General features: G+C 69.3%; 49 protein-coding genes (1 of these 49 cut by a window edge). 18 read left to right on the top strand and 31 right to left on the bottom strand.

The annotated features are described in order from the left end of the window. Window positions 1-1,246, top strand: the 3' portion of a protein-coding gene (mdoH, locus tag EV670_RS18545; protein ID WP_242617050.1) for a glucans biosynthesis glucosyltransferase MdoH. The gene continues 1,085 nt to the left of window position 1, outside the view; only the last 1,246 of its 2,331 coding nucleotides appear in the window; its start codon lies off the left edge, out of view; its stop codon occupies window positions 1,244-1,246. 21 nt (window positions 1,247-1,267) lie between these two features. On the opposite strand, the gene EV670_RS18540 is transcribed toward mdoH, so the two are convergent. Beyond that, complete coding sequence (locus tag EV670_RS18540; RefSeq protein WP_130434957.1) at window positions 1,268-3,655, bottom strand: Tex family protein; 2,388 nt, start codon at window positions 3,653-3,655, stop codon at window positions 1,268-1,270. 126 nt (window positions 3,656-3,781) lie between these two features. Between EV670_RS18540 and EV670_RS18535 the strand changes: the two genes are divergently transcribed. Beyond that, window positions 3,782-4,513 (top strand): DUF1223 domain-containing protein, encoded by a 732-nt coding sequence (locus EV670_RS18535; protein ID WP_130434955.1) that lies wholly within the window; start codon window positions 3,782-3,784, stop codon window positions 4,511-4,513. A gap of 143 nt (window positions 4,514-4,656) precedes the next feature. Beyond that, window positions 4,657-5,940 (top strand): lipopolysaccharide biosynthesis protein, encoded by a 1,284-nt coding sequence (locus tag EV670_RS18530; protein ID WP_130434953.1) that lies wholly within the window; start codon window positions 4,657-4,659, stop codon window positions 5,938-5,940. A gap of 33 nt (window positions 5,941-5,973) precedes the next feature. Here EV670_RS18530 and EV670_RS18525 read toward each other — a convergent pair whose 3' ends face one another. The 6 genes from EV670_RS18525 to EV670_RS18500 form a co-directional block, all read right to left on the bottom strand. Next, window positions 5,974-7,272, bottom strand: coding sequence for a carbohydrate porin (locus EV670_RS18525; RefSeq protein WP_130434951.1), 1,299 nt, complete (start codon window positions 7,270-7,272; stop codon window positions 5,974-5,976). A 2-nt stretch (window positions 7,273-7,274) separates the two neighbouring features. Further along, window positions 7,275-8,870, bottom strand: coding sequence for a CoA transferase (locus EV670_RS18520; RefSeq protein ID WP_130434949.1), 1,596 nt, complete (start codon window positions 8,868-8,870; stop codon window positions 7,275-7,277). 359 nt (window positions 8,871-9,229) lie between these two features. Beyond that, on the bottom strand, window positions 9,230-9,721 hold the full coding sequence (locus EV670_RS18515) for a hypothetical protein (protein ID WP_130434947.1): 492 nt from the start codon (window positions 9,719-9,721) through the stop codon (window positions 9,230-9,232). 215 nt (window positions 9,722-9,936) lie between these two features. Further along, window positions 9,937-10,500, bottom strand: coding sequence for a DUF1439 domain-containing protein (locus EV670_RS18510; protein WP_130434945.1), 564 nt, complete (start codon window positions 10,498-10,500; stop codon window positions 9,937-9,939). A 36-nt stretch (window positions 10,501-10,536) separates the two neighbouring features. After that, complete coding sequence (bioB, locus tag EV670_RS18505; protein WP_130434943.1) at window positions 10,537-11,550, bottom strand: biotin synthase BioB; 1,014 nt, start codon at window positions 11,548-11,550, stop codon at window positions 10,537-10,539. 24 nt (window positions 11,551-11,574) lie between these two features. Next, a complete protein-coding gene (locus EV670_RS18500; protein WP_278044434.1) occupies window positions 11,575-12,864 on the bottom strand; it encodes a TIGR03862 family flavoprotein in 1,290 nt (429 codons plus the stop codon). A gap of 103 nt (window positions 12,865-12,967) precedes the next feature. On the opposite strand from EV670_RS18500, the gene EV670_RS18495 reads away from it, so the two are divergent. From EV670_RS18495 to EV670_RS18475, 5 genes are all read left to right on the top strand, one after another. Further along, a complete protein-coding gene (locus EV670_RS18495) occupies window positions 12,968-13,444 on the top strand; it encodes a PhoD-like phosphatase N-terminal domain-containing protein (RefSeq protein ID WP_165393361.1) in 477 nt (158 codons plus the stop codon). 187 nt (window positions 13,445-13,631) lie between these two features. Then, entirely contained in the window at window positions 13,632-14,363 is a 732-nt protein-coding gene (locus tag EV670_RS18490; protein ID WP_207225111.1) for an MlaE family ABC transporter permease, read from the top strand. A gap of 2 nt (window positions 14,364-14,365) precedes the next feature. Continuing rightward, window positions 14,366-15,154: an ABC transporter ATP-binding protein gene (locus EV670_RS18485; RefSeq protein WP_130434935.1), complete on the top strand. Its 789-nt coding sequence runs from the start codon at window positions 14,366-14,368 to the stop codon at window positions 15,152-15,154. Further along, window positions 15,151-16,113 carry an MlaD family protein gene (locus tag EV670_RS18480; protein ID WP_130434933.1) on the top strand — a complete coding sequence of 321 codons (963 nt, stop codon included), beginning with the start codon at window positions 15,151-15,153 and terminating at the stop codon, window positions 16,111-16,113. Before EV670_RS18485 ends, EV670_RS18480 begins: the two co-directional genes overlap by 4 nt. Further along, the gene (locus tag EV670_RS18475; protein ID WP_130434931.1) at window positions 16,110-16,712 is read left to right on the top strand and encodes a PqiC family protein; all 603 of its coding nucleotides are present in this window, start codon (window positions 16,110-16,112) and stop codon (window positions 16,710-16,712) included. Before EV670_RS18480 ends, EV670_RS18475 begins: the two co-directional genes overlap by 4 nt. A gap of 15 nt (window positions 16,713-16,727) precedes the next feature. On the opposite strand, the gene EV670_RS18470 is transcribed toward EV670_RS18475, so the two are convergent. From EV670_RS18470 to EV670_RS18365, 22 genes are all read right to left on the bottom strand, one after another. Next, window positions 16,728-18,680, bottom strand: coding sequence for a hypothetical protein (locus EV670_RS18470; RefSeq protein WP_130434929.1), 1,953 nt, complete (start codon window positions 18,678-18,680; stop codon window positions 16,728-16,730). A gap of 208 nt (window positions 18,681-18,888) precedes the next feature. After that, complete coding sequence (locus EV670_RS18465; RefSeq protein WP_130434927.1) at window positions 18,889-19,842, bottom strand: alpha/beta fold hydrolase; 954 nt, start codon at window positions 19,840-19,842, stop codon at window positions 18,889-18,891. Then, window positions 19,839-20,747 carry an SDR family oxidoreductase gene (locus EV670_RS18460; RefSeq protein ID WP_130434925.1) on the bottom strand — a complete coding sequence of 303 codons (909 nt, stop codon included), beginning with the start codon at window positions 20,745-20,747 and terminating at the stop codon, window positions 19,839-19,841. The genes EV670_RS18465 and EV670_RS18460 overlap by 4 nt, the downstream gene beginning before the upstream one ends. Then, complete coding sequence (locus EV670_RS18455; protein ID WP_242617049.1) at window positions 20,744-21,682, bottom strand: glutathione S-transferase family protein; 939 nt, start codon at window positions 21,680-21,682, stop codon at window positions 20,744-20,746. The genes EV670_RS18460 and EV670_RS18455 overlap by 4 nt, the downstream gene beginning before the upstream one ends. A 12-nt stretch (window positions 21,683-21,694) precedes the next feature. After that, window positions 21,695-23,341 (bottom strand): isovaleryl-CoA dehydrogenase, encoded by a 1,647-nt coding sequence (locus EV670_RS18450; protein WP_130434923.1) that lies wholly within the window; start codon window positions 23,339-23,341, stop codon window positions 21,695-21,697. 217 nt (window positions 23,342-23,558) lie between these two features. Then, on the bottom strand, window positions 23,559-24,581 hold the full coding sequence (locus EV670_RS18445) for an NADP-dependent oxidoreductase (protein WP_130434921.1): 1,023 nt from the start codon (window positions 24,579-24,581) through the stop codon (window positions 23,559-23,561). Between the two features lie 10 nt (window positions 24,582-24,591). Then, window positions 24,592-25,059, bottom strand: a complete 468-nt coding sequence (locus EV670_RS18440; protein WP_130434919.1) for a PaaI family thioesterase — start codon at window positions 25,057-25,059, stop codon at window positions 24,592-24,594. 15 nt (window positions 25,060-25,074) lie between these two features. Beyond that, window positions 25,075-25,866 carry an SDR family oxidoreductase gene (locus tag EV670_RS18435; RefSeq protein WP_130434917.1) on the bottom strand — a complete coding sequence of 264 codons (792 nt, stop codon included), beginning with the start codon at window positions 25,864-25,866 and terminating at the stop codon, window positions 25,075-25,077. Window positions 25,867-25,912: 46 nt separating this feature from the next. Further along, a complete protein-coding gene (locus EV670_RS18430) occupies window positions 25,913-27,871 on the bottom strand; it encodes a M3 family metallopeptidase (RefSeq protein ID WP_242617048.1) in 1,959 nt (652 codons plus the stop codon). 70 nt (window positions 27,872-27,941) lie between these two features. Beyond that, complete coding sequence (locus tag EV670_RS18425) at window positions 27,942-28,232, bottom strand: Dabb family protein (RefSeq protein WP_242617047.1); 291 nt, start codon at window positions 28,230-28,232, stop codon at window positions 27,942-27,944. Continuing rightward, complete coding sequence (locus EV670_RS18420; RefSeq protein ID WP_130434913.1) at window positions 28,229-28,465, bottom strand: hypothetical protein; 237 nt, start codon at window positions 28,463-28,465, stop codon at window positions 28,229-28,231. Before EV670_RS18420 ends, EV670_RS18425 begins: the two co-directional genes overlap by 4 nt. A gap of 18 nt (window positions 28,466-28,483) precedes the next feature. Then, a complete protein-coding gene (locus EV670_RS18415; protein ID WP_130434911.1) occupies window positions 28,484-30,352 on the bottom strand; it encodes an acyl-CoA dehydrogenase in 1,869 nt (622 codons plus the stop codon). Between the two features lie 25 nt (window positions 30,353-30,377). After that, complete coding sequence (locus EV670_RS18410; protein WP_130434909.1) at window positions 30,378-31,211, bottom strand: SEL1-like repeat protein; 834 nt, start codon at window positions 31,209-31,211, stop codon at window positions 30,378-30,380. A gap of 244 nt (window positions 31,212-31,455) precedes the next feature. Next, window positions 31,456-32,631, bottom strand: coding sequence for an acetyl-CoA C-acyltransferase (locus EV670_RS18405; RefSeq protein WP_130434907.1), 1,176 nt, complete (start codon window positions 32,629-32,631; stop codon window positions 31,456-31,458). Between the two features lie 34 nt (window positions 32,632-32,665). Continuing rightward, window positions 32,666-33,256, bottom strand: coding sequence for an HD domain-containing protein (locus EV670_RS18400; protein WP_130434905.1), 591 nt, complete (start codon window positions 33,254-33,256; stop codon window positions 32,666-32,668). Window positions 33,257-33,299: 43 nt separating this feature from the next. Further along, entirely contained in the window at window positions 33,300-35,393 is a 2,094-nt protein-coding gene (locus tag EV670_RS18395) for a 3-hydroxyacyl-CoA dehydrogenase NAD-binding domain-containing protein (protein WP_130434903.1), read from the bottom strand. A 152-nt stretch (window positions 35,394-35,545) separates the two neighbouring features. Beyond that, window positions 35,546-36,253 (bottom strand): ABC transporter ATP-binding protein, encoded by a 708-nt coding sequence (locus EV670_RS18390; protein ID WP_130434901.1) that lies wholly within the window; start codon window positions 36,251-36,253, stop codon window positions 35,546-35,548. 2 nt (window positions 36,254-36,255) lie between these two features. Then, a complete protein-coding gene (locus EV670_RS18385) occupies window positions 36,256-37,044 on the bottom strand; it encodes an ABC transporter ATP-binding protein (RefSeq protein ID WP_130434899.1) in 789 nt (262 codons plus the stop codon). Further along, window positions 37,041-38,330 carry a branched-chain amino acid ABC transporter permease gene (locus tag EV670_RS18380; protein ID WP_130434897.1) on the bottom strand — a complete coding sequence of 430 codons (1,290 nt, stop codon included), beginning with the start codon at window positions 38,328-38,330 and terminating at the stop codon, window positions 37,041-37,043. The genes EV670_RS18385 and EV670_RS18380 overlap by 4 nt, the downstream gene beginning before the upstream one ends. A gap of 12 nt (window positions 38,331-38,342) precedes the next feature. After that, the gene (locus EV670_RS18375; protein ID WP_130434895.1) at window positions 38,343-39,377 is read right to left on the bottom strand and encodes a branched-chain amino acid ABC transporter permease; all 1,035 of its coding nucleotides are present in this window, start codon (window positions 39,375-39,377) and stop codon (window positions 38,343-38,345) included. A 384-nt stretch (window positions 39,378-39,761) separates the two neighbouring features. Beyond that, window positions 39,762-41,000 (bottom strand): branched-chain amino acid ABC transporter substrate-binding protein, encoded by a 1,239-nt coding sequence (locus tag EV670_RS18370; protein ID WP_423213597.1) that lies wholly within the window; start codon window positions 40,998-41,000, stop codon window positions 39,762-39,764. Window positions 41,001-41,146: 146 nt separating this feature from the next. Continuing rightward, window positions 41,147-42,778: a 3-(methylthio)propionyl-CoA ligase gene (locus EV670_RS18365; protein ID WP_130434973.1), complete on the bottom strand. Its 1,632-nt coding sequence runs from the start codon at window positions 42,776-42,778 to the stop codon at window positions 41,147-41,149. Between the two features lie 204 nt (window positions 42,779-42,982). Between EV670_RS18365 and EV670_RS18360 the strand changes: the two genes are divergently transcribed. The 5 genes from EV670_RS18360 (at window position 42,983) to EV670_RS18340 (ending at window position 46,685) form a co-directional block, all read left to right on the top strand. Beyond that, window positions 42,983-44,431: a protein adenylyltransferase SelO gene (locus EV670_RS18360; RefSeq protein ID WP_130434971.1), complete on the top strand. Its 1,449-nt coding sequence runs from the start codon at window positions 42,983-42,985 to the stop codon at window positions 44,429-44,431. Further along, window positions 44,428-44,859 (top strand): peptide-methionine (R)-S-oxide reductase MsrB, encoded by a 432-nt coding sequence (gene msrB / locus EV670_RS18355; protein ID WP_130434891.1) that lies wholly within the window; start codon window positions 44,428-44,430, stop codon window positions 44,857-44,859. Before EV670_RS18360 ends, msrB begins: the two co-directional genes overlap by 4 nt. Then, window positions 44,856-45,488: a septation protein A gene (locus EV670_RS18350; protein WP_130434889.1), complete on the top strand. Its 633-nt coding sequence runs from the start codon at window positions 44,856-44,858 to the stop codon at window positions 45,486-45,488. The genes msrB and EV670_RS18350 overlap by 4 nt, the downstream gene beginning before the upstream one ends. Beyond that, window positions 45,485-45,793 carry a BolA family protein gene (locus EV670_RS18345; protein ID WP_130434887.1) on the top strand — a complete coding sequence of 103 codons (309 nt, stop codon included), beginning with the start codon at window positions 45,485-45,487 and terminating at the stop codon, window positions 45,791-45,793. The genes EV670_RS18350 and EV670_RS18345 overlap by 4 nt, the downstream gene beginning before the upstream one ends. Before the next feature lie 76 nt (window positions 45,794-45,869). Then, window positions 45,870-46,685, top strand: coding sequence for a peptidylprolyl isomerase (locus EV670_RS18340; RefSeq protein WP_130434885.1), 816 nt, complete (start codon window positions 45,870-45,872; stop codon window positions 46,683-46,685). Window positions 46,686-46,758: 73 nt separating this feature from the next. Here EV670_RS18340 and EV670_RS18335 read toward each other — a convergent pair whose 3' ends face one another. Further along, window positions 46,759-47,502, bottom strand: coding sequence for an acetyltransferase domain-containing protein (locus tag EV670_RS18335; RefSeq protein ID WP_130434883.1), 744 nt, complete (start codon window positions 47,500-47,502; stop codon window positions 46,759-46,761). A 94-nt stretch (window positions 47,503-47,596) separates the two neighbouring features. Here EV670_RS18335 and EV670_RS18330 point away from each other — a divergent pair, with 94 nt between their 5' ends. Beyond that, window positions 47,597-48,613, top strand: coding sequence for an LLM class flavin-dependent oxidoreductase (locus tag EV670_RS18330; RefSeq protein ID WP_207225110.1), 1,017 nt, complete (start codon window positions 47,597-47,599; stop codon window positions 48,611-48,613). 15 nt (window positions 48,614-48,628) lie between these two features. On the opposite strand, the gene purL is transcribed toward EV670_RS18330, so the two are convergent. Continuing rightward, on the bottom strand, window positions 48,629-52,630 hold the full coding sequence (purL, locus tag EV670_RS18325; RefSeq protein ID WP_130434881.1) for a phosphoribosylformylglycinamidine synthase: 4,002 nt from the start codon (window positions 52,628-52,630) through the stop codon (window positions 48,629-48,631). Window positions 52,631-52,730: 100 nt separating this feature from the next. Here purL and map point away from each other — a divergent pair, with 100 nt between their 5' ends. Genes map through EV670_RS18305 form a run of 4 tightly spaced genes read left to right on the top strand, consistent with a single transcriptional unit; the run spans window position 52,731 to window position 56,763 of the window. Continuing rightward, entirely contained in the window at window positions 52,731-53,555 is an 825-nt protein-coding gene (map, locus tag EV670_RS18320; RefSeq protein ID WP_130434879.1) for a type I methionyl aminopeptidase, read from the top strand. Between the two features lie 32 nt (window positions 53,556-53,587). Next, complete coding sequence (locus EV670_RS18315) at window positions 53,588-56,191, top strand: [protein-PII] uridylyltransferase (RefSeq protein ID WP_130434877.1); 2,604 nt, start codon at window positions 53,588-53,590, stop codon at window positions 56,189-56,191. Between the two features lie 51 nt (window positions 56,192-56,242). After that, a complete protein-coding gene (locus EV670_RS18310; protein WP_130434875.1) occupies window positions 56,243-56,569 on the top strand; it encodes a hypothetical protein in 327 nt (108 codons plus the stop codon). Then, a complete protein-coding gene (locus EV670_RS18305) occupies window positions 56,569-56,763 on the top strand; it encodes a hypothetical protein (protein ID WP_130434873.1) in 195 nt (64 codons plus the stop codon). The genes EV670_RS18310 and EV670_RS18305 overlap by 1 nt, the downstream gene beginning before the upstream one ends. Window positions 56,764-56,950 lie beyond the last annotated feature (187 nt).

Genomic DNA, 56,950 nt, shown 5'->3' with positions numbered 1-56,950 from the left:
GCGGCACTGCGCGCTGGCGCGGCTGCCGGGCAACGGTGGTCTCGGCGGCGAGATCCTCTCGCACGATTTCGTCGAGGCCGCGCTGATGCGTCGCGCCGGCTTCGAGGTCTGGCTGGTGCCCGCGCTCGAGGGCAGCTACGAGCAGCAGCCGCCGCACCTGATCGACGAGTTGCAACGCGATCGCCGCTGGTGCCAGGGCAACCTGCAGAACGCGCGCCTGGTGGCCGAGCCGGGCCTTGCCGGCGTGCACCGCGCGATGTTCGTGACCGGCGCGCTGTCGTACGCCGCCTCGCCGCTGTGGCTGGCCTTCGTGCTGCTCGGCGCGGTGCCGTGGCTAGCCGGATCGTCCACTGCCGTCGCCCTCGACGCCGCTGCGCTGCCCTGGGCCACGCTCGCGCTGTGGGGGCTGACGCTGGCGATGCTCCTGCTGCCGCGCGTGCTCGGCGTGGCGCTGGTGCTCCAGCGCGGCGAGCAGTCCGGCTACGGCGGTGGAATCAAGCTGGTCGGCAGCGCGCTGGCCGAGGCGCTGCTGTCGGCGCTGCAGGCGCCGGTGCGGATGCTGGCTCATTCGAGTTTCGTGCTGAGTGCGCTGACCGGCCTGAAGCTGCAGTGGATCTCGCCCTCGCGCACCGCCGCCGACGTCGGCTGGCGCGAGGCGGCGTCGCGCTTCGGCCTGGTCGGCGCGCTCGTGGCGGCAGGTCTGGCCTGGGGGCTGGCCGGCGAGCCGAGCGACGCCTGGCGCGTGGCGCCGCTGGCGCTGCCCCTGTTGCTGGCCGTGCCGCTCGCGGTCATGACGAGCCGCGCCTCCATCGGCCGCGTTCTGCGCGATCGCGGCTGGCTGCTGGTGCCGGAGGAGGCGCAACCGCCGTTGGTGCTGCGGCGCGCCGGACGCTACGCGCGCGAACTGGCGGCAGTCGACGCCCTTGCACCGCTGGCCGGCGGCAAGGCACCGGTGGCCGCGGCGCGCCCGCTCGCCTGGCAGCGCGGCCTGAGCCTGGCGAGCCTGGCGCTGGCCGGCCTCTTCATCAGTGCGGCCCCGCGCGGCATGGGCCACGCCGAACTCTCGGCACACGTCCTGGAGACCCAGCGCATCGTGATGCTGGCAACGAGCCCGCAGGCCGAGGCCCGCGTGCTGCCACGCGAGAAGCCGCGTCTGCAGCGCGTGGCCGCCAGCAGCCAGCGCGCAACGCGGCAGCAGGCGCAGTGGCTGGCACCGCCGCGCGGCACCAGCGATTCACCGATCTGAGGATCGGCCGCGCGGCGCGTTTCAGTCGCGCCGCAGCTTGGCGAAGGCCGCCGCCATCGCGCTAGCACCCGCGGGCTGCTGCGGCGCGCGCTGACCACCGCCACCGCCGCCGCCACCACCACCACCACGGCTGCGCTCGTCGCGCCCGGCGGCGCGGAAGCGGTTGTCGCCCGTGGCACCCGCGCGCGGCGCGCTGCTGTCGAGCTTCATCGTCAGCGAGATGCGGCCGCGTGCGAGGTCGACCTCGAGCACCTTGACCTTGACGATGTCGCCGGTCTTGACGATCTCGCGCGCGTCGGTAACGAACTTGTTGGCCAGTTGGCTCACGTGGACCAGGCCGTCCTGGTGCACGCCGAGGTCGACGAAGGCGCCGAACTGGGCCACGTTGCTGACCGTGCCCTCGAGCACCATGTCGGGCTGCAGGTCCTTGATGTCCTCAACGCCGTCGTTGAAGCGCGCGACCTTGAAGTCGGGGCGCGGGTCGCGGCCCGGCTTTTCGAGTTCGGTGAACAGGTCCTTGACGGTGATCGCACCGAACTTCTCGTCGGCAAAGGCCTCGGGCCGCAGCTTGCGGATCACGTCAGCATTGCCGACCAGCTCCGTGATCGGGCGGTCGACCGCCTTGATGATCTTCTGCACCAGCGGGTAGGTCTCGGGGTGCACGCCGCTCATGTCGAGCGGGTTGTCGCCGCCGCGAATGCGCAGGAAGCCCGCGGCCTGCTCGAAGGTCTTGGGGCCGAGGCCGGTCACTTCGAGCAGTTGCTGACGGTTCCTGAACGCGCCTTGCGCGTCGCGCCAGCGCACGATGCTGGCCGCCACGGCCGGGCTCAGGCCCGAGACCTGGCCGAGCAGCGCGACCGAGGCCGTGTTGAGATCGACGCCGACCTTGTTGACGCAGTCCTCGACCACCGACTCCAGCGAGCGCGCCAGCTCGCTCTGGTTGACGTCGTGCTGGTACTGGCCGACGCCGATGCTCTTGGGCTCGATCTTGACCAGCTCGGCCAGCGGGTCCTGCAGCCGGCGCGCGATGCTGACCGCGCCGCGCAGGCTCACGTCCAGATCGGGCAGTTCCTTGCTTGCGAACTCCGAGGCCGAGTAGACCGAGGCGCCGGCCTCGCTGACGACCACCTTCTCGATCTGGGTTCCAGGTGCGAGCTGCTGGATCTTCTTGATCAGGTCGGCGGCCAGCTTGTCGGTCTCGCGGCTGCCGGTGCCGTTGCCGATCGCGATCAGGTTGACGCCATGGGTCGCGCACAGCCGGCCCAGCGTGTGGAGCGAACCTTCCCAATCCTTGCGCGGTTCGAGCGGGTAGACCGTGGTCGTGTCGAGCACCTTGCCGGTGCTGCTGACCACCGCGACCTTGCAGCCGGTGCGGATGCCGGGGTCCAGCCCCATCACCACGCGAGGGCCGGCGGGTGCTGCGAGCAGCAGGTCGCGCAGGTTCTCGGCGAAGACCTTGATCGCGGTCGCCTCGGCGCTTTCGCGCAGGCGCGAGAACAGGTCGCGCTCCAGGCTCAGGCTGAGCTTTACCTTCCAGGTCCAGCCCACGGTCTTGCGGATCAGCGCATCGCCGGGGCGGTTGGCGTGGCTCCAGCCCAGGTGGCGCGCGATGCGGCCTTCGGCCAGGCCAGGCTGGCCCACCACCGGTTCTTCATCGAGCGCCAGCTTGGCATCGAGGATCTCGAGCGTGCGGCCGCGAAACACCGCCAGCGCGCGGTGCGAGGGCACGGTGCGGATCGGCTCGTCGTAGTCGAAGTAGTCGCGGAATTTGCTGTGGTCGGCGTGGTCCGGGTCCTTGCCGTCCATCAGCTTGGAGCGGAACAGGCCCTCCTCCCACAACCACTCGCGCAGCTTGCCCACGAGTGCCGCGTCCTCGGCCCAGCGCTCGCTGAGCAGGTCGCGCACGCCGTCGAGCACGGCAAAGGCATCGGCGAAGCCGGCCTCGGCCAGCTTGGCGGCACCGCCCTCGTAGGCCGCGACGAAGGCCGCGGCCTCGACGGCCGGGTCGAGCGTGGGATCGGCAAAGAGCCGGTCGGCGAGCGGCTCGATACCGGCCTCGCGGGCGATCATGCCCTTGGTGCGACGGCGCGGCTTGTAGGGCAGGTAGAGGTCTTCCAGTTCCTGCTTGGTCGGCGCGGCCTCGATCGCGGAGCGCAGCGCGGGCGTCAGCTTGCCCTGCTCGTCGATGCTCTTGAGCACCGCGGCGCGACGCTCCTCGAGCTCGCGCAGGTAGCCGAGCCGGCTTTCGAGCTCGCGCAACTGAATGTCGTCGAGGCCGTCGGTGGCCTCCTTGCGGTAGCGGGCGATGAAGGGCACCGTGGCGCCGCCATCCAGCAACTCGACCGCGGTGTTCACTTGCGCCGGCCGGACCTTGAGTTCGGCGGCAATCTGCAACAGGATCTTGTCCAAAACTTCTCTCGAAAAACTGCGGGATCGACCGGGGAGCGCGCGAGTCTGCCACAGCGAAAAGCAGCCGCCGACGCTGCATTTGTGGCAAGGGGTGTCAGGATCGACGAACCGTCCCGACCAAGACTGATGAACACCCGAACGCTCATGATCGCGACCGCGCTGCTGGGCACCGCCGGCGCCCACGCCGCCACCCGCTGCGAGGCCCGCTCCGCCGCCACGCCGCCGGCGGTGGTCGAGCTCTACACCTCCGAGGGCTGCAGTTCCTGTCCGCCGGCCGAGGCCTGGCTCAACACCCTCAAGGGCCGGCCCGAGGTGATCGCGCTGGCCTTTCATGTGAACTACTGGGACTACATCGGCTGGACCGACCGTTTCGCGACGCCCGCCACCACCCAGCGCCAGCGCGAGCTGGCACGGATGCACGGCCGCGACGGCGTCTACACGCCGCAGGTGGTGCTGGGCGGCGCCGACTGGCGCGGCTGGGGTGGCGCCAACGTGCCGGCGCCGCGCACCGCGAACGCGCCGGGCTTGCTGCTGGCGCGCGAGGGCGACACGCTGACCGCCACCGTCGACGCGGCCAGCGGCAGCCAGCCGCTCGCCGGCTACTGGGCGGTGCTGGAGGACGGCATCGAGACCCGGGTCCGCGCCGGCGAGAACGCCGGCCGCACGCTGCGCCACGACCATGTGGTGCGCTTCTACAAGCCGGTGCCGGCGTGGCCGGCGGCGCAGGGGCAGACGCTGCGCGTGGCGCTCGAGCCCGGCACGCTGAAGCCGGCGCAGCGGGCGGTGTTCGTGGTGACCGAGGGCTCGCGGCCGTTGCAGGCCGTGGCGCTGGCCTGCAGCTCAGCCACGCCCCGATAGCGCAGGATCGCTGTCGACCCTGACTCGCTGCGCGACCATGGCCGACGCGTGATCGAGCTTGTGCGCGAACGCCTGCCAGCCCTCGATCGGCGCTGAAGCCGGCGCTTCGCCGGTGCGGGATTCGACGGCATGATCCGGCGCAGATGCAGATTGCCCGCCGCGCCGCCACGCTCGCGCTGATCGCCGCCGGCGGCCAGGTCATCGCCTACCTGCTGCAGGTGCTGCTGGCCAGGCGGCTCGGGGTCGACGGCTTCGAAGCCTACGTGGCGGCTGCGTCGGCCTTCATCCTGATGGTCACGCTGGCGCCGCGCGGCATCGAGAAGTACGCGTTGCGGGTGCTGCCGGCCATGCTCGAGCGCGGCGACTGGGGCGCGGCGCGCGGCTACCTGCGCTTTGCGCTCGCGCAGGTGCTGCTGGCCAGCGTGCTGACGGCACTGCTCGTTGCGATCTGGGCGCTGGGCTTCAGCGACGGCTCGAACGCCAGGCGCTGGGCCATCGTCTTCAGCTGCCTCGCGCTGCCGGCCGGCGCGTTGACCCATTGCGCGCTCGAGATCCTGAGCGCGGCCGGTGGCGAGTTGCGCGCGGCGGCGATCTTTCGCGTCGCGGTGCCGGGCCTGGTGCTGGCCATGGTCGCGCTACTGCTGCCGCTGTTTCCCGAGCCGAGCGGGGTGGTGGCGATCGCGGCCTGGGGCGTGGCGTGGTCGCTGGCGCTGGTGCTGATGGCGCTGGCCTTGCGCCGCATCGCCCCGCCGCAGATCTGGCGCGCCGTGCCGCGGGCCGCGCCGCGGCTGTGGATCAGGGAGGCGCGGCCGTTCTGGATCTACCGCATCTCGATGGCGGTGCTGGCGCAGGCCCCCATCGTCGCGCTGGTCGCGCTGCAGCCCTCGCCGGCGGCGGTCGGTGCCTATGCCGCGGCGGCCGGCACCGTGAGCCTGGTCGTGGTGCTCGTCACCGCGACCAATCGCATCTATGCGCGGCGCTTGGCGGTGCTGCTCGAGCGCGGCGACTACGACGGCGTGCTCGAGCAGCGCCGGCTGCGGCTGCGCTGGCTGGCGCCCTTGATGGTCCTGATGCTGCTGGTGGCGTTCCTGTTCTCCGAACCTCTGCTGGCCTTCGTGCGGCCCGAGTTCGTCGCGGACGGCGTGGCTCCGCTGCGGTTGCTTTCGGTGGCGGCCGCCTTCAGCCTGCTGTTCGCGATGGCGCCGACCTACCTCAAGTACCGCCGCCGCAAACTGGCGACCTACTCGATCGTGGCCGGCGCCGCCGCGCTGCAACTGGTGCTACTGCTGTTGCTGGTGCCGAACCATGGGGCCGCAGGCGCCGCCTGGGCCTACCTGCTGTCGATGGGCTCACTGTACGGCGTGTTCGCGTGGCTGGCGCGACGCGAGGTGCTGGAGCTTCAGGCCGCCGCCCCGCGCGGCGACTGAGGCGGCCCCGTCAGCGGGCCGGCCACCCACTCCTCAGAACGCCAGCCGCCCGCGCAGGCTGAAGACCCAGAGCTGGTCCTCCCGCGGGTTCAGCGCCGGGTTGTTGACCAGCTGCAGCACCGGCGTGATGGCCAGGTTGGGCGTGATCGCCCAGCGGTAGAACACCTCGCTGGTGACCTGCTCGCGCAGGATGGTGTTGGCCGGCCGCGTCCAGCCGATGGCGACGCCCAGCAGGTCGGCCGGTGCCGTGGGCGGCCGCCAGCCCAGGCCGAGCGAGACGTTGCGATCAAGCTGCCAGCCGTCGGACCAACCGCCGCGCAGGAAAGGCATGAAGTTCTCGCCGAACAGCCAGTTGGCGTTGAAAGCCACGCCGTTCGCGCGCGGGCTGCCGTTGTTCAGCGGATCGCGGTACCAGACCGTCATGCTGATGTTGTTGCGGTCCATCGGCCCGCGCGCATTGATCGGTACGCCGCTGGCCGCCAGCGCGCTGAAGCCGAAGTCCAGGCTGTAGAAGTAGTCGTTCTCGCCGAAGAAGTCGCCGATCGTGCTGCCGGTGTCGCTGCTGTAAGGCGTGAACATGCCACCCTGCATGTACAGGCCCGGGCCGCCCTGCGGGTACCACGCCGCCACGCCGCCGAAGCCGCGCAGCGGCACCGCGATCGTCGGGCTGGTCGAGAACTGCAGGCTCAGGAACTGGCGGTTGTCGTCGAAGAACGGATAGGCGTTGACGAAGTTGGGCGCGAAGATCTTGCCGACCGTGTACTGGAAGCGGTTCTGGAACAGGTTCTGGCGGACGTAGGCCTGCGTGATGCCGAGGCTGAAGTCGCCCCAGGTCGCGGCGGTGGGAACCGCCGATCCGGCGGCGATGCCGGCCTGCAGCGGCGCGCGGTCGGTGCCCAGCGGCCGGCGGTCCTCGACCGCCATGTCGAAGGTCAGCGCGTCGGGCGCGCCGCGGTTGAGCAGGTCGTAGGACAGGTTGAAGGTGAACTTGTGGCCGACCGCGTTGCTCTCTACCCCCGGCGGCGTGTTCGAGTAGCTCTGCCACAGCACGCCGTAGGAGCCGCCGATGACGAGGCCGGTGTTCTGCCGGAGCTCGCTCTTCCAGGCGAACCACGGGTCCATCAGCGTGTCGCGCCGGCCAAAGCTGCGGCGGATGGCTTCGTCCTGCGCAAGATCGCCGTCGACCGACATGCCGCCGACGAACTGGTCGGGATCGACCTCGGCATCCTGGCCGCGCGCCGCGGGCGCGGCGGCCAGCAGCGCGCCGACCCAGAGCACCGCGCACAGCGGCTTGGCGGCCGCCAGGCTGGCTCGGAGGGGCTGTCGTCTCATGCTCAGGCCTCCCAGACCGGCCGCGCACTGCCGCGCACGGCGACGAGCGGATCGCGCCAGCGACCGGGAGTCTTTGACAGCTTGACCTGCGGGCCCAGGCGCCGCACCTCGCCATAGGGCGTCTGGGCCACCAGGATCTCGGGCGAGATCAACCGGTTGTTCGGGCCGGACAAGTCGAACTTGAGGTCGGGGAAGCGGCCCAGGCTGGCGTACCACATGGCAGCGCGCGTGAGGCTGACGCGAACGTGATAGCTGCCGCCCTCCTTTGCGCGGCGGCGCAGCGCAGCGATCACGCCGGCGGCGCCGAGGTAGCCGGCGATGTAGTCGTTCATCACGAGGGTGGGCGGGAAGCGGGGCGGGCCGCCGGCGCCCTCCTCGAGGGTGAAGCCGGAGGTGGAGAGGCCCTCCATGTCGAAGCCGCCGCGCTTGGCCCAGGGGCCGTTGGTGCTGTTGGCGTTGCAGGAGAGGTAGATGATTCCCTTGTGGCCGTTGGCCAGTTCCTGGGGGCCGAAGCCGAGGCGGTCGAGGGTGCCGAGACGGAAGTTCTCGACAAAGACGTCGGTTTGCGGAATGAGGCCCTTGAGGCGCTTGTTCTGCTCGGCGTTGCGGAGATCGACGAAGGCGGAGCGCATGCCGACGTTGACGTCGATGACGAGGGCCTCGTGCTCGAAGGCCTGGTCGCGGGCGACATGGAGCACCTGGGCACCGTATTCGGCCAGCGTGCGCGACGAGCAGGTGCCGGCGATGACGTGCGTGTTGGAGATGACCTTGAGGCCGGAGAGCGGCTGCTTGGGATCCGGGCTCCAGGGAACGGGCGCGCCGTTTGCGATCTTGACGATCTCGACGAGCGGCGTGGCGGCGAGCACCTTGCCTTCGGGGTGGGCCAGCCACTCGGCGCGGGTGCGGTGGACGACGCCGACGCCGCCGAGTTCGGCCAGTTCATTCTCGAACTCGAAGGCGTTGACCTGCTTGAAGGCCTTGCGGATGTTGTCGCCGCCGGGCGAGGACTTGAGCGCCCGCAGCGCGCGCTCGTTGAGGTGGGGGTAGGCGCCGGTGATGTTGAAGAAGCGGCCGTCCTTCGTTTCGAAGGGGACGAAGGTCATTGGGTTGCCAAGGCCGACCGGCGCCTGGAGCATCAGGCCGTTGTTGGTGGGGATGACGAAGTCGCGCGGGATCGGGTCGGCCGCGGGGATGGTGCCTTCGCGCTGGGCCATCAGCAGGATGGCGCCGATCAGCGGGTTCACGTTGTAGACCGACTCGCGCAGGTCGACCGTGAGATCCTGGCTCTGGCCGGTGCGCTCGCGCCAGATGGCGGCGGCGCCAACGCCCGCCCCCATCGCCGGGAGTGCCATCGCGGCGCCCACCCGGAAATGGCTGCGGATGATCGGGTCGGCGCCGGTGAACTCGACCTTGCCGCCGGCATCCTGCGGCGTACCGCCGATGTCACGCATGAAGGTGCTGAAGGCAGCGTTGATGTCGAAGTCGGCCGGCTTCGGCTGCGCCTGCACGGAGCCCGGCAGGGTCCCCGCCAGCGCCGTCGCACCCAGCGTCGCATAGCCGGTCTGATGAAGGAACTCACGTCGGCTGATGTCCGTCATTCGCTGTCTCCCGGCTGGCTTCGGGCAAGGTCCGCCCGTAGATTAGCAAAGGCATTCAGGCGCATCGCCATCGGTGTAGCAGCGCGCCCTGCCGCGCGCAGCAGGGCCGCGCGCAATCCCGACGGGCATCGTGCATCAGCTGCGCTCGCGCCCATGGCGTGGACTTCGGTCGGACGCGCGCCGCGGCGCGGTCGACGCAGAGAAGATCGTTGGTTGAACGCGTTGTACCGCGATCTTGTCTTCGACAATGTGAAGACGCGAACCGCACAGACGAGCGCTATTTCCAGCTGATCCCTAGTCCGACATCGATCGACAGCTCAGATTCGACCCGGACAACGGGCCGAGCTTTGACACACGCGCTAGGCGCGCTGCCGAGCCCGCAGCCAGCGGATCTGCAGCGTCAGCCCGATCCCGAAGAGCACGAACAACGCCGCGTACAGCGGCTTGAACTGAGGCGCCTCGGCCGAGGCCAGCACGGGTGCGTCGAGCGGCAGCCGGGTCAGCGTCTCCGTGAAGCCCGGGATCATGTGGAACAGGAAGGTCGACGAGAAGGCGACCAGCTGCACATAGGGCGAGGCGCGACCGAAGCGCGACGAGGTCGCCGCGACCATGCCGACCGCCAGCGCCAGCAGCGTGAGGATCGACAGCACATGCGGCGGGCCGAAGCCGCCATGCTCGAAGATGCCGAGGCCGGTGGCGGCGGTCAGGAAGGTTGTCACCAGGTAGAGCTTGCCGAGGCCGGTGCCGGGCTCGATCTGCTTGTCGCGGGCCAGCGCCCAGAAGCCGCTGGCCAGCGCGACCAGGCTGATCGCGGTGTGGATGACGCCGAGCGGGGTCAGGCCGTAGATCATGTGAAAGCTCCCAGGTTTGTTGCGCCGATCGCGGCAACCGGCGTCAGCAAGAAGCGCGCCGCCCGCAGAGCTCGCGTCCTTCGTGCCGTCCAAGCCTGCACTTGCAGGCTCGGAGCCGCGGCACTCGCTGCGCTCACCTTCGGCTCATGCCGCTCGCAGAGCTCGCGTCCTTCGTGCCGTCCAAGCCTGCACTTGCAGGCTCGGAGCCGCGGCACTCAGTCAGCCGGGCGCAGGAACTGGATCCGCAGGCGCCCTTCCTGCACCCGCACGTCGCCGAGCAGCATCATCGCCAGCCGCTCGCGCCGCGACTCGGTGTCGAAGGTGTAGATCGGCGTGTTCTGCAACTGCGCCGTCACGCCGGCGATGCCGCGCTCGCGCAGCATGCGGGCCATGAACGGCGGCACGCCTTCGAGGTCAAGCTGGCTGACCTCGAGATCGTCGAAGTAGAAGCTGCCCTCGCTCGCCACGTAGCGCAACTTGCCGGAGAACGCGAGGCGTCCCGGCACCTGGATCTCACCGAGGTTGGCGTCGAAGCGGGTCGAGATGTCGATGCGCTCGGAGCCCTCGACCAGGCGCAGCGCGGGCTCGCTCAGTTCGATGCAGGCACCGACGGCGGTGCAGTTCCTGAGCGGGAAGCGCGGGCCGAGGCTGGCCATGATCTGCTCCTGCGTCAGCTCTACCACCGGCGGCGAGACGAAGCGCAGATAGGCCCACACCGTGGCCACGATCGCCGCCAGCACGAGCAGGCCGATCGCCGCCCAACGCAACAGCTTGCCCACCGATGGCCTCCCTTGCGCCGTCCGCGGCGCAGTGCCTCAAATCGCCTTCAGCCCCAGCTTGTCGAACAGCGCCTCGTCGCGCGCGACGTCCGGGTTGCCGGTGGTCAGCAGCTTCTCGCCGTAGAAGATCGAGTTGGCGCCAGCCAGGAAGCACAGCGCCTGCACCGCCTCGCTCATCTCCTGGCGGCCGGCCGACAGGCGCACGTAGGCGGTGGGCATCGTGATGCGCGCAACCGCGATGGTGCGCACGAACTCGAGCGGGTCGAGCTTGTCGACATGCGCCAGCGGCGTGCCTTCGACCTGCACCAGTTCGTTGATCGGCACCGACTCCGGATAGGCCGGCTCCAGGTTGGCCAGCTGCGCCACCAGCCCGGCGCGTTCGCGCCGGCTCTCGCCCATGCCGACGATGCCGCCGCAACAGACGCTCATGCCGGCCTCGCGCACGCGCGCCAGCGTGGCCAGGCGCTCGTCGTAGTCGCGCGTCGTGATGATGCGGCCGTAGGCCTCGGGCGCGGTGTCGAGGTTGTGGTTGTAGTAGTCGAGGCCGGCGTCCTTGAGCGCGTGCGCCTGCGGCTCGGTCAGCATGCCGAGCGTGCAACAGGCCTCCAGCCCGAGCGACTTGACGGTGCGCACGAGCTCGGCAACCTTTTCGATGTCGCGGTCCTTGGGCTCGCGCCAGGCCGCGCCCATGCAGAAGCGCGAGGCACCGGCGTCCTTGGCGGTCTGGGCCGCGGCGCGCACCGCATCGACGTCCATCAGCTTGCTGGCCTCGACGCCGGTGTCGTAGTGCACCGACTGCGGGCAGTAGGCGCAGTCCTCGGGGCAGCCGCCGGTCTTGATCGACAGCAGGCTCGAGCGCTGCACCGCGTTGGCATCGAAATGCTCGCGATGCACCTGCTGAGCGCGATAGATCAGGTCGTTGAAGGGCAGCGCGAACAGCTCTTCGATCGCGGCAACGCTCCAGCGCTCGGTGCCGGCCTGCGGCCTGGCACGGCGGACGATTTCGATCGGTTGCGCGTTGGCGCTCGGGGACACGGTGACTTCTTGCATGCCCGGATTCTCCCTCACTCAGGATCAGGCTCGGCCGCGCAGCCAGGACGCGGCCCCCTGCCCCGCCACGCGCCCGCTGGCCAGGCAGGCGCTGAGCAGGTAGCCGCCGGTCGGAGCCTCCCAGTCGAGCATCTCGCCGGCACAGAACACGCCCGGCAGCGCCTTCAGCATCAGCCGCCGGTCGAGCGCCTCCAGACGCACCCCGCCGGCCGTGCTGATGGCCTCGTCGATCGGCCGCGCCGCCACCAGCCGCAGCGGGAGCGCCTTCAACGCCGCCGCCAGGCGCGGCACATCGTGCAGCGTCTCGCGCGGCAGCAGCTCGTGCAGCAGCGCGGCCTTGGCGCCATCGATGCCGAGCCGGCTCTTCAGGTGGGTGGACAGGCTGCGCGGTCCGCGTGGGCGCTCGGTCTCGGCCAGCACGCGGGCGGCGTCGAAGGCCGGCAGCAGGTCGAGCGTGAGGATCGCCTCGCCGCGCCGGTCGATCGCGTCACGCAGCATGGCCGAGGCGGCGTAGACCAGGCTGCCCTCGATGCCGGTGGCGGTCAGCACGAACTCGCCCTGGCGATCGAAGACATCGCCGCGCAGGTCGACGAAGCGCAGCCGCACCGGCTTGATCGGGGCGCCGGCAAAGCGCGAACGCAGGTGTTCGCTCCAGCCCGCTGCGCGCCCCTCGACGCCGATGTCGAAGCCGCAGTTCGAGGGCCGCAACGGCGCCAGCTCGACGCCGCGCGCCGCCAGCAGCGGCGCCCAGGCGCCGTCGGAGCCCAGCCGTGCCCAGCTCGCGCCACCGAGCGCGAGCACGGTGGCCTCGGCCCGCACCATGTGCTCGCCCTGCGGGCCGTGCAGACGCAGCGCACCGTCGTCGGCCCAGCCGAGCCAGCGCTGGCGCTGGTGGAAGCGAACGCCCTGCGCGCGCAGCCGATGCAGCCAGGCGCGCAGCAAGGGCGCAGCCTTCATCTCGGCCGGGAACACGCGACCCGAGGTGCCGACGAAGGTGCTGACGCCCAGGCCCGTCGCCCAGTCGCGCAGGGCCTGCGGCGAAAACGCCTCGAGCCAGCTCGTCACCTGCGGCGCGCGCGCGGCGTAGCGGCTGGCAAAGGGCGACGCGGCGCCTTCGAAGGCTTCGCTGTGCGTGAGGTTCAGGCCGCCCTTGCCGGCGAGCAGGAACTTGCGACCGACCGAGGGCATGGCGTCGAAGACGTCGACCTGGCAGCCGGCCGTCGCCAGGGTCTCGGCGGCCATCAGCCCGGCAGGACCGCCGCCGATGACGGCGGCCTGCAGCGGCGCTGGCTTGGACTCGATCGCTTGGTTCACGGCGGGTGGGCTCGGCAAGGGCGCGCGAGTGTGCCATGCAGGCGTCACGCCAGTTTCATCGGCGCCGGTCAGGCTTGCGTTCTCCAAGATTCGACATGCCGCCATGAACCAGGATCTCGACCACCCGCCGCGCCTCCTGCTGCGCGATGCCGCCGCCCGCGTGGTGGCGATCGGCCGGCTCCACCTCGGCGGCCGCGACCGCAGCGACGGCACGCCGGTCGCCGTCTTCGCGCATGGCGTGAGCCACGCGGAGCCACGAGCCGACCGCCTGCGCCTGCACAGCCGCGTGACCACCGGCGTCGGCCGGCTGGATGTCCTGTGGGAGGTCGCCGGCGATCCCGGCTTCGCCGCCGTCGCCGCGCGCGGCATCCAGGCCACCGGCGTCGCGCAGGAGTTCAGGCTCGAGGTCGATGTCGCCGGCCTGCGGCCCGGCACACCCTACTGGTATCGCTTCGCGGTCGGCCAGCAGCGCTCGCCGGTCGGCCAGGCTCGGACCTTGCCGAGTGCAATCGAGGCGAGGCCGACAGCGCCGTCGAGTTCGGGCCCGGGCCTGATCCGGCCCGCGATGCTCTTGGCGTAGCGGAACGGCTCGTCGGGGTCGGGCTGCTCTGCCTGGGCGCGGCCAGCCGCTCGGGGATCCGCTCGCCGCCGGCGGTCAAGCGCCCCGGCCGAGGGACACGGCGGCAAGCGGCGCGCGGCGGCTGCCGCCAGAATGGGCGCCACCACTGCCCATGAAGCGGATCGCAGCCCTGCTCCCCCTGCGGCCCGTGGCCTTTCTCGGCCACGTGCTGATCTCGGCGTTCGCCGGGCTGCGCGGTGGCTGGCGCTTCAGCTCGCGCGACCTCGGCCAGGTGACGGCCGAGTGCAGCGCACGCGCGGTGCCGATCGTCAGCGTCGTGAACCTGCTGGTCGGCGCGATCCTGGCTTTCGTCGGCGCGGTGCAACTGGTGAAGTTCGGCGCCGGCATCTTCGTGGCCGACCTGGTCGGCATCGCGGTGGCGCGCGAGATGGCGGCGGTGATTACCGCGGTCGTGATGGCCGGCCGCACCGGCGCCGCCTTCGCCGCCGAGCTCGCGACGATGCAGGCCGGCGAGGAGATCGACGCGCTCGAAGTGCTCGGGCTCGACGCCGTCGATTACCTGGTGCTGCCACGCGTGATCGCGCTGCTGCTGATGATGCCGCTGCTCTTCGTCTACGCCACGCTGGCCGGGCTGATCGGCGGCCTGATCGTCGCCACCGGCATGCTCGGCCTCTCGCCCGCGGCCTACATCGACCGCAGCTTCGAGGCGCTGACGCTGACCCACCTCGGCCTCGGCTTCAGCAAGTCCTTCGTCTTCGGCGCGCTGATCGCGCTGGTCGGCTGCTACTGCGGCCTGCATGCCAGGCGCAACGCGGCCGGGGTCGGCATCGCGACGACGCAGGCGGTGGTGGCCAGCATCGTCGGCATCATCGTCATCGACGCGATCTTCGCGGTCTGCGCCAACGCGCTGGACATCTAGTCATGCTGCTGCAGGTCACCGATCTCGAGATGCGCTACGGGCCGCGCCTGATCCAGTCCGGCGTGTCCTTCGGCGTCGAGCGCGGCACGATCTTCGCGATCATGGGCGGCAGCGGTTGCGGCAAGAGCACGCTGCTGCGCCACCTGGTGGGCCTGCTGGCGCCGGCCTACGGCACGGTGACCATCGAGGGCACCGACTTCTGGACCGCCGACACGGCCACCCGCGAGCAACTGCGCTCCGGCTTCGGCATGCTGTTCCAGAGCGGTGCGCTGTGGTCCTCGATGAGCCTGCTCGAGAACGTCTGCCTGCCGCTGGAGCTGCAGGGCAAGCTCGACGCACCCGCGCGCGAGGCACGGGCCCACGAGGTGCTCGCCTGGGTCGGCCTCGAGGATGCCGCACACCAGCTGCCGGCCGACATCAGCGGCGGCATGAAGAAGCGCGCCGGCCTGGCACGCGCGATCGTCACCGAGCCGCCGCTGCTGTTCCTCGACGAGCCCTCGGCCGGGCTCGACCCGATCAGCTCGCGCCGGCTCGACGACCTGGTGCTCGAGTTGCGGGAGCGGAGCGGCTGCGCGATCGTCGTCGTCAGCCACGAACTGCCGAGCCTGATGGCGATCGCCGACGACGGCATCTTCCTCGACGCCGACAGCAAGCGTCCGATCGCCCATGGCCGTCCGCGCGATCTGCGCGATCATGCGAGCCATCCGACGGTGCGCGCCTTCCTGCACCGTGAAGACCCCGATCACCGCCCGCAGCCGGTCGGCCCGCAGACACCGGCCCTCAACCCATGAAACGCAACGCCCTGCTCGTCGGCGCCTTCGTCATCGTGTCCCTGCTGCTGGTGGTGGCGGCCGTGCTCTGGCTCAGCGGCAGCAACCTGTTCCACCGCCAGGTGCCGGCCCGGCTCTATTTCGCGGACAGCGTCAGCGGGCTCTATATCGGCGCGCCGGTCAGCTTTCGCGGCGTCGCGGTCGGCCAGGTCGATCGCATCGACATCGAGGTCGACGGCCGCTCGCTCGAGGCCCGCATCCCGGTCATGATCAGGCTGCAGCCCGAGGCGATCCGCTTCAGCCACCAGCCGGCGGAGCCGCTAAGCATCCCGATCCTGGTCGAGCGCGGGCTGCGCGCACGGCTGGTGGCGCAGAGTTTCGTAACCGGTCAGCGCGCCATCGATCTGGACTTCGTGCCCGGTTCGACCGCCACGCTGGTCGGCGGCGACCCTTCGATCGAGATCCCGACGCTGGCCGACCGCTTCGGCGCGCTGGTCGATCAGGTCGCCGAACTGCCGCTGCGCCAGACCGTGCAGGAGCTGCGCAACACACTGCAGGTCTTGCAGCGCACGCTCGATCGGACGCAGTCCGCGCTCGACATCAGCGCCCGCGAACTGGGCAGTACCGCGGCCGAGGCGCGCAAGACGCTGGTCGTGGCGGCCCAAGCGCTGCGCGAGGTCCAGGGGCGCGCCGACACGACGCTGGACTCGGTGACCCGGCTCTCGGACGCTGCTCGCGAAACGGTGGTGATGACGCAGCCCGAGCTGCAAAAGACGCTGGCCAGCGCGCGCGCCGCGGCCGAGACGGCGCAGCTGGCGATGGCCCGCGTCGCCGATCTCACCGCGCCGGGCTCGGCCACCCGCGACGATCTCGACGCGGCCGTGCGCGACCTGTCGCAGGCGGCACGCGGCCTGCGAGAGTGGAGCGAACTGCTGGAAGAGAAGCCCAATGCCGTGATCTTCGGAAACCGAACGCCATGAGTTCCCCGTTGCGTGCCACGACAGCCCTCCTGGCCCTGCTGCTCGGTGCCTGCGCCACGCCCGATCCACCGCCGGTGCTGCTGACGCTGCCACCGACGGTGCCACTGGTCGCCGCCCCGGCCACCACCCCCGCCAGGTCCGCCGCGGAAGCACCGCTGCTGGCCGTGCGCCGGGTCGCGATTCCCGAGTACCTGCTGGTGCGCCGGGTGCGCTATCGCGCGGACGCCAGCACGCTGGCCGACTGGCCGCACACCTTCTGGGCCGAGCGCATCGAGGTGGCGGTGTCGCGCGAGTTCGTCTCGGCGCTGCGGCCAGCGCTGCCGCAGTGGGCCGTCTGCGAGGGCAACTGCCCCGAGCGCCCGCCGCAGGCCACCTTGCAGGTCGAGATCGTGCCGATGGACTACTGGCGCCCGCAGCGCGTGCTGCGGGCCCGGGCGCGCATGACGATCAGCACGCCGGGAACGACCGCCCCGGCACGCAGCTTCGAGACCAGTCTCGAACTGCCGGCCGTGACCGACAGTCCGCAGGCCCAGGCCGAGGCGATCAGCGAATTGCTGCAGCGGCTGGCGGCGGTGGCAGCGGCGGCACTGAAGAACTGAGCGCCGGCCCGGGCGCTACGGGTAGTAGCGCCAGTCGAACACCAGCCGCAGCCCGCCTGACCAGACGGTCTTGAGTTCGACCGGGGGCAAGCCGGGGGGCGACACGACATTGCCACTGCGCGGCACGTCGGCCCCGACAAAGAGCTGGAACAGCACAGTCGAGCTCTGGTTGCTGGCAAAGGCGCGATAGGGCCGGTACTCGAGGATCGGCAGATCGAAGTAGGTCGAGCGCAACTCGACCAGCTGGGTCGGGTCGCCGGGCGCGAGCAGGCGATCGTTGCCCCGCAGGCCGTAGAAGGCGACGCCGAGTTCGCGCCCCGCCACAAGCTGGAAGCGACCGATCGGCGTGGCCCATCCGGCCTGCCAGGGGATCAGGCCGCCGTTGCCGGCGGTCACCGCCATCGCGGTGTAACGCTCAGGATCGAAGAAGTACAGCGGCGCCAGCAGCAGCAGGTCGCCAGGTATCAGGTAGAACGGCATGCGGATCCGCGCGGCCAACGCCGCGCGGGCTGGAATCGCGGCGGCGAGGTTGCCGGCCTGCTGTGCGAAGCCGGTATCGACGAAGCGGCTGGTAGAGGGCGTCTCGGCGCGCAGGCCGATCGACGCGAAGACGAGGCCGTCGCCGGCCTCGCCGATGACGCCGTCGAGACCGACGCCGCCGCGAAACGCCAGTTCGACGCCGCCGAGGCTGCCAGCGCTGTTCTGGCCCGTGACGAAGCCGCCATCGACGACGCGGCCGTCGATGCTGCCGGCCAGGCCGATGAAGGCGCCGAGCTCGCTGCGAAAGCGCGGCATCGCGCCGAGGCCGGCACCCAGGCCGGGAATCGGCGTCTCGCGCAAGACCTCGGCTACCAGCGGCAGCGACTCGGCACCAATCCGCGTGCCTTCGGCGCGCCGGATCAGCTGGTCGTTGCGGCAGACATCGAAACCATCCGGTTCGGCCTCGGCCGCGGGCGTATGGCTCTGTTGGTGCGCGCGCGGCTTGCCCGCGGCCGTATCGAGCAACTGCTCCAGGCTCTCGCGCACCGAGGTGGCGGCGCGCTGCGCATCGACCGGGCGCATGTGGGCATCGCCCATCAGCACCACGGAGCCGCTAGTGCCACGCCAGGTGAAGGCCTCGAGCCCGGCGGCGTTGTAGTAGTCGTGCGTGCCCTGGCGCTGCGAAGCATTGCCCCAGGCGCCAGCCACGTGGCCGGCGGCAAAGGTGTCTTGCAGGAAATGCAGCGCAAAGGCCTCGTCGAACAGCATGGCCAGCGTGAGCTGGCGGCGTTGTTCGGGACTCAGCTGCTCGCGCGCCAGGCGGCTCGCCTTCTGCATCGCGCTGAGGTGGTACCAGGCATAGACGCCGACCGCGCTGATATCGGAGCCCAGGCCCAGCGCCAGCGCTGCGTACTCGACATCCTTGGTGTCGTTGCTCGGCCGCGGCAGCAGGAAATGAGCGGTGTTGGAGCGGGCGCGGGTCGCGTACTCGGAGTCGGCCTGTTGCAGCCGCGTGTCGGCGTTACGCAGCGCGTTGATCCGCTCGGCGCGCGCAGTCTCGCTCTGCAGGCGGCGTCGCATGTCGCCAATGGGCGTTTCTCCGCCCGGTGTCTGCGAGGCCGGGGGCATGACGTCGATGCGTGCCAGGTCGGCCTTCAGGCGCGCTGCCACGTCGGCCACCGCGAGGATCCAGCGCGAGTCGAGCACCACCGCGCGCATGTCGTGGGCCGAGCAGGAATGGTCGCCGGCGATGGCCGACAGCGCGGCCCAGTCGATGCACGAGGGCGAGGAACCCTGCGGTGTGTCGGCACCGTACTCGCACAGGCGCGTGCCGCCCTGTGCCCGGGCCTCGCGCCACAGGTCGTCGAAGACGGCACGCCGCTCCGCATCGAGGCTGTCGACGGCCAGCAGCGCGATGTCGCGGTGCTCGGGATAGACCCAGGCGCGTGCCGGCTGCACGAACAGCGCAAGGCAAAGCGCGAGCACCACTGCTGGCAGCCACGGCAAAGACCGGGACCGAGCAAGGCGGCAGGCGGGGACAGGCAGGCGGCAGAACATGGGCTTGGCGGCTCGATCCTTGGCGGACGACAAAGCGGCGACAGCCGACTCTACGACCGTGCGCGGCCGCAAGCAGTTGCTGCTTGCCCGCAATCGAGGGGACGCCCGGCCGGCGCGTCCCGGGCGCGTCAACAGGCGCCTAGTGCCGGTCGCCGACGAACTTCGACACCGACGCGACGGTCGCGGCCGGGTCTTCCTCGTGCGGCACATGGCCGAGCGCGTCGAAGAGCACGAGCTCGCTGCCGGCGATGTCGGCATGAAAGCTCGCGCCGTCTGCGGGCGGCAGCAGGCGGTCGCGGCCACCCCAGAGAATCAGCGTCGGCAGCTTCAGCTCGCGGATGCGGGCGGCCTCGGCCCCCGGCAGCCAGGCCCGCAGGCGGCCGGCGAGCGCGGCCCGGTTGCCTTCGCGCAGCGTGAGCTCGTAGTAGCGATCGACCAGCTCGGGCGTGACGCGCGCCGGTTCGCCATAGACGTTGCGGACGCTGGCCTCGATCACGCCGCGCGGCAGCACCGACTCGAAGAGCCGGTTGAGCAGCGGCAGGCGCGCCAGGCGAAAGCCGATCGGCACCGACTGCGGGTTCAGCGGGTAGCCGGCGGCATCGACCAGCACCAGGCGATCGATGCGCCCGGGCGCCGCCAGCGCGGTCTGCCAAGCGACCTCGCCGCCAAAGGAGTTGCCGGCCAGCACCGCGCGCTGCACGCCAAGCGCATCGAGCACCGCGAGCACGAAGCCGGGGTAGCGCCCGGTGGCGTAGTGGCCATCGGCGAAGGGGCCAGTGAGGCCGAAGCCCGGCTGGTCGAAACGGATCACGCGGCGCGTCTTCGACAGCTCCGCAGCCCAGCCGTCCCAGGTGTGCAGGCTGGCCGAGGTGCCATGCAGCAGCACGATCGGCAACGGGTCGTCGCGCGGGCCCTCGTCGCGCAGGTGGACCTGCATTCCGGCCACCGGCACGAAGACCGAGGGCGGCGGCGCCCAGCGGGCCTTGAGCGACTCGACCGGTCGGTCCGGCGCCCAGCTCAGCGCGACGGCGCCGCCCACCAGCACCAGCAGGAGCAGCAGCGCGACGCCAACCCAGCGCAGTGCCCGGCTCAATTAGCCGCCCGCAGTGCGGCCTTGAGCTGTTGGCCGATCTCGGGCTTGGCGGCGAAGGGGTCGGTCGGGTTGCGGCTGAGCACGGCATCTTCGAGCCGCAGTTGCACGCCGGCCAGCGCGTGCGGGTGGCTGTAGATGTAGAACTGGCCGGCGCGCAACGCGTCGAACACGCGCTGCGCGATGTCGGCGGCGGTGAGCTTGCCGCTGCCGACCGCCTTGTCGCTCATCGCCTGCGCGATCAGCTGGCTGCGCGTGGGCTTCTGCTCGGCCATGCCGGCCGGCCGGTTGCGGTGGCTCTGGCTGATGCCGGTCGGCACGAAGTACGGGCACAGCACCGAGGCGCCGATCTGGTCGGTCACCAGGCGCAGGTCCTGGTAGAGCGTCTCGCTGATGCTGACCACCGCGTGCTTGCTGACGTTGTAGACGCCCATGTTGGGCGCGTTGAGCATGCCGGCCATCGACGCGGTGTTGACGATGTGGCCGCGATAGGCCGGATCGGCCTGGGCCGCCGCCAGCATCATCGGCGTGAAGACGCGCACGCCATGCGCCACGCCCATCAGGTTGACGCCGATGACCCACTCCCACTCCTTCAGCGAGTGCTCCCAGATCAGGCCGCCGGCGCCGACGCCGGCGTTGTTGAACACGAAATGCGGCGCGCCGAAGCGCTGCTGCACGGCAGCACCGAGCGACTCGACCTCGGCCGCGCTCGAGACATCGAGCCGCTGCGCCAACACCTGCGCGCCGAGGCTCCTGATCTCGGCCGCGGCGGCGTCCAGCGCGTCTTGCTGCACGTCGGCCATCACGACGTTCATGCCCTCGCGGGCGGCGATGCGCGAGGCCTCGAGGCCGAAGCCCGAGCCGGCGCCGGTGATGACGGCGGTCTTGCCCTTGAAACTGTCGATCAAGATGTCTTCTCCTTGTGGATCTGGAAGCCCAGGCGCGGGAAGTGCACATGCACCCGCCCGGCGCGCTCGTCGAGTCTTTCGATGGTGACGCTGTCGCGCGTCAGGCCGACCAGCACGCCGGCCGAGGGATCGGTGCCGTAGTCGGCGGCGGCGATCGTGACGCGCTGGCCGGCCTCGAAGCCGAGCCCGGGCTCGACCGCGACCGGCGCGTGGGCTTCGGTGGTGGCCGCCAGTTCGATGGCCTCGGTGCTCGTCATCTTGCTCGCCGTGCCATGGCCGAATGCGCGCATGCGCTCGAGCCAGGCGCGCAGCCGCGGATGCGGCTCCAGCTGGCGTGCCAGCTCGGGTGCGAGTTGCAGGAACCACAGCGGGTGGTAGACCGCGAAGTCGGCGATGCTGAGCTCGCCCCGCACCAGGAAACCTCGGTCGTCGCCGAGGTGGGTCTCGAGCCAGGCGAGGTAATGCTGCAGCGTGTTGCCGCCGTCGACCAGGCTGTTGCGGCGCGTCTGCGGCCCGAAGCTGGCGCGGTCGGCGCCAAAGGCCTTGATCGCCTCGGGCGGCGTGTCGCCAAAAAGATAGGGCGCAGCCGCCGGTTGCATCGCAAAGGGCACCGCGTTCCAGAACAGCTTGCTCTCGGCCCACTCGGCCAGCATCTGCGCGGTGCCGGCGGTCTGCGCCGGGTACAGCGCCGGCGCCGGCTGCAGGCGGTCGAGCACGCGGCAGATCAGCCCGGTGTCGCAGTAGATGTCGGCGCCGATCTGCAGCAGCGGCGTCTTGCGGTAGCCGCCGGTCAGCGCCAGCACGTCGGGCTTGGGCATGATCACCGGGATCCGCACCGAGCGCCACGTCAGGCTCTTGGCGCCGAGCACCAGGCGCACCTTCTCGGAGAAGGGCGAGGTGGGGTAGTGATGGAGGATCAGTTCCGGCAGGCTCATCGGCAACTCCGCTCAGTGAGGCATCGCGCGCGCGATCAGCGCCGCGCCGTCGACGCCGGCCGGCAACAGCCCGAACACCGACGCGCCCTCGGCGCCGATGCGGCCGCGGCAGAAGGCCTCGAACACGAAGCCCGGTGCGTGGCGCTGCAACAGCGCGGCCTGCAGCGCGAGCGCCACGTCGCGGGCCAGGCGCCGCGCCTCGCCCTCGTCGGCGGCCTCGTCGATGCGGGCCGGCAGGCCGGCCACGAGGCGGTCGAAGTCGCGATCGGCACCGCGCGCCGGTGCCAGTTCGCGCTCCAGGCAGGCGGCGACCGCCTCGCCCTTGCGCAGCGCGCGCAGCAGGTCGAGCGCCATGATGTTGCCGGCGCCCTCCCAGATCGAGTTCAGCGGCATCTCGCGGTAGATGCGCGCCATCACGCCCTCGCCGCCCTCCTCCACGTAGCCGTTGCCGCCGAGGCATTCCATCGTCTCCTGCGCGAAGGCGCTGCCGCGCTTGCAGACCCAGAACTTGGCGACCGGCGTCAGCAGGCGCCGCACCATCGATTCGTGGGCATCGGCGTCGGGCGCGTCGAAGGCATGGGCCAGGCGCAGCGCGAGCGCGGTGGCGGCCTCGCTCTCGAGCGCGAGGTCGGCCAGCACGTTCTTCATCAGCGGCTGCTCGATGAGCCTCTTGCCAAAGGCCTTGCGCTGCACGCAGTGGTTGAGCGCGAGCGACAGCGCCTGCCGCATCAGGCCCGCGGTGCCGAGCGCGCAGTCGAGCCGGGTCAGCGTGCCCATCTCGAGGATCTGCGGCACGCCGCGCCCCTCCTCGCCGACCAGCCAGGCCATCGCGTCGACGAACTCGACTTCCGACGAGGCATTCGCCTTGTTGCCGAGCTTGTCCTTCAGGCGCTGGATGCGGATGCCGTTGGTGCGGCCATCGGGCAGCACGCGCGGCAGGAAGAAGCAGCTCAGCCCGGCCGGCGTCTGCGCCAGCACCAGGAAGGCATCGCACATCGGCGCCGAGAAGAACCACTTGTGGCCGACGAGGCGATAACGCCGACCCCAGGCATCGTCGCCGTCGAAGGCGGCCCGCGTGGTGTTGGCGCGCACGTCCGAGCCGCCCTGCTTCTCGGTCATGCCCATGCCCATGGTCAGACCGGCCTTCTGCGAGAACAGCGCGAACTTCGGGTCGTAGGCGCGCGCGCTCAGACCGGGCGACCAGTCGGTGTGAATCGCGGCGTTGCTGCGCAGCGCCGGAGCGACCGCGTAGCTCATCGAGACCGGGCACAGCACCGAGGGCTCGAGTTCGGTGAACAGCATGAAGCCCGCCGCGCGCCGAAGGTGCGCATGCGCGCCCTCGGCCCATGGCGCGCCGTGCAGGCCGGCCTCGCAGGCCACCTGCATCAGCGCGTGGTAGCTCGGGTGGAATTCGACCTGATCGATGCGGCGGCCGAAGCGGTCGTGGCTCTTGAGCTGCGGCGTCAAGGTATTGGCCAGCCGCGCGTGGGCCTGCATCTCAGCGCTGCCGGCGAGGGCGCCGAGCGCCGACAGCGACACCGCATCGAGCGCCGGCGCGTGATGCGCCAGCGCCTCGCGCAGCGGCACGTTGTGCTCGAACAGATTGGTGTCGGCCAGCGCAAGGGGCTGGTTGGCGACTTCGTGCGTAGTCCAGTTCATTGGCTTGCCCTCACTGGATGGGATGCCTTGCGCGATTGACGCGAGCGAAGGTCACCGGGCGGGACGCATGCCGGCACTGCATCAGATCGGGTCGGCGTGGTGTTCTGCGCAGCGAGGTAAAGGAGGAGGAGGCCGCAGGCCGACGGGGGACACGAGCGCAACAGAGCGCCGCGTCGGCCCGATCACGCGCAACGACTTGCACGTTCTTCTCAACGATTCAGACCAGCTTGACCAGCTGCTTGCCGAAGTTCTTGCCCTTGAGCAGGCCGAGAAATGCCTCCGGTGCGCTGGCGATGCCCTGCGCAATCGTCTCGCGGTACTTGAGCTTGCCGGTGGCGACCGCGGTGCCGAGTTCCTTCAGCGCCTGCGGCCAAAGCTCCATGTGCTCGCTGACGATGAAGCCCTCGAGCTTCATGCGGTTCACCAGGATCAGCGAGGGGTTGAGCATCGGGATCGGCTCGCCGTTGTAGCCCGAGATCATTCCGCAGAAGGCCATGCGGCTGAAGGCGTTGGAGCGCAGCATCACCGCGTCGAGGATCATTCCGCCGACGTTCTCGAAGTAGCCGTCGATGCCATCCGGGCACGCGGCCTTGAGCGCGCCCGACAGGCTCTTGAGGTCCTTGTGCTCCTTGTAGTCGATGCAGGCGTCGAAGCCGAGTTCATCCACCACGTAGGCGCACTTGTCGGCACCGCCGGCCAAGCCCACCGCGCGGCAGCCGCGCGCCTTGGCGAGCTGGCCCACGACGCTGCCGACCGCGCCGCTGGCAGCGCTCACCACCACCGTCTCGCCGGCCTTGGGCGCGATGATCTGCGTGAGCCCGTACCAGCCGGTCACGCCCGGCATGCCGACCGGACCGAGATAGGCCGAGAGCGGCACGTGGGTGGTGTCGACCTTCTGCAGCACGCCGCGCTGGTCGGCGTCGACCAGCTGGTACTCCTGCCAGCCGGCCATGCCGACCACCTTGTCGCCGACCGCGAAATGCGGGTTCTTCGAGGCCACCACCTCGCCGGCGGTGCCGCCGATCATCACCGCGTCCAGCGGCTGCGCGGCGGCGTAGCTCTTGCTCTCGTTCATGCGGCCGCGCATGTAGGGATCGAGCGAGAGGAAATGGTTGCGCACCAGCACCTGGCCATCCTTCAGTTCGGGCACGGCGGCCTCCACCAGCTTGAAGTTGGAGGCGGTCGCCTCGCCCTGCGGGCGCGAGACGAGGTGGATCTGGCGGTTGATGGTGGTGCTCATGTCGAAATCCTCAGTCGGAGCCCGGCCCGGAAAGCGGGCTGGGCGTTGGGGTCTGGAGTCCATGCACGCGCCGGTCGGTGCCAGGCACCGCGCGCAGGTACTTGAAGGTGGCGGTGGCATGCGCGATCAGCTCGCCGCGTTCGCTCTCGACGCGGCCCTCGCAGAAGGCCAGCGTCGCGGTGCGATGCAGCAGCTTGCCGGTGGCGACGATGCGCCCTTCGCCCGGCCGCATGAAGCTGGTCTTCATCTCGACCGTGACGACGCCGGGGCCGTGGTTCGGCTGCTCGGCGTTGACGCTGCGTGCCGCGTGCGCCATCGCCACGTCGAGCAGGGTCATGCTGATGCCGCCGTGCGCGACCTTGAAGGAGTTGGTGTGGCGCTCCTTCAGGTCGAGGGCGATCGCAGCCTCGCCGCCGCCAAAGTGCAGCAGTTCGAAGCCGAGGTCTTCGACGAGGGGGATGTGGATCGGGAAGTCCATCGCGGCGCCGGTGGACTAGCCGCCAATCATCGCGCTCACGCCACCATCGACGGGAACTGTCTGCCCGGTGATGTGCTTGCCGGCATCCGAGGCGAACAGCAGTGCCAGGCCCTTGAGGTCCTCGTCGTCGCCGATGCGGCGCAGCGGTGCATGCGAGGCCATCACGTCGGCGCCGATGCTCTTCATCAGGCCCGCCGTCATCTTGCTCGGGAAGAAGCCGGGCGCGATCGCGTTGACGTTGATGCCATGCGGGCCCCACTCGCCGGCCAGCGCGCGCGTGAGGTTGATCACCGCCGCCTTGCTGGTGTTGTAGGCCACGGTCTGCATGCCGGCCAGGTTGCCGCCGAGGCCGGCGATCGAGGCCACGCTGATGATGCGGCCGCTCTTGCGCGGCAGCATGGAGCGCTTGGCGATGATCTGGCTGAGCAGGAAGATCGAGCGGACGTTGAGGTTCATCACCTTGTCCCAGGCCTCGAGCGGATGATCCTCGGCCGGCGCACCCCAGGTGGCGCCGGCGTTGTTGACCAGGATGTCGATGTGGCCAAGGCGCTTGAGCGCCTCGTCGGCCAGCGCCTGCACCTGCTCGGGCTGGCTGGCGTCGGCGGCGATCCAGCTGGCCTCGATGCCGCGTGCCTTGAGGTGGGCCGCGGCCTCCTCGAGATCGGCCGCCTTGCGCGAGCTCAGCACCAGCTTGGCGCCGGCCTCGCCGAGCGCCTCGGCGATCTGCAGACCCAGGCCGCGCGAGCCACCGGTGACGAGGGCGGTGCGGCCCTCGAGGCTGAAGAGTTGCTGGACGGTGCGGCTCATGTCGGTCTCCTGTTGCTTGTCGGTGCGGGTCGGCCGGGGCAATCGATCATTGCGCCAGCCAGTCGAAGAAGGCCTTGCTGCCGCCCGGGCGGCCAAGGAAGTCGGCCACCAGCACGCTCGGCTCGGCCTCGCCGCCGCGCGCCAGCACCTGGCTGCGGTAGCGGCGACCGACCTCGGCCGAAAGCGGGTCGGCGGCGAAGGCCGTGTAGAGGTCCTTGGCCACCGCCAGGCTCCACAGATAAGAGTAGTAGCCGGCGCCGTAGTTGGTGGCGATATGCGAGAAGCTGGCCGGGAACCGCGAGCCGTCCACATGGCCGAGCGGGGTCGCGCCCTCCATCTGCGCCCACAGCGCCATCGGCTCGAAGCGCTTGGGGCCGTAGAGGCCGAGGTCGTAGGTCGCGTAGAGGTGCTGGCGGCCGTACTGCAGGCCCTTGCCGAAGCCACGCGCGTCGCGCGCGCTCTGCAGCATCGGCGCCGGCACCGGCTGGCATTCCTTGCAGACCTGCTGGAACATCGCCAGCACCTTGTCGTCGTAGACCCACTCCTCGAGCATCTGCGAGGGTGCCTCGACAAAGTCGGTCTTGACGTTGGTGCCGGCAATGGTGGCGTAGCGGGTGGCCGACAGCGTGCCGTGCAGCGCGTGGCCGAACTCGTGCAGCAGGGTCTCGAGCTCGTCCAGCGTCAGGCCCTTGCGGTTGAAGTTGGTGACCATCGCGGCGGTCGGCAGCCGGCCACCCGCCGCGCTGCCGCGCAGGCCCCACACCGCGGCGTGGTTGAACTTGTTGTCGCGCGGATAGAGGTCGAGGACGAGCGTGGCGATGCCGCGGCCGCTGGCGCCATCGACGACCTCGTAGGCGCGCGCATCCGGATGCCACAGCTTCTGCTCGAGCGGGCGCAGGCTCACGCCGAACAGGTGGCTCGACAGCGCGACCACGAAGTCGACGCTGGCCTGCGGCGGGAAGTACTTGCGGAAGGCCTCCTGGTCGACGTTGTAGCGCTCGCGCTTGACGCGCTCGCTGTAGAAGGCGCTGTCCCAGCGCTGCAGCTTCACCGCGTCGAGCGGCTGCTTCAGGTCGGCCGCCTTGGCCTTGCGCAGTTCCTCGATGTCGCCCTTCTCGCGCGCCTCGACGCCGCTCTTGACCTCGGCCAGGAAGGCTTGCGCCGCCACCGGCGTGCCGGCCATGCGCCGGCGCAGCACGAAGTCGGAATAGCTCGGCAGGTCGAACAGCGCGGCGTACTCGCGCCGCTTGTCGGCGATGCCGGCCAGGCGCTCGAGGTTGGGCTGGCCGCCGCGCTGGTTGAAGGCGCGCCACATGCGCTCGCGTGCCGCCGGGTTGGTCGCCGACTCCATCACCGGCACGGCGCTGGGATAGTCCAGCCCGAGTAGCACCCGGCCCTGCGCGTCGCGCGTCGCCTTGGTCCAGACGTCGGCCGGCACGCCCTCGAGCTCGGCCTCGGTGAACGCGACCCGGGTGGTCTCTTCGCGCAGCTGGCGGTCGAAGGCCTGGCCGAGCGCGGCGATCTCGTTGTTGAGCTTCTCGGCGCGCGCGCGCGCCGCCGACGGCAACGCGACCCCGGCGTCCTCGAAGGAGGCAAGCAGGATGCGCTGCAGCTGCGCGTCGACCGCATCGGCTGGCTTGGCGGCCTTGAGCCGGGCGTGGATGCGCGGGTTCTGGTTGAGCTTGTTGACGAAGGCCTGGTGACGCAGCTCGCAGGCCTCGCCGGCCGCGCGGATCGCCTTGTCCGGGTGCACGTAGGGCAGGAAGATCAGCGGATAGACGCGATCCTCGGTCGTCTGGTTGAGGCGGTCGAAGGCGGACAGCACCTCGCCGCTGCGCTCCAGGCGCTTGGCCTGCGTGGCGAGCTCGGCGAGCGCGGCATCGCAGCTCTTCTTGAGCTCGGCACCGGTGGCAAAGCTCGGGAACACGAACGGCGCGGCGCCAGCGGCGGCGCTCGCCAGCAGCATCAGCGTGGCGACGGTGGCGGGCAGAAGGCTTCTCTTCATCGGCATCCTTGTGGGTTCGGACTCTTGGGGGCGGCTCGGTAGAGCCTTAGGGGAAACACAGGCGCCTGCTTCACGGCGCGGATTCGAAATCGAGCACATGGCGCTCCAGCCGCAGCGGCCCGAGTTCGGCGCCAACGGTGCGGTGCTGCGGATGCTGCTGGTAGGCGTCGAGCGCGGCGGCGTCGGCAAAGCGCGAGACCAGGACCACGTCGACATTGGCCTCGAGCCCGGCGGCGCGGATGCCGACCTTGAACTCGAGCATGCCCGGCACCAGGCTGGCGCAGCTGTCGAGCAGCGCTTTGAAGCGCGGCGCATCGGCGCCGTCCTTCAGGCGCCACATGACGATATGTACAAGGCTCATGGCTTGCCGCGCCCCATGCGCCGGGCCGCGGCCGGATCCTCGCGCTCGAGCCAGGCGCGCAGGAAGATCCCGCCCAGGCCGGCGGCAAACACGAGGCCGCCGATCAGCAGCAACCAGTGCGACAGCGACTCGTCGTTCGCGTCGACGAACAGGCCGATCATCGCGACCACCATGCCGCCGTAGATCAGGACCCAGTTGAGGATCTCCAGGCGCTGCAGGCCGCGACGTGACATCGATGGCCCCGGCACGGCTCAGAACGCCTCGACGGACAGGTCGCGACAGGTGGCGTCGCGTGCCGCCACCACGCCGAGCCAGGCATCGATCTTGGGCAGTTCGTAGCGGAAGAAGTAGCGCGCCGCGCCGCGCTTGCCGGCGGCGAAGTTCGCATCGACCGCGCCGTCGCGCTCGGCGCCATCGGCGGCCAGCGCGAGTTCGAGCCAGATCCACGCCAGCACGACATGGCCGAAGGCCTGCAGATAGGGCGTGGCGTTGGCCAGCGCATCCTGCGGGCTGGCGCTGGCCCAGGCGGATTTGGTGGCGCCACCCAGCCGGGCCAGCGCCTGCGCCAGCGCGCCGGCATGCTCGGCCAGGCCTTCCACCTGGCCCGCACGCAGGATCGTCGCGTTGACGCGCGAGGCCAGCAACTGCAGCCCGGCCCCGCCGTCCATCACCACCTTGCGGCCGAGCAGGTCCAGGCCCTGGATGCCATGGGTGCCCTCGTGGATCATGTTGAGGCGGTTGTCGCGCCAGTACTGCTCGACCGGAAAATCGCGCGTGTAGCCGTAGCCGCCGTGCACCTGGATCGCCAGGCTGTTGGCCTCGAGGCACCACTCGCTCGGCCAGCTCTTGGCGATCGGGGTCAGCATCTCCAGCAGCAGCGCGGCCTCGCGCGCGGCCTCCGGCTCGCCGGTCTGCTGCTCGTCGACCAGGCGCGCGCAGTAGAGCGCCAGCGCCAGCCCGCCCTCGACATAGGCCTTCTGCGCCAGCAGCATGCGCTTGATGTCGGCATGCTCGATCAACGGTACCTGCGGGCTGCCCGGGTCCTTGCCGGCGGCCGACATCGGCCGGCCCTGCGGGCGTTGCTTCGCATACTCCAGGCTGGCCTCGTAGCCGGCGTAGCCGAGCATCACCGCGCCGAGGCCGACGCCGATGCGCGCCTCGTTCATCATGTGGAACATGCAGCGCAGGCCCTCGCCTGGCTTGCCGACGCGGTAGCCCACGGCGCCGGATCCGGCGCCGTCCAGTCCACCGCCGGCCTGCCCGCCCGGCCGGAACTTGCCCTCGCCGAAGTTCAGCAGCGTGTTGGTCGTGCCGCGGTAGCCGAGCTTGTGGTTGAGCCCGGCCAGCGCCACGTCGTTGCGCTCGCCGCTGAGGCGGCCTTCGGTGTCGACCAGCTTCTTGGGCACGATGAACAGCGAGATGCCGCGCACGCCGGCCGGCAGCTTGCCGTCCTCGCCCGGGATCTTGGCCAGCACCAGGTGGATGATGTTCTCGGTGATCTCGTGCTCGCCGCCCGAGATCCACATCTTGTTGCCCTTGAGGCGGTAGCGCGGGCCGAGCGGGTCGGACTCGAAGTCGCTGCCATCGGGCACGGCGCGCGTGGCCACGTCGCTCAGCGAGGAGCCGGCCTGCGGCTCGCTCAGGCACATGGTGCCGAACCAGCGCCCGGCGAACTCGTTTTGCGCGAAGACCCGCTTCTGCGTCTCGGTGCCATGGGCCATCAGGAGGCTGGCATTGCCCGAGGTCAGCATCGCGTAGCCGCCCATCGAGACGCTGGCCTTGGAGAAGAAGGCATTGCCGGCCATCTCCACCGTGCAGGGCAGTTGCATGCCGCCCTGCTCGTGGTCCTGCGCTGCGGCCAGCATGCCGCTCTGCACGTAGGCCGCCAGTGCCTCGTGGGTGGCGCGCGGCAGCGTCACGCGCTCGCCGTCGAAGCTGGGCTCCTCGGTGTCGACCAGCCGGTTGAAGGGGGCGAACTTCTGCTCGGCGATCTTCTGGCAGGTGTCGAGCACCGCGCCGAAGGTCTCGGCCGAATGCTCGGCAAAGCGCGGCCGTTGGCACAGCCCCTCCACGTCGAGCCAGTGGTGCAGCAGGAAGTCGAGGGTCTGTCGCATCGGCATGGTCCGGTTGAGCGAGATGGAAAGATCAGCCGCCGGTGCCGTAGCGCCCGCGCGGCACGTTGCCGATGATCGGAATCACGCCGATGCCGGGCTGTGCGTCGTCAGCCGCCGGCGCCAGTGTGAATTTCGCGCTGAAGCTGCCGGGGGCGACGCGGTTGCGGTCGGGCGCGGGCACCTTCGCGTTGGCGGCCTGCGCCGCTTCCTCGATGGCCGCCGTGGCGGCGCCGCGGCTGCGATCGATGCGGCTGCCCACCGCGATGTCCTCGGTGTTGGAGGTCTTGCGGAAGGTGCCGGTCTTCCACTTCCCGCTGCGCGGCTCGAAGTCCAACTCGGCGTTGCCGCGGGTTCCGGTGGCGCGCAGTTCCTGCGGGTAGCGCAACTCGCGCTGCGCGACGCGCAGCCATGTGTAGGCATAGCCGCGCGTGTAGTCGGCGTCGGGGCCGGCGACCACGGTCTCGTTGCCCAGCTTCAGGCCGGCCTTGGCCAGCAACGCGCCGGCGGCGGCGTAGTCCTGCGGCACGCCATCGCCAAGCCCGGTCAGCAACGCCAGCGATGCGGCCGCCTCGAGGCTGCCGGCATCAAGGGCGCCGCGCATCATGTGAGCCGCCTTGGCCGGATCGCGGGCAACGCAGGCGCCCTCCTCGTAGATCACGCCCGCGCTGTAGAGCGCCTGCGGGTCCTTGCGCTCGAGCCCGGTGTTGAGCTTGGCGATCATCTGCTCGCAAGGCTGGGACGAGAGCGCCTGCAGGCTGAACTCGCCGCTCGACTGGGCCAGCGCGGCGCCGCTGGCCAAGCTGGCGCTCAGGGCGAGCAGGGTTGTCGCCCCATGCGCCACCGTCGAAAAGGAAAAAGGCTTCATCGTGTTGGTTCCCTGTGCAATCTGAAGGATCGTGTCTCCGCGGCACCCAGGCGCGCGCGGCGAGCATGAACCCTGAGTGTCGCAGCGCGGCAGAGGCAATGTGCATGCCCTGCTACGGGTCGAGGTGGGCGCCGCGTGCAATTTCCGGCGGTGGCCGGCGACGACCGCTCCTGGCGCGGCGCAAAGTCCGCACCCGGCAAGGCCGCCAGGCACCCGCGCGGGTGCGCAGCACCGCCATGGATCCTCAGAGCACTTCGAAGATGCCGGCCGCGCCCATGCCGCCGCCGATGCACATCGTCACGCACACGCGCTTGGCGCCGCGCCGCTTGCCCTCGATCAGCGCGTGGCCGGTCAGGCGCTGGCCGCTGACGCCGTAGGGATGGCCGAGCGCGATCGCACCGCCGTTGACGTTGAGCCGGTCCATCGGGATGCCGAGCTTGTCGGCGCAATAGAGCACCTGCACCGCGAAGGCTTCGTTGAGTTCCCACAGGTCGATGTCCTCGACCTTCAGGCCCAGGCGCTTGAGCACCTTGGGCACGGCGAAGACCGGGCCGATGCCCATCTCGTCGGGCTCGCAGCCGGCGACCGCGAAGCCGAGGAAGCGGCCGAGCGGCTTGAGCCCCTTCTGCTGAGCGTAGGTCTCGCTGACCAGCACGCAGGCGCCGCCGCCGTCGCTGAACTGGCTGGCATTGCCGGCCGTGACCACGCCGCCCGGCATCGCGGTGCGGATGTCCTTGATGCCCTCGTAGGTGGTGCCGGCGCGGATGCCCTCGTCGGCCTTGACCGTCACCTCTTTCATGCGCATGCCGAGCACCGCGTCGGCCACACCGGCCTGCACCGTGACCGGCACGATCTCGTCGTTGAACAGTCCGGCCTCCTGCGCCGCCGCCGCCTTCTGCTGGCTGCCGGCGCCGTACTGGTCCATGCGCTCCTTGGCGATGCCGTAGCGCTTGGCGACGTTCTCGGCGGTCTGCAGCATCGACCAGTAGATCTCGGGCTTGTTCTGCTCGAGCCAGCTGTCCTTGAGCATGTGCAGGTTCATCTCCTGCTGAACGCAGGAGATGCTCTCGACGCCGCCGGCCACGTAGACATCGCCCTCGCCGGCGATGATGCGCTGCGCCGCCATCGCGATGGTCTGCAGACCGCTCGAGCAGAAGCGGTTGACGGTGGCGCCGCTGACCGTGACCGGCAGCCCGGCGCGCAGCGCGGCCTGGCGCGCGATGTTCATGCCGGTCGCGCCCTCGGGGTTGGCGCAGCCCATCAGGACGTCCTCGACCGCGCCGCCGTCGATGCCGGCGCGCTCGACCGCGGCCTTGATCGCCAAGCCACCCAGCGTGGCACCGTGGGTCATGTTGAAGGCACCCTTCCAGCTCTTGGCGAGCGGGGTGCGGGCGGTGGAGACGATGACGGCATTGCTCATGGGGAACTCCTGTGCGGAAACGGTGGGGGCCGGCTCAGGCCGGTTGGCCGGCGGCGGCGGACTTGTAGAGGCTCTGGCGCGGTTGCCCGAAAACGCGCTCGATCATCGGCACGAAGTGCTCGATCGGCAGCGTCTCGGCGGCGCCATCGAAGGCGGGGTTGTCGTAGAGCTCGCAGAACTCGGCGGTGCGCTCATAGTGCGGGTGGCCGGCGAACTGCGCGCGCAGTTCGCGGTCCATGCCGAGGTGATGGAAGAAGTAGTGGCCCTGGAAGATGCCGTGCTGCTGCACCATCCAGTGGTTGGCCTCGCTGACGAAGGGCTTGAGCATCGCGGCGGCGATGTCGGGGTGGTTCCACGAGCCGAGCGTGTCGCCGATGTCGTGCAGCAGCGCGCAGACCACGTACTCCTCGTCGCGCCCGTCACGCAGCGCGCGGGTCGCAGTCTGCAGGCTGTGCACATGGCGATCGACCGGGAAGCCGCCGCACTCGCCCTTGAGCAGGTCGAGATGGGCCACCACGCGCTGTGGCAGCGTGCGCGTGAAGACCGCGAACTCACCCGCGATCAATTGCCAGTCGGCCTGCGTGCTGTCCTGCATGCGGGTAAAGCTTGCGCGCTTGTGGTCCATCGCTGCACTCCTGCCGGGCCGCGGCCCCTTCAATCGACTGAACTCAGCTGAAGCTCTTGCCCTCGGCCGCCAGCTTCGCCAGCAGCGGCGCCGGCTGCCAGAACTTGGCGTCGTCGAGCGGGTTCTGGCCAAAGCGCTTCATCGCCTGCACGACGTTGAACAGGCCCTTCTGGTCGGCGTAATTCATCGGGCCGCCGCGCCACAGCGGGAAGCCGTAACCGGTGAGATAAACCATGTCGATGTCGCTGGCCTTGCTGGCGATGCCTTCCTCGAGGATGTGGGCGCCCTCGTTGACCAGCGCGTAGACCAGGCGATGCACGATCTCCTCGTCGCTGATCTTGCGCGGCGTGATGCCGAGTTCCTTGCGATGGTCCTCGATCATCTTCACGACCACGGCCGACGGAATCGCGTCGCGCTTGCCGGCCTGGTAGTCGTACCAGCCGGCGCCGGTCTTCTGGCCGTAGCGGCCCATCTCGCACAGCAGGTCGGCGGTCTTGCTGTAGCGCAGGCCCGGCTTGTCGACGTAGCGGCGCTTGCGGATCGCCCAGCCGATGTCGTTGCCGGCAAGGTCGCCCATGCGGAACGGGCCCATCGCGAAGCCGAACTTCTCGACCGCCTTGTCGACCTGCGCCGGCGTGCAGCCCTCTTCGAGCAGGAAGCCGGCCTGGCGCGAGTACTGCTCGATCATGCGGTTGCCGATGAAGCCGTCGCAGACACCCGAGACCACCGCGGTCTTGCGGATCTTCTTGGCCACGCCCATCACGGTGGCCAGCACGTCCTTGGCGGTGGCCTTGCCGCGCACAACCTCGAGCAGCTTCATCACGTTGGCCGGGCTGAAGAAGTGCATGCCGACCACGTCCTGCGGCCGCTTGGTGAAGGAGGCGATCTTGTCGACGTCGAGCGTGCTGGTGTTGGAAGCCAGGATCGCGCCCGGCTTGGCCACCGCGTCGAGCGCGTTGAAGACCTTTTCCTTGACGCCCATCTCCTCGAACACCGCCTCGATGATCAGGTCGGCGTCCTTGAGGTCGTCGTAGCTCAGCGTGGTGCTGAGCAGCGCCATGCGGCCCTCGTACTTGTCTGCCTTGAGCTTGCCGCGCTTGACCTGCGACTCGTAGTTCTTGCGGATCACACCAATGCCGCGGTCGAGCGCTTCCTGCTTCATCTCGAGCATCACGACCGGCACGCCGGCGTTGAGGAAGTTCATCGCGATGCCGCCACCCATGGTGCCGGCGCCGATGACGCCGACCTTGGCAATCTCGCGCTTGGGCGTGTCTTCCGGCACGTCGGGGATCTTGCTTGCCGCGCGCTCGCCGAAGAAGGCATGACGCAGGGCCTTGCACTCGGGCGTGAACATCAGCGCGGTGAAGACCTCGCGCTCGTAGACCATGCCCTCGTCGAAGCGCTTGCTGACGCTGGCCTCCACGCAGTCCACGCACTTGGCCGGCGCCGGGAAGTTCTTGGCCATCGCCTTGACCGTGTTGCGCGCGAACTGGAAGTAGGCGTCGGCCTCGGGGTGGCTGGCCTTGGCGTCGCGCACCTTGGGCAGCGGACGCTTGGCGGCGACTTCCTTGGCGTAGGCGATCGCGCCCTCGATCAGGTCGCCGTCGATGATCTGCTGGAACAGCGTCTGGCCCGGGATCATCGCCAGCATCTCGCTCTTGACCGGCTCGCCGGAGACGATCATGTTGAGCGCGTTCTCGACGCCGATCACGCGCGGCAGGCGCTGCGTGCCGCCGGCTCCCGGCACCAGGCCGAGCTTGACCTCGGGCAGCGCGACCTGGGTGCCCGGCGCGGCCACGCGGTAGTGGCAGCCCAGTGCCAGCTCGAGCCCGCCGCCCATGCAGACGCTGTGGACGGCCGCGACCACCGGCTTGGAGGCACCCTCGATCAGGCTGATCAGGCTCAGCAGGTTGGGCTCGGCCACCGCCTTCGGCGAGCCGAATTCGCGGATGTCGGCGCCGCCCGAGAAGGCCTTGCCGGCACCGGTGAGCACCACTGCCTCGACGGCCGGGTCGGCCATCGCCTGGTCGATCGCCGCGGCCACGCCCTGGCGCACCGCCAGGCTCAGGCCGTTGACCGGCGGGTTGCTCATCGTGATGAGGGCGACGTTGCCGCGAACTTCAATGCTGGCGCTCATGGGTGCAAACCTCGACAGGTAGAGGGCGAAAAGAATAGAACGATCGTTCGATTCTGGGGCGAAAAAAGCCGGCGTGTTGTCGCTGCTGTGACAAGCGCGCCGGCGGGCTGGATAGGTCTTGCGGCTGACGAGCGATGCTCGCCGTTCAGCCCTCAGACTTCGAGCCACTCCTTGCGAATATAGGCGTTCGCCCGCAGCTCGGCCGGCGTGCCCTCGAAGACGATGCGGCCATGGCCCATCACGTAGCAGCGCTCGGAGATCTCGAGCGCGATGGTGAGCTTCTGCTCGACCAGCAGCACGCTGATGCCGCGCCGGCGCAGCTCCTTGAGGTACTCCGCCACCAGCTCGACGATCTTCGGCGCCAGGCCTTCGGTCGGCTCGTCGATCATGATCAGGTCCGGGTCGCCCATCAGCGTGCGGCACAGCGTCAGCATCTGCTGCTCGCCGCCCGAAAGCACGCCGGCCTCGGTGTGCTGGCGCTCCTTCAGGCGCGGGAACATCGCGTACATGTCGTCGAAGGACCAGCGCGGCGCCTTGGCACCGCGCTTCTGCCCGAGCTGCAGGTTCTGATGCACCGTGAGCTTGGGGAAGATGTCGCGGTTCTCCGGCACGTAGCCGATGCCGCGATGCGCGATGTCGAAGGCGCGGTGGCCGAGGATTTCGGCCCCGCTCCACTGCACCGATCCCTGGCCTTCGACCAGGCCCATGATGGTCTTGACCGTGGTCGAGCGGCCCGACCCGTTGCGGCCGAGCAGGCTGACGATCTCGCCCGGCTTCACTTCGAGCGAGACGCCGTGCAGCACATGGCTCTTGCCATAGAAGGCGTGCAGATTGGCCAGATGTAGGGTCTTGTCGCTCATGTTCAACCTTGGGCCGCGGCCTGTTGTTCCGCCAGCACCGAGCCCAGGTAGGCCTCCTGCACCTTGGGGTTGGCGCGCACCGCCTCCGGCGTGTCGAAGGCGATCACCTCGCCGTAGACCAGCACCGCGATGCGATCGGCCAGGCCGAACACCACGCCCATGTCGTGCTCCACCGTCAGCAGGGTCTTGCCCTCGGTGACCTCGCGGATCAGCTGGATGAAGCGCCTGGTCTCGCTCTTGCTCATGCCGGCGGTGGGTTCGTCGAGCAGGATCACCTGCGCGCCACCCGCGATCGTGATGCCGATCTCGAGGGCACGCTGCTCGGCGTAGGTCAGGTTCATCGCCAGCACGTCGCGCTTGCGGTCGAGCTTGATCATCTCGAGCACCTGCTCGGCACGCTCGTTGGCATCGTCGAGGTCGGCCAGGAACTTCCAGAACGCGTAGCGGTAGCCCATCGACCACAGCACCGCGCAACGGATGTTCTCGAACACCGACAAGCGCGTGAACAGGTTGCTGACCTGGAAGCTGCGCGCCAGGCCCATGCGGTTGATCTCGTAGGGCGCGAGGCCGTCGATGCGCTTGCCGTTGAGCAGGATCTCGCCGCTGGTGATGCCGAAGCGCCCCGACATCAGGTTGAACAGCGTGGACTTGCCGGCGCCGTTGGGGCCGATGATCGCGACCCGCTCGCCGGCCTTCACCGCGAGATGGGCGCCGCGGATGATCTCGGTCTTGCCAAAGCTCTTGCGCACATCGCGCAGCTCGATCGCGAGCGGACTCGTGTCGGCGTTCATAGGGACTCCCTGCGACGGATCTCGTGCTCGATCTCTTCCTGCACGCCACCCCACTGGCGCTGGAACTCGCGCCGCGTCAGCTCGAACATGCCGATGCCGACCACCATCAGAAAGGCCGAGCCGAACCAGCTGTCGAGCGAGCTGGCGTTCAGCGGCACGCCGGCGAAGTGCAGCTCGGGGCCGATCGCCGCATTGAGCTGCAGGTGGTAGAGCATCTCGATCATCGCGCCGGCGCCGGCCAGCGCCATCAGCGCGGTGCCGGCCAGCGCCAGGTAGGCGGTCCAGAGCTTGCCGAGCTTGCCGAAGGCGGCCACCCGCAGGTTCATCATGATCAGGCTAGCAATGCCGCCCGGCGCGTACATCACCATGAACAGGAAACCGAGGCCCAGGTAGAGCAGCCAGGCCTTGGTGAACTCCGACAGCAGCACCAGCGCCAGCACCATCAGCACGCCGCCGATGATCGGGCCGAAGAAGAATGTGGCACCGCCGAGGAAGGTGAACAGCAGGTAGGCGCCCGAACGTCCGGCGTGCACCACCTCGGCGGTGACGATCTCGAAGTTCACCGTGTAGAGGCCGCCGGCGATACCGGCAAAGAAGCCGGCGATGATGAACGAGAAGAAGCGGATGCGCTGGGTGCTGTAGCCGATGAACTCAACCCGCTCGTCGTTGTCGCGCACCGCGTTGAGCATGCGTCCGAGCGGCGTGCGGGTGAAGGCGAACATCGCCGCCGTGGCGATGAAGGTGTAGATCGCGATCAGGTAGTAGACCTGCACCGGCGGGCCGAAGCTGATGCCAAGCACCGGCTGGCCGAACACCCGGTTGGCCGAGACGCCGGCCTCGCCGCCGAAGAACTCCGGAATCATCAGCGACATCGCGAACACCAGCTCGCCGATGCCGAGCGTGATCATCGCGAACGGGGTGCCGGCCTTCTTGGTCGTCACGAAGCCGAGCACGATGGCGAAGAGCATCCCGGCCAGGCCGCCGACCAGCGGAATCAGGCTGACCGGGATCGGCATGCCGCCGGCCGCGCGGTTGAGCGCGTGGATTGCGATGTAGGAGCCGAGCCCGGTATAGACCGCATGGCCGAAGCTCAGCATGCCGCCCTGGCCGAGCAGCATGTTGTACGAGAGGCAGGCGACGATCGCGATGCCCATCTGCGACAGCATCGTCACCGCCAGGCTCGACTTGAACACCATCGGCGCGACCAGCAGCACCAGCGCGAACAGGCCCCAGACGACCCAGCGGCCGACGTTGTAGGGCTTGAAGTGAAAGACAGGATTACTCATGTGATGCGCCACTCAGCCTTCCCGCGTACCGAGCAGACCCTTGGGCCTGAAGATCAGGATCAGCACCAGCAGCAGGTACGGCAGGATCGGTGCGACCTGCGACAGCTTGAGGCCGAGCAGCGTGTAGAGCCCACTGTCGGGCGGCACGGTCCAGCCGAGCAGCGCCAGGCCGCCGGCAATCGAATAGTCGAGCGCGATCGCGAAGGTCTGCAGGATGCCGATCAGCAGCGAGGCGACGAAGGCGCCGGCCAGCGAGCCCATGCCGCCGACCACGACGACGACGAAGATGATCGAGCCGACCGTGGCCGCCATCGCCGGCTCGGTGACGAAGGTGCTGCCACCGATCACGCCGGCCAGCCCGGCCAGCGCGGCGCCGGCGCCGAATACCAGCATGAAGACGCGCGGCACGTTGTGGCCGAGCGACTCGACCATCTCGGGGTGCGTCAGCGCGGCCTGGATCACGAGGCCGATGCGGGTGCGCGTCAACAGCAGCCACAGGGCCAGCAGCATGAAGATCGCCACCAGCATCATGAAGCCGCGGGTGGCCGGGAACGGCGAGCAGAACACGGTGCTGGCGGCATCGACGGCACGGCACATCGCCTCCGGCGCCGCGCCCCAGACGAAGCCGAGCGAGCCGTCGGCCTGGTGCACCATCGTGAAGGCCGGCCCGCGCAGCGCTTCGGGCGGCTGGAAATCCACCGCGGTGCGGCCCCAGATCAGCTGCACCAGCTCGAGGATCACGTAGCTGATGCCGAAGGTCACCAGCAACTCCGGCACATGGCCGAACTTGTGCACCTTGCGCAGGCTGGTGCGCTCGAACACCGCGCCCAGAGCCCCCACCACCAGCGGCGCGATGAACAGCGCCGGCCAGAAGCCGATCAGCTTGGACATGCTGTAGGCGATGTAGGCCCCCAGCATGTAGAAGCTGGCGTGGGCGAAATTGAGTACGCCCATCATGCTGAAGATCAGCGTCAGGCCCGAACTCAGCATGAACAGCAACAGCCCGTAGCTCAGGCCGTTGAGCATGGAGATCGTGAAAAATTCCATTGCGATCGCCGGTGGTTCAGTGCGCGGCGCGCGTCTCGCGCGCGCCAAAGAAAAAGGGCTCGATACGGTACTCCCGATCGAGCCCCGATTAGGGCCTGCTAACGCTACCGGAGGACTCGCGCCCGGGCCGCGCAGGCCGCAGGGGTAGGCGCGAGGAAGGCCACGTGCTCATTGCACGCAACGACCGAGCAACGCCGCCCTGCGGCCTGCGCGGCCCGGGCCCGAAGGGTGATCCCAGGAAACTGCGGCCCTCGGCGTTGCAAAGCTCGCCGGGGGCCGACCCCGGCTGCGCTTTGCGCCTTGATGGCCTTTGTTTCCTGGGTCACGCGAGTCCTCCGGTAGCGTTAACAGGCCCTAGCCCGGCCAGACCCGGGCCGGCAGCGCTCAGGACGGGCGCTTCATCTGGCAGCTCGTCGGCGTGCTCGACACATAGGCCGGGTACTCCTTGACCGGCGCCAGCGTCATGCCGGTGTTCTCGGGGCTGTACGGGAACTTGGCATCGGCCTTCTGCCAGACCACGATGTAGAGCGGCTGCTGGAGCTGGTGGTCGGCCTTGCGCATCTCGACCTCGCCGTTGATCTGGCCGTTGAACTTGAGGCCTTCCATCGCGGCGGCGACCTTGACCGGATCGGTCGACTTGGCCTTGGCCATCGCCGTGCTCAGGATGCTGTAGATCCGGATCACCGAGCTCGTGTAGAAGTCGTCGTTGAACTTCTTCTTGAACTCGTCGGCCCACAGCTGGGCCTGGCCGCCCATGTTGTAGTGGCTGTACGAGGCCTGGAAGATGCGGCCGGCGCCGTTGCTGCCGAGCGCGGTCGGCGTGCCGCTGACACCGGTGTAGTAGGTGAAGAACTTGCCGTTGAAGCCGCCTTCGGTGGCCGCCTTCATCAGCAGCGAGAGGTCGGAACCCCAGTTGCCGGTGATCACGGTGTCGGCACCCGAGGCCTTGATCTTGGCGATGTAGGGCGCGAAGTCACGCACCTGGGCCAGCGGGTGCAGATCCTCGCCGACGATCTGCACGTCGGGCCGCTTCTGCCCCAGCAGTTCCTTGGCGAAGCGCGCCACCTGCTGGCCGTGCGAGTAGTTCTGGTTGAGCAGGTAGACCTTCTTGACGTCGGGCTGGGCCTCCTTGATGAAGGTGGTCAGCGCCTCCATCTTCATCGAGGTGTCGGCGTCGAAGCGGAAGTGCCAGTAGTTGCACTTGCTGTTGGTGAAGTCGGGGTCCACCGCCGAGTGGTTCAGGAAGACGATTTCCTTGCCCGGGTTGCGCTCGTTGTGCTTGGCTACAGCGTCGATCAGCGCGCCGGCGACCGAGGAGCCGTTGCCCTGGGTGATGTAGCGCACGCCCTGGTCGATGGCGGCCTTGAGCGCGTTCAGGCTCTCGGTCGGGCTCAGCTTGTTGTCGATCGGGATGACCTCGAACTTCACGCCGGCCGGATTGAGCTTGGGATCGTTGCTGAACTTCTCGGCGAAGAACTGGAAGCTCTTAACCTGGTTCTGGCCGACCGGCGCCATCAGGCCCGTCAACGGGTCGATCCACGCGATCTTGACCGTCTCGCCCTTTTGCGCGAAGGCCACGCCGGCACTCAGTGCCATCGAGGCGCCAACCGTCAGACCGAACATCCGTCTCGTGAAATGCATCGTTGTCTCCTTGGGTGCCGGCGTCCGGCGTGTTTTGATCGACTCAAAAGGTTAAGGCGATTGCTGCGCTGCGGGGTTCAGGGACTACCCGACACAGGCTGTCCCGTAGTCGACATCGCGCATCGCCCTCAGGCCGTCGGCAGACGGTAGTCGCGGAACTGCTCGCGCAGCTTGATCTTCTGCATCTTGCCGGTGGCGCCGAGCGGAATCGCGTCGACGAAGACGACGTCGTCGGGCACCTGCCACTTGGCGGTCTTGCCCTCGTAGAAGGCCAGCAGTTCCTCGCGCGAGACCTCGGCGCCCGGCTTCTTCACCACCACCAGTAGCGGCCGCTCGTCCCACTTCGGGTGCACGGCTGCGATACAGGCGGCCATCGCCACCGCAGGATGGGCCATCGCGATGTTCTCGACCTCGATCGAGCTGATCCACTCGCCGCCCGACTTGATGACGTCCTTGCTGCGATCGGTGATGAGCAGGAAGCCGTCGGGGTCGATCGCCGCCACGTCGCCGGTTGGGAACCAGCCGTCGATCAGGGGATTGCCACCTTCGCCCTTGAAGTAGCCCGAAACGATCCACGGCCCCTTGACCAGCAGGTCGCCGCTGCTGATGCCGTCCCATGGCAGCTCCTTGCCATCGGGATCGACGATCTTCATCTCGACGCCGAAGATCGCACGCCCCTGGCGGGTCATGATCGCGAACTGCGCCTCCTCGTCCAGTTCGAGCTGCGGGAGCTTCAGGTTGCACACCGTGCCCAGCGGCGACATCTCGGTCATGCCCCAGGCATGCAGCACCGTCACGCCGAAGTCCTGCTTGAAGGCGCGGATCATCGCCGGCGGGCAGGCCGAGCCACCGATGATCGTGCGCCTCATCGTCGTCAGCTTCAACCCATGCTGCTTCATGTGGTTGAGCAGGCCGAGCCAGACGGTTGGCACGCCGGCCGACATGGTCACGCGTTCGCCCTCCATCAGCTCGTAGACCGACTTGCCATCGAGCGCCGCGCCGGGAAAGACCAGCTTGCAGCCGGTCATTGCGGCCGCGTAGGGAATGCCCCAGGCGTTGACGTGGAACATCGGCACCACCGGCAGCACGCAGTCGCGCGCCGACAGGCTCATCGCGTCCGGCAGCGCGGCACCATAAGCGTGCAGCACCGTCGAACGGTGGCTGTAGAGCGCGCCCTTGGGGTTGCCGGTCGTGCCGCTGGTGTAGCAGAGCGCGGCGGCGCTCTTCTCGTCGAACTCGGGCCAGGCATAGGCATCGCTCTCACCGGCGATCCACTCCTCGTAGCTGCGCAAGCCGGGAATACCGGTGTCGGCCGGCAGCTGGCCGTGCTCGCACAGTGCGATCCAGTGCTTCACCGTCTCGCACTTGCTCCAGATCGCCTTGACGATCGGCAGGAAGCTCATGTCGAAGCACAGCACCTGGTCCTCGGCATGGTTGGCGATCCACGCCACCTGATCCGGCGCCAGGCGCGGGTTGATGGTGTGCACCACGCGGCCGCTGCCGCTGACGCCGAAATAGAGCTCGAAGTGGCGGTAGCCGTTCCAGGCCAGGGTCGCGACCCGATCGCTGAAGCCGAGCTTCATGCGGTCGAGCGCGCCCGCGACCTTGCGCGAGCGCGCGGCGGCCTCGCGGTAGGTGTAGCGATGCAGATCGCCCTCGACCACCCGGCGCGAGACGATCTCGCCGTCGTGGTGGTGTCGCGCCGCGAACTCGATCAGGCTCGAGATCAACAGCGGCATCTCCATCATGGTGCCCATCATCGCGGCCATGCCCTGTCTCCTGCGTTGTTCATGCTGCGCAGCATCATAGGTAGCCACTGCGGCCTTCACGATCAGGTCAACCCTAGCGGGCGCCGTGAAATGCGGCGCCGCATAGACTGAGGGGTGTCCGCCGCCTTCGATTCCTTGCCGCTGGCGCCCGCCCCGTTCGAGCGCGGCCCGAATGCCGCGCGCTGGCCCAACCGGATGGCCGCGCTCGGCCCAGCCTTCGGCACCGCGCTTGCCGCCGAGCCGCTGCCCGATCCGCACTGGGTGGCCCGCAACGACGCGCTGGCCGCCGAACTCGGCTGGCCCGCCGACTGGCACGATGGCAGCGCACTCGCCGTCCTCAGCGGCAACGCCACCTGGCCGGGCATGAGCCCCTTCGCCAGCGTCTACAGCGGCCACCAGTTCGGTGTCTGGGCCGGCCAGCTTGGCGATGGCCGCGCACTGCTGCTCGGCGAGATCGAATCGGCGGCCGGGCCGATGGAGATCCAGCTCAAGGGCAGCGGCCTGACACCCTACTCGCGCATGGGCGACGGCCGCGCCGTTCTGCGCTCGTCGATCCGCGAATACCTGTGCTCGGAGGCGATGCACGGCCTCGGCATCCCGAGCACGCGTGCGCTGGCGCTGACCGGCTCCCAATTGCCGGTGCGCCGCGAGCGCTGGGAGACGGCGGCGGTGGTGACGCGGATGGCGCCCAGCTTCCTGCGCTTCGGCCACTTCGAGCATTTCGCTCACACCGCGCGCGACCTGGCGTCGCTGCAGCGCCTGGTCGACTTCTCGCTGGCGAACTACTTTCCCGACTGCCTCGGCGCCGCGCAGCCGGCCGCGGCGATGCTGTCCGAGGTGGCGCGCCGCACCGCCGAGCTGATCGCCCAATGGCAAGCGGTCGGCTTCTGCCACGGCGTGATGAACACCGACAACATGAGCCTGCTCGGGCTGACGATCGACTACGGACCCTTCGGCTTTCTCGATGGCTTCGACCCCGGCCATGTCTGCAACCATTCCGACCACCAGGGGCGCTACGCCTACGCGCGCCAACCCGGTGTCGCCTGGTGGAACCTGCAGGCACTGGCGACCGCATTGCTGCCGCAGCTGGGCGCCGACGAGGACGCGGCGAGCGAGGCCGCGCTGGAAGCCATCGAGCCCTATCGCAGCGCGCTGTCGGCGGCCCTGTCGGCGCGCATGCGCGCCAAGTTCGGGCTCGCGACCGAGCAGCCCGACGACGCGACCCTGATCGACGATCTGCTGCGCCTGATGGCCGCCGAGCGCACCGACTACACGATCCTGTTTCGCCATCTCTCGGGCTTCTCGACCGCGCCGGACCATGCGCAGCAGCCCGTGCGCGACCTGTTCATCGATCGCCCGGCCTTCGACGCCTGGGCCGGGCGCTACGCCGAGCGACTGCGCACCGAGCAGAGCGACGACGCCGAGCGCGCCGTGCGCATGAACTCGGCCAACCCGAAGTTCGTACTGCGAAACCACCTGGCGCAATCCGCGATCGAAGCCGCCGAGGCCGGTGACTTCGACGAGATCGGGCGATTGATGAAAGTCCTGGCCCGCCCGTACGACGAACAGGCGACGGCCCCCGCCGCCTACGCCGCCTTCCCGCCCCCCGGCGCCGACCAGATCGAGGTGTCCTGTTCATCATGAGCGACAAGCCCGCCTCCCCGCGCAAGATCGCCAAGCCCGAGTCGGCCTGGCGCGAGCAACTCGAGCCGATGGCCTTCGAGGTGACGCGCCACGCCGCCACCGAACGCGCCTTCAGTGGCAAGTTCTGGGATCACTGGGAGAATGGCGTCTACAAGTGCGTCTGCTGCGGGGCACCGCTGTTCGAGAGCGCTACCAAGTTCGACGCCGGCTGCGGCTGGCCCAGCTACGACCGGGCGCTGCGCGCGGAACTGATCGAGCGGGTGGTCGATCGCAGCCATGGCATGACGCGCGTCGAGGTGCGTTGCATGGACTGCGGCGCCCACCTCGGCCATGTCTTCGACGACGGCCCCACCGCCACCGGCGAGCGCTACTGCATCAACTCGGCCTCGCTAGACTTCGCGCCGCAAGCTCAAACCCCTTCCCGATGAAACTGCTGCTCGATTTCCTGCCGATCCTCCTGTTCTTCGTCGCCTTCCGCATTGCCGAAGGCAACGCCGACGCCGCCGCCGCCTTCGCCAGCCAGCATTTCGGCTTTTTGGTTTCGGGCGGCACCGTCGGTCCGAAGGAGGCGCCGGTGCTGCTGGCCACGCTGGTCGTGATCGTCGCCACCTTCGCGCAGATCGGCTGGTTGCTGGCGCGCCGCAAGAAGGTCGACACCATGTTGTGGGTCAGCCTGGGGCTGGTCACCGTGCTCGGCGGGCTCACGGTCTGGTTCCACAACGACACCTTCATCAAGTGGAAGCCCACGCTGCTCTACTGGGTCATGGGCCTGGTGTTCTGGGGCAGCCAGGCGATCTTCAGGAAGAACCTGCTGCAGGTGCTGCTCGGCGCGCAGATGGAATTGCCGGCCGCCGTCTGGCGCTCGCTCAACCTGATGTGGATCGGCTTCTTCGCCTTCCTCGGCCTGCTCAATCTCTACGTGGCGTACAGCTACGAAACCGCGACCTGGGTCAACTTCAAGGTATTCGGCACCACCGGCCTGCTGCTGCTGTTCACGCTGGTGCAGGGTCTCTACCTCAGCCGTCACATGAAGGCCGAGGACGAGGCCGGCAAGTGAGCGCGCAGCCGGCCTTTCCGTCCGCGGCCGAGGTCGAGGCGGCGTTGCGCAGCGCCTTTCCCGATGCCATCGAACTCGTCGTGCGCGATGACAGCCATCAGCACGCCGGCCATGCCGGCGCCGCCAGCGGGCGCCACTTTTTTGCGCAGATCGTGAGCGAGCGCTTCAGTGCTTCCCCTCGCGTGGCGCGACATCGCCTTGTGTATGATGCCCTGGGCCCCTGGATGCATCGCGGCATCCATGCGCTGGCGCTCCAGACGCTCACTCCGGCCGAGGCCGCAGCAGCAGCCAACGGCCCGCGCTGAAGCCCCCGAACCCCCACGTTGCCGGCCATCGCCGGCGACATCCACCGCGCCCCGCCCACCACCAGCCCTGCCTCGCATGAAGTTCACCACTGTCGCCCTCCGGCTGTCGTCGATTGCCTTCGCCGCCGCCCTCCTCGCCCCCGCGCTGGCCCAGGCGCAGAACATCGCCGTCGTCAACGGCAAGCCGGTGCCCAAGGCCCGCGCCGAGGTGCTGCTGAACCAGATCGCCAAGGGTCCGCAGGCCCAGCCGCGCACGCCCGAACTCGAGCAGCAGATCAAGGACGAGGTCGTGCTGCGCGAGATCTTCATGCAGGAAGCCGAGCGCAAGGGCCTCAGCGCCAGCGCCGACTACCGGCAGCAGATCGAGCTGGCCCGCCAGTCGATCCTGATCCGCGAGCTGTTCGCCGACTTCCAGAAGAACAACCCGGTCAGCGACGCCGAGGTGCTGGCCGAGTACAACAAGTTCAAGGCCGCGGCCGGCGACAAGGAATTCCGCGCCCGCCATATCCTGGTCGAGAAGGAAGAGGACGCCATCGGCATCATCAAGATGATCAAGGGCGGCGCCAGCTTCGACGAGATGGCCAAGAAGAACAGCAAGGACCCCGGCTCGGCCGCCAAGGGCGGTGATCTCGACTGGGCCGCGCCCGGCGGCTACGTGCCCGAGTTCTCGAACGCGATGGTCGCGCTCGGCAAGGGCCAGATGACCGACACGCCGGTGAAGAGCCAGTTCGGCTGGCACATCATCAAGGTCGATGACATCCGCGCCGCGACCTTCCCGCCGATCGAGGAAGTCAAGCCGCAGATCCAGCAGCGCCTGACGCAGCAGAAGCTCGCCGCCTACCGCGACGAACTGCGCACCAAGGCCAAGACCGACTACAAGTTCGGCAGCTGATCTCGCGCAAGCGCCACACGACGGGCACCTTCGGGTGCCCGTTTGCATTGGTGGTGCTCATGTGCTCATATGCTCAGCCGGCCAGCCACCGCCACGCCAGCAGCAAGCCGATCAGCACCGGCTGGTGCAGCATGTAGAAGCTCAGGCTCCAGCGTCCGAGCACGGCGAGCGGCTGCAACGGCCGCGCCAGATGCCCGGCCAGCCATTGCGGCCGATGCGCGAGCAGCGCCTGGCCGAGCGCCATGCCCCACCACATCACGCCGAGCCACGGCAGCAGCGGCACGTAGTCCTCGGTGACCGGCCTGCGGGTCACGAGGCCGGTCCAGTTGAGCGCGCGGACGTTGAACAACTCGTGCTGCACGAACTGGGGCAGCAGCACCGCGATCAAGCCCGCCAGCCAGAGCCAGCGACCCCAGTCGGCACTGAGCCGCACCACGATCAGCATCACCGCGATGGCGTGCAGCACGCCGAAGTGGATGAAGCTGTTCGGGAACATCAGCCAGGAGCCGGCCGACACCAGCAGCGCGCAACCCGCCACCTGCGCCCAGCGCCGCCAGAAGCGCGGCCAACCCTGCCCTTGCGCATGAGCGATCGCCTGGCCCATGCCGGCGCAGAGCAGGAACAGGCTGACGATGATGCTGCGCTGGGTGGTCCAGAACGGGTCGCGGTAGAAGTTCCAGCCGTCGACGAGCTTCAGGTGGGCGAGGTCGAAGCAGACGTGAAAGACCGCCATCCACACGAGCGCGAAGCCGCGCAGCGCGTCGAGACGGTCGAAGCGCAACGAGTGGCGCGGGGCATGCGCTGCAACATCTTTCATCGGCGTGCATTCTCGCGGCAGGCCAGGCCCGGCGGCAGCGGGGGCATCGGACGCGGCCGCTGCGGGACAAGGCTGAGCTTCCTACACTGAGGCCGTGAATCCGATTCCTCTCTCCGTCCTCGACCTGTCGCCGATCGTCGAAGGCAGCGACGCCGCCCAGGCGCTGCGCCACACGCTCGCCCTGGCACGCCACGCCGAGTCTCTTGGCTACCACCGCTACTGGCTGGCCGAGCACCACAACATGGAGGGCGTGGCGAGTTCGGCCACGGCGGTGCTGGTCGGCCATGTGGCCGCCGGCACCGAGCGCATCCGCGTCGGCTCCGGTGGCGTGATGCTGCCCAATCACGCGCCGCTGGTGATCGCCGAACAGTTCGGCACGCTGGCCACGCTGTTCCCCGATCGCATCGACCTCGGCCTCGGCCGCGCGCCCGGCACCGACCAGCTGACGATGCGCGCGCTGCGCCGCACGCTGGTGCAGGACGAGGACGGCTTCATCGACGACGTGCGCGAGTTGCAGGCCTACCTCGGCCCGCCGCAGCCGGGCATGGCGGTGCGCGCCATCCCCGGCATCGGTACCGAGGTGCCGATCTGGCTGCTCGGTTCCAGTCTCTACAGCGCGCAGGTCGCCGCGCTGCTCGGACTGCCCTTCGCCTTTGCCTCGCACTTCGCGCCGGCGATGCTGCTGCAGGCGCTGCAGATCTATCGCGAGCGCTTCAGGCCGTCAAAGGCGCTGGCCCGGCCCTATGCCGCGATCGGCGTCAACGTGATCGCGGCCGAGACCGACGCCGAAGCGGCGCATCTGTTCACCTCGCTGCAGCAGCGTTTCCTCGGCATGCAGCGCGGCATCCGCGGTCCGCTGCCGCGACCGGTGGCGTCGATGGACGGGCTGTGGAGCGAGGCCGAGCGGATCGGCGTCGAGCGGATGCTGAGCGTCGCTGCCGTGGGTTCGGCCGCCACGGTGCGCGAGCGACTGCGCACCATCGTCGAACAGACCGGCGCCAACGAACTGATCGTCACCTGCGCCGTTCACGATCACGCCGCGCGGCTGGACTCCTACACGCGACTGGCGGCGCTGCGGCCCGAACTGGGCACCGCCGCGCCGGCCGCCTGATTCAGCACGCGGGGCTCAACCCACCCACTTGCGCGCGTTGCGGAACATCCGCATCCACGGGCTGAGCTCGCTGCGATCGCCGCTGGTCCAACTCATCTGGATGTTGCGGAACACGCGCTCGGGGTGCGGCATCAGCACGGTGAAGCGGCCGTCGGCGGTGGTGACCGCGGTCAGGCCGTCGGGGCTGCCGTTGGGGTTGGCGGGATAGGCCTCGGCCGGCTTGCCCGCGTTGTCGACGAAGCGCATCGCGCGCTGCACCTTGGCGGCGTCACCGCGCTGCGAGAAGTCGGCGTAGCCCTCGCCGTGGGCGACGGCAATCGGCATGCGGCTGCCCTCCATGCCCTGAAAGAACAGGCTCGGGCTTTCCAGCACCTCGACCATGCTCAGCCGCGCCTCGAACTGCTCGCTCCTGTTGCGGGTGAACTTGGGCCAGTCCTGCGCGCCCGGAATGATCGGGCTGAGAGCCGCCATCATCTGGCAGCCGTTGCAGACGCCGAGCGCGAAGCTGTCGGTGCGCCCGAAGAAGGCCGCGAACTGCTCTGCCAGAGCCGGGTTGAACATCACCGAGCGGGCCCATCCCTCGCCGGCACCGAGCGTGTCGCCGTAGCTGAAGCCGCCGCAGGCGATGAAGCCCTTGAACTGCTCGAGCCGGGCACGGCCAGCCTGCAGGTCGCTCATGTGGACGTCGTAGGTGTCGAAGCCGGCGATGTGCATCGCACGGCTCATCTCCACATGCGAGTTGACGCCCTGCTCGCGCAGGATCGCCAGCTTCGGCCGCGCGCCACCGTTGATGAAGGGCGCCGCCACGTCCTCGGCCGGATCGAAGCCGAGCTTCAGGTGCAGGCCGGCGTCGTCGGAGCGGCCCGCGTGCTCATGCTCGCTGTCGGCGCAGGCCGGGTTGTCGCGCAGCCGCGCGATGCGCCAGCTGACCTCGTCCCAGCTCTGCTGAAGCTCGCGCAGCGGTGCGGCGAACACGGTCTTCGCGTCACGCCAGACCTCGACGATGCCCTTGTCGTTGGGCTTGCCGACCACGTGGCTGTGCTGCGAGAGGCCATGCTTGCGCAGCACCGCCATCACCGCGTCGCGCTGCGCTGTCGGCACCTGAATCAGGGCACCGAGTTCCTCGTTGAACAGCGCCTTGAGCGTGAGCTCGTTGCGGCGTTCGCTCACCTGGCCGGCCCAGTTCTTGGAGTCGCCGAATTCGGCGCGGCTGTCCTTGATGCCGTCGCTCTCGGTGACCAGCAGGTCGACGTTGAGGCTCAGGCCGGTGTGTCCGGCAAAAGCCATCTCGCAGGCGGCAGCCCACAGGCCGCCGTCGCTGCGGTCGTGATAGGCCAGCAGATGGCCGGCGCCGCGCAGTTCGTTGATCGCGGCGACCAGCGCCTTCAGGCACTGCGGGTCGTCGAGATCGGGGACTTCATCGCCGAACTGGTTCAGCACCTGGGCCAGCATCGAGCCGGCCATGCGATTGCGACCATTGCCGAGGTCGACCAGCACCAGGCTGGTGTCGCCCGGCTGCAGTTGCGGCGTCAGCGTGGGCCGCACGTCGTCGAGCGAGGCGAAGGCGGTGACGATCAGGCTCACCGGCGCGGTGACCTGTTTGGCCTCGCCGCCTTCGCTCCAGCGCGTGCGCATCGAAAGAGAATCCTTGCCGACCGGGATGCCGACGCCGAGCGCCGGGCACAGCTCCATGCCGACCGCCTTGACCGTCTCGTAGAGCGCGGCGTCCTCGCCCGGCTCGCCGCAGGCCGCCATCCAGTTGGCACTGAGCTTGACGCGAGAGAGCTCGATCGGCGCCGCGAGCAGGTTGGTGATGCTCTCGGCCACCGCCATCCGGCCCGAGGCCGGCGCGTCCAGCGCGGCCAGCGGCGTGCGCTCGCCCATGCTCATCGCCTCGCCGCGGAAGCCCGTGTAGTCGGCCAGCGTGACGGCGCAGTCGGCCACCGGCACCTGCCACGGGCCGACCATCTGGTCGCGGTGATTGAGGCCACCGACCGTGCGGTCGCCGATCGTCACCAGGAAGCGCTTGGAGGCCACGGTCGGATGGCGCAGCACGCTGAAGGCCACGTCGTCGAGCCTGACGCCGGTGAGATCCAGCGGCTTCTCGGCGCGCGCTACACGCCGGACGTCGCGATGCACCTTCGGCGGCTTGCCGAGCAGCACCTCCATCGGCATGTCGATCACGCGCTCGCCGCCGGGGCCGTCCTCGAGGATCAGCGTCGGGTCATCGGTGGCGACACCGACGATGCCGAAGGGGCAGCGCTCGCGCTCGCACATCTGCGTGAACAGCGGCAGCAGGTCGGGGTTCACCGCCAGCGTGTAGCGCTCCTGGCTCTCGTTGCACCAGATTTCCTTGGGTGCCAGGCCGCTCTCCTCGAGCGGGACCTTCCGCAGGTCGAACAGCGCGCCCTTGCCGGCGCCGTCGACCAGTTCCGGGAAGGCGTTGCTAATGCCGCCGGCGCCGACATCGTGGATCGCGACGATCGGGTTGTTGTCGCCCAGCGCCCAGCAGTGGTTGATGACCTCCTGCGCGCGACGCTGGATCTCGGGGTTGCCGCGCTGCACCGAGTCGAAGTCGAGTGCCGCGGTGTTGGTGCCGGCTGCCATCGAGCTGGCCGCGCCGCCGCCCATGCCGATGCGCATGCCGGGACCACCGAGCTGGATCAGCAGCGTGCCGGCCGCGAACTGCAGCTTCTTGGTCTGTGCCGCGCTGATCGAGCCCAGGCCGCCGGCGATCATGATCGGCTTGTGATAGCCGCGCTGCACGCCGGCCACGTCCTGCTCCCAGACGCGGAAGTAGCCGGCCAGGTTGGGCCGGCCGAACTCGTTGTTGAAGGCCGCGCCGCCGAGCGGGCCCTCGGTCATGATCTGCAGCGGACTGGCGATGTGCTCGGGCTTGCCGATCTTCACCCGCTCCCACGGTTCGTCGGTGCCGGGCAGGTTCAGGTTGCCGACCGAGAAGCCGGTCAGCCCCGCCTTGGGCCGCGCACCGCGGCCGGTGGCGCCCTCGTCGCGGATCTCGCCGCCGGCGCCGGTGGAGGCGCCAGGGAACGGCGAGATCGCGGTCGGATGGTTGTGGGTCTCGACCTTCATCAACACATGGGTCGTCTCGACGCGCGGGCCGTAGACCGGCGCGTTGGTGAAACCCTGCGGCAGCCAGCGCTCGGCGAGGCCGCCCTCCATCACCGAGGCGTTGTCGTTGTAGGCGACGATGGTGTGCTGCGGGCTCGCCTTCTCGGTGTTGCGGATCATCCCAAACATCGACAGCGGCTGCTCCTGGCCGTCGATCGTGAACTTCGCGTTGAAGATCTTGTGGCGGCAATGCTCGCTGTTGGCCTGCGCGAACATCATCAGCTCGACGTCGCTCGGGTTGCGGCCGAGCCTGGTGAAGGCCGTCACCAGGTAGTCGATCTCGTCGTCGGACAGCGCCAGGCCGAACTCGGTGTTGGCGGCAACGAGCGCGCCGCGGCCGGCGCCCAGGAGGTCCACATGCGCCAGCGGCTGCGCCGGCTGCTCGTCGAACAGGTGCACCGCGGCCTCACGCTCGAAGGCCACGCTCTCGGTCATGCGGTCATGCAGCAGCGCGGCACAGGCCTGGAGCTCGTCGCCGCTCAGCGCCTTCGGGCCACCCGTGACCGCACCGAGCAGGCCGCTCCTGAGCGCGAGCCTGAACTCGGTGACGCGTTCGACCCGGTGCACCGAGGCGAGACCGCAGTTGTGGGCGATGTCGCTGGCCTTGCTGGCCCAGGGCGAGAGCGTGCCCAGGCGCGGCATCACGACCACCAGCGCGCCATCCTGAGGACTCGCCACCGCATCGCCGTAGTCCAGCAGCGCCGCGAGCTTGTTGCGCTCGGCACCGGCCAGCGGCGCGTCGGTCCAGACCCAGTGCACATGGCGCGCCGAAACGCCGACAACGCGCGTGCAGGCCGCCTGCAGCCTGGGCAGCAGCGCCTGGGCACGAAAGGTGGAGAGTGCGTTGCCGCCCTCGAAGTGGTTCAGGTGCTTGGGGGAGGACATGAGGGCCGGGCTTGCGATGGGAGGCGATGGCTGCGAATCCTCTTGTGGAGGCTTTCGCGTAAACCCGCGATTTTACGGGGCCGGTGGGATAATCACGGGCATGACGATCACGATCAAGACCGCCGCCGACATCGAACTCATGCGCGTGGCCGGCCGCCTGGCCTCCGAGGTGCTGGACATGCTCACGCCGCATGTCAAGCCAGGCATCACCACCGAGCAGCTCGACAAGCTGGCCCACGACCACATCGTGCACGTGCAGCAGGCGATCCCAGCGCCGCTGAACTACGCGCCGCCGGGCTACACGCCCTACCCCAAGTCGATCTGCACCTCGGTCAACCATCAGGTCTGCCACGGCATTCCGAACGACAAGGTGCTCAAGAACGGCGACATCGTCAACATCGACGTCACCGTCATCAAGGACGGCTGGCACGGAGACACCAGCCGCATGTACATCGTCGGCGAAGGTGGCATCGCGGCCAGGCGGCTGTGCAGCATCACCTACGAGGCGATGTGGAAGGGCATCGCCAAGGTCCGGCCCGGCGTGCGGCTGGGAGACATCGGCCACGCGATCCAGACCTTCACCGAGAACCAGGGCTTCTCGATCGTGCGCGAGTTCTGCGGCCATGGCATCGGCAGCAAGTTCCACGAGGAGCCGCAGGTGCTGCACTACGGCCGCCCCGGCACGCTCGAGGAACTGGTGCCGGGCATGGTGTTCACGATCGAGCCGATGGTCAACGCCGGCCGCCGCGAGATCCGCGAGATGGGCGATGGCTGGACCATCGTCACCAAGGACCGCTCGCTCTCGGCCCAGTGGGAACACACGGTGCTGGTCACCGAGACCGGCTACGAGGTGTTCACGCTCTCGGCCGGCAGCCCGCCGCCGCCGGCCTTCATCAGCGGCAGCGCGGCGACCGCCGCCGCCTGAGTTCTGCCCCGAGCAGCGAGCGCACAGCGCCGATGTCGGCCCTGATCGAGACGCCCGCGCCGGTTGCGTTGCCGGCGCTGAAGGCACGCCTGCGCGACGGCAAGGCCGAGCTGCTGGCGGCCTTCGCGGCCGCCCGCCCGACCACCTCGGCGGCCGGTCGCCTGCTGCGCGACCTGGCCCGCCACGTCGACGAGTGCCTGCAGACCCTGTGGTCCCAGTCGGGCTTGCCCCGCACCGCGGCGCTGATGGCGGTCGGCGGCTATGGCCGCGGCGAGCTGTTTCCCTACTCCGATGTCGACGTCGTCGTGCTGCTGCCTGATGACGATCACGACGCGGCGCTGAACGCGGCGATCGAAGCCTTCATCACGGCATGCTGGGACATCGGCCTCGAGATCGGCTCGAGCGTGCGCACCGTGGCCGACTGCGTGCGCGAGGCCGAGCGCGATGTCACGGTCCAGACCGCGCTGATGGAGAGCCGCCTGCTGGCCGGCAGCAAGCGCCTGTTCGACCGCTTCCGTCGCGCCCACGCCGAGACGCTCGACCCGAGCGCCTTCCTGCGCGCCAAGACGCTGGAGATGCGCCAGCGCCACGTGAAGTACGAGGACACGCCCTACTCGCTCGAGCCCAACTGCAAGGAAAGCCCGGGCGGGCTGCGCGACCTGCAGATCCTGATCTGGGTCGCGCGCGCGGCAGGGCTCGGCAAGACCTGGCAGCAGCTGGCTGCCAAGGGCCTGGCCACGCCCTTCGAAGTCAAGCAACTGCAGCGCAACGAGGGCGTGCTCAAGCTGATCCGCGCGCGCCTGCACATGGTGGCCGGACGGCGCGAAGACCGACTCGTGTTCGACCTGCAGACCGCGGTGGCCGAGAGCTTCGGCTACGAGCACACCCGCGAACGGCGCGCCTCCGAGGCGCTGATGCACCGCTACTACTGGGCCGCGAAGGCGGTGACCCAGCTCAACCAGATCCTGATGCTCAACATCGAGGAGCGGGTCAGCGGTTCGCAGGACGCGCCGATGCGGCCGATCAGCGAGAAGTTCTTCGACCGCGGCGGCATGCTTGAGGTTGCCAGCGACGATCTCTACCAGCGCGACCGCCACGCCATCCTCGAAACCTTCCTGGTCTTCCAGCAATCGGTCGGCATCAAGGGGCTGTCGGCACGCACGCTGCGCGCGCTCTACAACTCGCGCGAGCTGATGGATGGCAAGTTCCGGATCGACCCGGCCAACCGCGCGCTGTTCATGCAGATCCTGCAGGCGCCGCAGGGACAGACCCACGCCTTCAGGCTGATGAACCAGACCTCGGTGCTGGGGCGCTACCTGTGGGTGTTCCGGCGCATCGTCGGCCAGATGCAGCATGACCTGTTCCACGTCTACACCGTGGACCAGCACATCCTGATGGTGCTGCGCAACGTGCGGCGCTTCTTCATCCCCGAGCACGCTCACGAGTACCCGTTCTGCTCGCAGCTCGCGGCCGGCTTCGACAAGCCCTGGCTGCTCTACATCGCCGCCCTGTTCCACGACGTTGCCAAGGGTCGTGGCGGCGACCACTCCGAGCTCGGTGGCACCGAGGTGCGGCGCTTCTGTCGTGACCACGGCATCGAGCGCGAGGACGCGCAGCTGGTCGAGTTCCTGGTGCGCGAGCACCTGACGATGAGCCGCATCGCGCAGAAGGAAGACCTGTCTGACCCCGAGGTGATCGGCGCCTTCGCGCGCAAGGTCGGCAGCCCGCGGCGGCTGGTGGCGCTGTACCTGCTCACGGTGGCCGACATCCGCGGCACCAGCCCCAAGGTCTGGAATGCGTGGAAGAGCAAGCTGCTCGAGGACCTCTACCGCACCACGCTGCGCGCGCTGGGCGGCGCCAAGCCGAACGCCGAGGCCGAGATCGAGGCCCGCAAGCAGGAGGCGCGGCATGTGCTCAACCTCTACTCGCTGCTGCCCGGCACCGAGCAGGCGCTGTGGGACACGCTCGAGATCAGCTATTTCGCGCGCCACGACGCGGCCGACATCGCCTGGCACGCGCGCTCGCTGCATCGCCATGTCCAGAGCCTGGCGGCGGTGGTGCGCGCGCGGCCGAGCCCGATCGGCGAAGGCCTGCAGGTGCTGGTCTATGCGCCCGACCGGCCCGACCTCTTCGCCCGCATCTGCGGCTACTTCGACCAGGCCGCGTTCAACATCCTCGACGCCAAGATCCACACCACGCGCACCGGCTACGCGCTCGACACCTTCCAGGTCATCTCGCCGCACATCGACAAGAACCAGGACATGAGCTATCGCGACCTGATCTCGCTGGTCGAGACGCAACTCGGCAAGGCCCTGGCGACCGACGAGGCCCTGCCCGAGCCCAGCCGCGGGCGGCTGTCGCGGCGGGTGCGCAGCTTCCCGGTCACGCCGCGCGTCTCGCTGCGGCCCGATGAGCGCGCGCAGCGCTGGCTGCTCACGGTCTCGGCCAGCGACCGCTCCGGGCTGCTCTACGCGATCGCACGCGTGCTGGCCCGGCACGAGATCAACCTGCAACTGGCCAAGATCACGACGCTGGGCGAGCGGGTCGAGGACACCTTCCTGGTCGACGGCGCCTCGCTGCAGCAGAACAGGCGCCAGCTCGAGATCGAGAGCGAATTGCTCGACGCGATTGCATAGCACCCGACATGTACATACACTGTACATGTCACACGCCATCCAGGAGACCTCATGGCCGAAGCCGTCGAACGCATCGTGGTCCAGACCACGGCCGAGGACAAGAAGGCCATCGTCGCCAAGGCCAGGAAGCTCGACCTGCCGATCGCCGAACTGATGCGGCGCGGCGCCTTTGCCTACCAGTCGGCCGAGGCCGACGAGGAACTGGCGACGCTGGCCGATGCAGCCAAGGCGGCCGCCGAGCGGGCCGCGGCCTCGATCGATGACGCCCTCGACTTCATCGAAGCCAGCAACAAGCGCATTGCCGCGATGGAGGCCAAGGCCGCTGGCGCCGGGCCGCGCCGCGCGGCGCCACGTTCAGTGTCACGCAAGGCCGCCTGATGGGAGTCACCGAACGCGTCTGGGGCGCGCTGACCTCGATGATCAAGCTTGAGGACAAGGTGACGCGGCAGTCCGAGGCCCTCAAGCTTCATCAGCAGAAGCTGGAAGAGCTCACCGGCCGCGTGATCCGCCTCGAGACGCAACTCGAGTTGCTCACCGGCGCCGCGATCGTCAAGCGCCTGAAAGGCGACTGAGCCGCGATCAAGCGCGACCTAAAGCAAAGGGCCACCTCTCGGTGGCCCTTTTCGTTGGCGCTGCCGAAGCCGCGCCTCGGCAAAGCGCGAGTGCTCGTCAGTCGATCTTGAAGCTGAACTCCTGCACCGCACGCACCTCGCCGGCGCCGGCCACGCACTTGTACTGCATCATCGCGGCCTTCACCGC

Source organism: Rivibacter subsaxonicus, from assembly GCF_004217215.1.
Classification (GTDB): Bacteria; Pseudomonadota; Gammaproteobacteria; order Burkholderiales; family Burkholderiaceae_C; genus Rivibacter; species Rivibacter subsaxonicus.
Note: the sequence above shows the minus strand (reverse complement) of the source record. Positions and strands in the feature narration are given on the sequence as shown.

What these genes read in the sequence shown, in the direction of transcription:
- EV670_RS18520 (WP_130434949.1), bottom strand. Translation starts at nt 8,870, where the DNA reads ATGACGGACATCAGCCGACGTGAGTTCCTTCATCAGACCGGCTATGCG.
- EV670_RS18495 (WP_165393361.1), top strand. Translation starts at nt 12,968, where the DNA reads ATGAACCAGGATCTCGACCACCCGCCGCGCCTCCTGCTGCGCGATGCC.
- EV670_RS18525 (WP_130434951.1), bottom strand. Translation starts at nt 7,272, where the DNA reads ATGAGACGACAGCCCCTCCGAGCCAGCCTGGCGGCCGCCAAGCCGCTG.
- EV670_RS18535 (WP_130434955.1), top strand. Translation starts at nt 3,782, where the DNA reads ATGAACACCCGAACGCTCATGATCGCGACCGCGCTGCTGGGCACCGCC.
- EV670_RS18425 (WP_242617047.1), bottom strand. Translation starts at nt 28,232, where the DNA reads ATGAGCCTTGTACATATCGTCATGTGGCGCCTGAAGGACGGCGCCGAT.
- EV670_RS18455 (WP_242617049.1), bottom strand. Translation starts at nt 21,682, where the DNA reads ATGAGCCTGCCGGAACTGATCCTCCATCACTACCCCACCTCGCCCTTC.
- purL (WP_130434881.1), bottom strand. Translation starts at nt 52,630, where the DNA reads ATGTCCTCCCCCAAGCACCTGAACCACTTCGAGGGCGGCAACGCACTC.
- EV670_RS18430 (WP_242617048.1), bottom strand. Translation starts at nt 27,871, where the DNA reads ATGAAGAGAAGCCTTCTGCCCGCCACCGTCGCCACGCTGATGCTGCTG.
- msrB (WP_130434891.1), top strand. Translation starts at nt 44,428, where the DNA reads ATGAGCGACAAGCCCGCCTCCCCGCGCAAGATCGCCAAGCCCGAGTCG.
- EV670_RS18335 (WP_130434883.1), bottom strand. Translation starts at nt 47,502, where the DNA reads ATGAAAGATGTTGCAGCGCATGCCCCGCGCCACTCGTTGCGCTTCGAC.
- EV670_RS18480 (WP_130434933.1), top strand. Translation starts at nt 15,151, where the DNA reads ATGAAACGCAACGCCCTGCTCGTCGGCGCCTTCGTCATCGTGTCCCTG.
- EV670_RS18375 (WP_130434895.1), bottom strand. Translation starts at nt 39,377, where the DNA reads ATGGAATTTTTCACGATCTCCATGCTCAACGGCCTGAGCTACGGGCTG.
- EV670_RS18360 (WP_130434971.1), top strand. Translation starts at nt 42,983, where the DNA reads ATGGCCGCGCTCGGCCCAGCCTTCGGCACCGCGCTTGCCGCCGAGCCG.
- EV670_RS18380 (WP_130434897.1), bottom strand. Translation starts at nt 38,330, where the DNA reads ATGAGTAATCCTGTCTTTCACTTCAAGCCCTACAACGTCGGCCGCTGG.
- bioB (WP_130434943.1), bottom strand. Translation starts at nt 11,550, where the DNA reads ATGCAAGAAGTCACCGTGTCCCCGAGCGCCAACGCGCAACCGATCGAA.
- EV670_RS18435 (WP_130434917.1), bottom strand. Translation starts at nt 25,866, where the DNA reads ATGAGCCGCACCGTCCAGCAACTCTTCAGCCTCGAGGGCCGCACCGCC.
- EV670_RS18405 (WP_130434907.1), bottom strand. Translation starts at nt 32,631, where the DNA reads ATGAGCAATGCCGTCATCGTCTCCACCGCCCGCACCCCGCTCGCCAAG.
- EV670_RS18365 (WP_130434973.1), bottom strand. Translation starts at nt 42,778, where the DNA reads ATGATGGGCACCATGATGGAGATGCCGCTGTTGATCTCGAGCCTGATC.
- EV670_RS18390 (WP_130434901.1), bottom strand. Translation starts at nt 36,253, where the DNA reads ATGAGCGACAAGACCCTACATCTGGCCAATCTGCACGCCTTCTATGGC.
- EV670_RS18305 (WP_130434873.1), top strand. Translation starts at nt 56,569, where the DNA reads ATGGGAGTCACCGAACGCGTCTGGGGCGCGCTGACCTCGATGATCAAG.
- EV670_RS18415 (WP_130434911.1), bottom strand. Translation starts at nt 30,352, where the DNA reads ATGCCGATGCGACAGACCCTCGACTTCCTGCTGCACCACTGGCTCGAC.
- EV670_RS18475 (WP_130434931.1), top strand. Translation starts at nt 16,110, where the DNA reads ATGAGTTCCCCGTTGCGTGCCACGACAGCCCTCCTGGCCCTGCTGCTC.
- EV670_RS18350 (WP_130434889.1), top strand. Translation starts at nt 44,856, where the DNA reads ATGAAACTGCTGCTCGATTTCCTGCCGATCCTCCTGTTCTTCGTCGCC.
- EV670_RS18385 (WP_130434899.1), bottom strand. Translation starts at nt 37,044, where the DNA reads ATGAACGCCGACACGAGTCCGCTCGCGATCGAGCTGCGCGATGTGCGC.
- EV670_RS18530 (WP_130434953.1), top strand. Translation starts at nt 4,657, where the DNA reads ATGCAGATTGCCCGCCGCGCCGCCACGCTCGCGCTGATCGCCGCCGGC.
- EV670_RS18515 (WP_130434947.1), bottom strand. Translation starts at nt 9,721, where the DNA reads ATGATCTACGGCCTGACCCCGCTCGGCGTCATCCACACCGCGATCAGC.
- EV670_RS18395 (WP_130434903.1), bottom strand. Translation starts at nt 35,393, where the DNA reads ATGAGCGCCAGCATTGAAGTTCGCGGCAACGTCGCCCTCATCACGATG.
- EV670_RS18400 (WP_130434905.1), bottom strand. Translation starts at nt 33,256, where the DNA reads ATGGACCACAAGCGCGCAAGCTTTACCCGCATGCAGGACAGCACGCAG.
- EV670_RS18370 (WP_423213597.1), bottom strand. Translation starts at nt 41,000, where the DNA reads ATGTTCGGTCTGACGGTTGGCGCCTCGATGGCACTGAGTGCCGGCGTG.
- EV670_RS18410 (WP_130434909.1), bottom strand. Translation starts at nt 31,211, where the DNA reads ATGAAGCCTTTTTCCTTTTCGACGGTGGCGCATGGGGCGACAACCCTG.
- EV670_RS18450 (WP_130434923.1), bottom strand. Translation starts at nt 23,341, where the DNA reads ATGAACTGGACTACGCACGAAGTCGCCAACCAGCCCCTTGCGCTGGCC.
- EV670_RS18420 (WP_130434913.1), bottom strand. Translation starts at nt 28,465, where the DNA reads ATGTCACGTCGCGGCCTGCAGCGCCTGGAGATCCTCAACTGGGTCCTG.
- EV670_RS18315 (WP_130434877.1), top strand. Translation starts at nt 53,588, where the DNA reads ATGTCGGCCCTGATCGAGACGCCCGCGCCGGTTGCGTTGCCGGCGCTG.
- EV670_RS18340 (WP_130434885.1), top strand. Translation starts at nt 45,870, where the DNA reads ATGAAGTTCACCACTGTCGCCCTCCGGCTGTCGTCGATTGCCTTCGCC.
- EV670_RS18440 (WP_130434919.1), bottom strand. Translation starts at nt 25,059, where the DNA reads ATGGACTTCCCGATCCACATCCCCCTCGTCGAAGACCTCGGCTTCGAA.
- EV670_RS18485 (WP_130434935.1), top strand. Translation starts at nt 14,366, where the DNA reads ATGCTGCTGCAGGTCACCGATCTCGAGATGCGCTACGGGCCGCGCCTG.
- EV670_RS18445 (WP_130434921.1), bottom strand. Translation starts at nt 24,581, where the DNA reads ATGAGCACCACCATCAACCGCCAGATCCACCTCGTCTCGCGCCCGCAG.
- EV670_RS18310 (WP_130434875.1), top strand. Translation starts at nt 56,243, where the DNA reads ATGGCCGAAGCCGTCGAACGCATCGTGGTCCAGACCACGGCCGAGGAC.
- map (WP_130434879.1), top strand. Translation starts at nt 52,731, where the DNA reads ATGACGATCACGATCAAGACCGCCGCCGACATCGAACTCATGCGCGTG.